Annotated in this window: 42 protein-coding genes (2 of these 42 only partly in view); 18 read left to right on the top strand and 24 right to left on the bottom strand. The window is 72.1% G+C overall.

Going from position 1 to position 57,671, the window contains the following annotated elements; all coding sequences use genetic code 11:
- The 7 genes from F4559_RS22750 to F4559_RS22780 all read left to right on the top strand — a co-directional run.
- Positions 1-41 carry the end of a proton-conducting transporter transmembrane domain-containing protein gene (locus tag F4559_RS22750; protein ID WP_312865778.1) on the top strand. The gene continues 1,189 nt to the left of window position 1, outside the view, so 41 of the gene's 1,230 nt are visible here — the last part of the coding sequence; its start codon lies off the left edge, out of view; the stop codon is at positions 39-41.
- A complete protein-coding gene (locus tag F4559_RS22755) occupies positions 38-1,204 on the top strand; it encodes a hypothetical protein (RefSeq protein ID WP_184671800.1) in 1,167 nt (388 codons plus the stop codon). Before F4559_RS22750 ends, F4559_RS22755 begins: the two co-directional genes overlap by 4 nt.
- 121 nt (positions 1,205-1,325) lie before the next feature.
- The gene (locus F4559_RS22760; RefSeq protein ID WP_184671802.1) at positions 1,326-1,841 is read left to right on the top strand and encodes a discoidin domain-containing protein; all 516 of its coding nucleotides are present in this window, start codon (positions 1,326-1,328) and stop codon (positions 1,839-1,841) included.
- Positions 1,842-1,962: 121 nt separating this feature from the next.
- Positions 1,963-2,619 carry a hypothetical protein gene (locus F4559_RS22765; protein ID WP_184671804.1) on the top strand — a complete coding sequence of 219 codons (657 nt, stop codon included), beginning with the start codon at positions 1,963-1,965 and terminating at the stop codon, positions 2,617-2,619.
- Positions 2,620-2,851: 232 nt separating this feature from the next.
- Positions 2,852-4,441, top strand: a complete 1,590-nt coding sequence (locus tag F4559_RS22770) for an outer membrane protein assembly factor BamB family protein (protein ID WP_312865779.1) — start codon at positions 2,852-2,854, stop codon at positions 4,439-4,441.
- Between the two features lie 71 nt (positions 4,442-4,512).
- Positions 4,513-7,488 carry an amidohydrolase family protein gene (locus tag F4559_RS22775; protein WP_184671806.1) on the top strand — a complete coding sequence of 992 codons (2,976 nt, stop codon included), beginning with the start codon at positions 4,513-4,515 and terminating at the stop codon, positions 7,486-7,488.
- A gap of 104 nt (positions 7,489-7,592) precedes the next feature.
- Positions 7,593-8,630 (top strand): glutathione S-transferase family protein, encoded by a 1,038-nt coding sequence (locus F4559_RS22780; RefSeq protein WP_184671808.1) that lies wholly within the window; start codon positions 7,593-7,595, stop codon positions 8,628-8,630.
- A 40-nt stretch (positions 8,631-8,670) separates the two neighbouring features.
- Here the strand turns inward: F4559_RS22780 and F4559_RS22785 are convergent, their stop codons facing one another.
- Positions 8,671-9,354, bottom strand: coding sequence for a DUF899 domain-containing protein (locus tag F4559_RS22785; protein WP_184671811.1), 684 nt, complete (start codon positions 9,352-9,354; stop codon positions 8,671-8,673).
- Between the two features lie 95 nt (positions 9,355-9,449).
- Between F4559_RS22785 and F4559_RS22790 the strand changes: the two genes are divergently transcribed.
- A complete protein-coding gene (locus F4559_RS22790) occupies positions 9,450-10,106 on the top strand; it encodes a class I SAM-dependent methyltransferase (protein WP_221447349.1) in 657 nt (218 codons plus the stop codon).
- On the opposite strand, the gene F4559_RS22795 is transcribed toward F4559_RS22790, so the two are convergent.
- Positions 10,076-10,663, bottom strand: a complete 588-nt coding sequence (locus F4559_RS22795; protein WP_184671815.1) for a uridine kinase family protein — start codon at positions 10,661-10,663, stop codon at positions 10,076-10,078. The two genes, F4559_RS22790 and F4559_RS22795, sit on opposite strands and share 31 nt — an antisense overlap.
- A 37-nt stretch (positions 10,664-10,700) precedes the next feature.
- Between F4559_RS22795 and F4559_RS22800 the strand changes: the two genes are divergently transcribed.
- Both F4559_RS22800 and F4559_RS22805 read left to right on the top strand, forming a co-directional pair.
- Entirely contained in the window at positions 10,701-11,054 is a 354-nt protein-coding gene (locus tag F4559_RS22800; RefSeq protein WP_312865780.1) for an RNA-binding S4 domain-containing protein, read from the top strand.
- Positions 11,055-11,171: 117 nt separating this feature from the next.
- Positions 11,172-12,431 carry a DUF2252 domain-containing protein gene (locus F4559_RS22805; protein ID WP_184676117.1) on the top strand — a complete coding sequence of 420 codons (1,260 nt, stop codon included), beginning with the start codon at positions 11,172-11,174 and terminating at the stop codon, positions 12,429-12,431.
- Here F4559_RS22805 and F4559_RS22810 read toward each other — a convergent pair whose 3' ends face one another.
- Positions 12,432-13,382: a NaeI family type II restriction endonuclease gene (locus tag F4559_RS22810; protein WP_184671819.1), complete on the bottom strand. Its 951-nt coding sequence runs from the start codon at positions 13,380-13,382 to the stop codon at positions 12,432-12,434.
- Positions 13,383-13,462: 80 nt separating this feature from the next.
- Between F4559_RS22810 and F4559_RS22815 the strand changes: the two genes are divergently transcribed.
- Complete coding sequence (locus F4559_RS22815) at positions 13,463-14,536, top strand: DNA cytosine methyltransferase (protein WP_184671821.1); 1,074 nt, start codon at positions 13,463-13,465, stop codon at positions 14,534-14,536.
- Between the two features lie 4 nt (positions 14,537-14,540).
- On the opposite strand, the gene F4559_RS22820 is transcribed toward F4559_RS22815, so the two are convergent.
- Together F4559_RS22820 and F4559_RS22825 are read right to left on the bottom strand one after the other, a co-directional pair.
- Complete coding sequence (locus tag F4559_RS22820) at positions 14,541-15,002, bottom strand: GNAT family N-acetyltransferase (RefSeq protein WP_184671823.1); 462 nt, start codon at positions 15,000-15,002, stop codon at positions 14,541-14,543.
- 18 nt (positions 15,003-15,020) lie between these two features.
- Positions 15,021-15,731, bottom strand: coding sequence for an SDR family NAD(P)-dependent oxidoreductase (locus tag F4559_RS22825; RefSeq protein ID WP_184671825.1), 711 nt, complete (start codon positions 15,729-15,731; stop codon positions 15,021-15,023).
- A 135-nt stretch (positions 15,732-15,866) separates the two neighbouring features.
- Here F4559_RS22825 and F4559_RS22830 point away from each other — a divergent pair, with 135 nt between their 5' ends.
- Positions 15,867-16,637 carry a molybdenum cofactor biosynthesis F family protein gene (locus tag F4559_RS22830; RefSeq protein WP_184671827.1) on the top strand — a complete coding sequence of 257 codons (771 nt, stop codon included), beginning with the start codon at positions 15,867-15,869 and terminating at the stop codon, positions 16,635-16,637.
- 49 nt (positions 16,638-16,686) lie between these two features.
- Positions 16,687-17,298: a phosphoribosylanthranilate isomerase gene (locus tag F4559_RS22835; RefSeq protein ID WP_184671830.1), complete on the top strand. Its 612-nt coding sequence runs from the start codon at positions 16,687-16,689 to the stop codon at positions 17,296-17,298.
- A gap of 75 nt (positions 17,299-17,373) precedes the next feature.
- Here F4559_RS22835 and F4559_RS22840 read toward each other — a convergent pair whose 3' ends face one another.
- From F4559_RS22840 to F4559_RS22870, 7 genes are all read right to left on the bottom strand, one after another.
- Positions 17,374-18,117, bottom strand: coding sequence for a thioesterase II family protein (locus F4559_RS22840; protein ID WP_246446228.1), 744 nt, complete (start codon positions 18,115-18,117; stop codon positions 17,374-17,376).
- Between the two features lie 5 nt (positions 18,118-18,122).
- The gene (locus tag F4559_RS22845; protein ID WP_184671835.1) at positions 18,123-19,973 is read right to left on the bottom strand and encodes an AfsR/SARP family transcriptional regulator; all 1,851 of its coding nucleotides are present in this window, start codon (positions 19,971-19,973) and stop codon (positions 18,123-18,125) included.
- Positions 19,954-21,708 carry an AMP-binding protein gene (locus F4559_RS22850; RefSeq protein ID WP_312865781.1) on the bottom strand — a complete coding sequence of 585 codons (1,755 nt, stop codon included), beginning with the start codon at positions 21,706-21,708 and terminating at the stop codon, positions 19,954-19,956. Before F4559_RS22850 ends, F4559_RS22845 begins: the two co-directional genes overlap by 20 nt.
- Positions 21,709-21,961: 253 nt before the next feature.
- The gene (locus F4559_RS22855) at positions 21,962-22,900 is read right to left on the bottom strand and encodes a TauD/TfdA family dioxygenase (protein WP_184671839.1); all 939 of its coding nucleotides are present in this window, start codon (positions 22,898-22,900) and stop codon (positions 21,962-21,964) included.
- A 124-nt stretch (positions 22,901-23,024) separates the two neighbouring features.
- Positions 23,025-23,816 (bottom strand): DUF4097 family beta strand repeat-containing protein, encoded by a 792-nt coding sequence (locus F4559_RS36525; protein ID WP_184671842.1) that lies wholly within the window; start codon positions 23,814-23,816, stop codon positions 23,025-23,027.
- Between the two features lie 9 nt (positions 23,817-23,825).
- Positions 23,826-24,467, bottom strand: a complete 642-nt coding sequence (locus F4559_RS22865; RefSeq protein ID WP_184671844.1) for a response regulator transcription factor — start codon at positions 24,465-24,467, stop codon at positions 23,826-23,828.
- Positions 24,458-25,735: a sensor histidine kinase gene (locus F4559_RS22870; RefSeq protein WP_221447351.1), complete on the bottom strand. Its 1,278-nt coding sequence runs from the start codon at positions 25,733-25,735 to the stop codon at positions 24,458-24,460. Before F4559_RS22870 ends, F4559_RS22865 begins: the two co-directional genes overlap by 10 nt.
- A 131-nt stretch (positions 25,736-25,866) precedes the next feature.
- On the opposite strand from F4559_RS22870, the gene F4559_RS22875 reads away from it, so the two are divergent.
- Positions 25,867-28,014, top strand: coding sequence for an MMPL family transporter (locus F4559_RS22875; protein WP_184671846.1), 2,148 nt, complete (start codon positions 25,867-25,869; stop codon positions 28,012-28,014).
- Between the two features lie 219 nt (positions 28,015-28,233).
- Here the strand turns inward: F4559_RS22875 and F4559_RS22880 are convergent, their stop codons facing one another.
- Entirely contained in the window at positions 28,234-29,604 is a 1,371-nt protein-coding gene (locus tag F4559_RS22880) for a helix-turn-helix domain-containing protein (protein WP_184671848.1), read from the bottom strand.
- A gap of 181 nt (positions 29,605-29,785) precedes the next feature.
- Here F4559_RS22880 and F4559_RS22885 point away from each other — a divergent pair, with 181 nt between their 5' ends.
- A complete protein-coding gene (locus F4559_RS22885; protein WP_184671850.1) occupies positions 29,786-30,040 on the top strand; it encodes a hypothetical protein in 255 nt (84 codons plus the stop codon).
- Positions 30,041-30,168: 128 nt separating this feature from the next.
- Here the strand turns inward: F4559_RS22885 and F4559_RS22890 are convergent, their stop codons facing one another.
- Genes F4559_RS22890 through fabG form a run of 11 tightly spaced genes read right to left on the bottom strand, consistent with a single transcriptional unit; the run spans position 30,169 to position 52,982 of the window.
- On the bottom strand, positions 30,169-31,413 hold the full coding sequence (locus F4559_RS22890) for an MFS transporter (protein WP_184671852.1): 1,245 nt from the start codon (positions 31,411-31,413) through the stop codon (positions 30,169-30,171).
- Positions 31,413-32,360 carry an ornithine carbamoyltransferase gene (locus F4559_RS22895; RefSeq protein ID WP_184671854.1) on the bottom strand — a complete coding sequence of 316 codons (948 nt, stop codon included), beginning with the start codon at positions 32,358-32,360 and terminating at the stop codon, positions 31,413-31,415. Before F4559_RS22895 ends, F4559_RS22890 begins: the two co-directional genes overlap by 1 nt.
- Positions 32,361-32,386: 26 nt before the next feature.
- A complete protein-coding gene (locus F4559_RS22900) occupies positions 32,387-35,176 on the bottom strand; it encodes an amino acid adenylation domain-containing protein (RefSeq protein WP_184671856.1) in 2,790 nt (929 codons plus the stop codon).
- Complete coding sequence (locus F4559_RS22905; protein ID WP_184671858.1) at positions 35,176-43,635, bottom strand: non-ribosomal peptide synthetase; 8,460 nt, start codon at positions 43,633-43,635, stop codon at positions 35,176-35,178. Before F4559_RS22905 ends, F4559_RS22900 begins: the two co-directional genes overlap by 1 nt.
- Complete coding sequence (locus F4559_RS22910; RefSeq protein WP_184671861.1) at positions 43,632-48,626, bottom strand: non-ribosomal peptide synthetase; 4,995 nt, start codon at positions 48,624-48,626, stop codon at positions 43,632-43,634. The genes F4559_RS22905 and F4559_RS22910 overlap by 4 nt, the downstream gene beginning before the upstream one ends.
- Before the next feature lie 36 nt (positions 48,627-48,662).
- Positions 48,663-48,866, bottom strand: coding sequence for an MbtH family protein (locus F4559_RS22915; RefSeq protein WP_184671871.1), 204 nt, complete (start codon positions 48,864-48,866; stop codon positions 48,663-48,665).
- Between the two features lie 11 nt (positions 48,867-48,877).
- Positions 48,878-49,876 carry a 2,3-diaminopropionate biosynthesis protein SbnB gene (gene sbnB, locus F4559_RS22920; protein ID WP_184671873.1) on the bottom strand — a complete coding sequence of 333 codons (999 nt, stop codon included), beginning with the start codon at positions 49,874-49,876 and terminating at the stop codon, positions 48,878-48,880.
- Positions 49,870-50,955 carry a 2,3-diaminopropionate biosynthesis protein SbnA gene (sbnA, locus tag F4559_RS22925; RefSeq protein WP_184671875.1) on the bottom strand — a complete coding sequence of 362 codons (1,086 nt, stop codon included), beginning with the start codon at positions 50,953-50,955 and terminating at the stop codon, positions 49,870-49,872. The genes sbnB and sbnA overlap by 7 nt, the downstream gene beginning before the upstream one ends.
- Positions 50,952-51,206 carry an acyl carrier protein gene (locus tag F4559_RS22930; protein ID WP_184671877.1) on the bottom strand — a complete coding sequence of 85 codons (255 nt, stop codon included), beginning with the start codon at positions 51,204-51,206 and terminating at the stop codon, positions 50,952-50,954. Before F4559_RS22930 ends, sbnA begins: the two co-directional genes overlap by 4 nt.
- Before the next feature lie 32 nt (positions 51,207-51,238).
- A complete protein-coding gene (locus F4559_RS22935) occupies positions 51,239-52,189 on the bottom strand; it encodes a beta-ketoacyl-ACP synthase 3 (RefSeq protein ID WP_184671879.1) in 951 nt (316 codons plus the stop codon).
- Positions 52,190-52,229: 40 nt separating this feature from the next.
- Entirely contained in the window at positions 52,230-52,982 is a 753-nt protein-coding gene (gene fabG, locus F4559_RS22940; protein WP_184671881.1) for a 3-oxoacyl-ACP reductase FabG, read from the bottom strand.
- Positions 52,983-53,185: 203 nt separating this feature from the next.
- Between fabG and F4559_RS22945 the strand changes: the two genes are divergently transcribed.
- The 3 genes in view from F4559_RS22945 to F4559_RS22955 are tightly spaced (at most 10 nt apart) and all read left to right on the top strand, a layout consistent with a single transcriptional unit that may run on beyond the window.
- Entirely contained in the window at positions 53,186-54,562 is a 1,377-nt protein-coding gene (locus F4559_RS22945) for a condensation domain-containing protein (RefSeq protein WP_184671883.1), read from the top strand.
- A gap of 10 nt (positions 54,563-54,572) precedes the next feature.
- A complete protein-coding gene (locus F4559_RS22950) occupies positions 54,573-56,084 on the top strand; it encodes an acyltransferase domain-containing protein (RefSeq protein ID WP_184671885.1) in 1,512 nt (503 codons plus the stop codon).
- Positions 56,081-57,671: the 5' portion of an SDR family oxidoreductase gene (locus tag F4559_RS22955; RefSeq protein ID WP_184671887.1), read on the top strand. The gene runs 1,427 nt beyond the window's last position; only the first 1,591 of its 3,018 coding nucleotides appear in the window; the start codon lies at positions 56,081-56,083; the stop codon falls past the right edge of the window. Before F4559_RS22950 ends, F4559_RS22955 begins: the two co-directional genes overlap by 4 nt.

Genomic DNA, 57,671 nt, shown 5'->3' on the forward strand with positions numbered 1-57,671 from the left:
CGGATGAGCGGCTCGCGGTGGACCCGGCGGTGACCCGGTGATCGCGCTCGCCCCGATCGCGGTCGTGCTGGCGCTGCTGGGCGCCGCTGCCGCCGCCGGGACGCAGGCCGACGCGCGGGCGGCCCGGCGCAAGGCCGTGTACTGGACGTCCGGTGCGGCGGCGCTCGCGATCGCCGAGCTGTTCACGTCCACTGTGGACATTCCGGTCGCGTTGGTGCACACCCGGCACGAGGCGTTGCTGTGCGCGGCGATCGCGCTGTCGGGCGTGCTGGTCGCGGCGATGGCGCCGGTGTCCACGCACCCGCCGGGGGTGTTGGCCCGCGCGCTGCTGCTGGTCGCGGTGTCGTGCGCGTTCACCGTGGTGCGGTCCGAAGTGGTCGACCTGGTGCTGCTGGCGGTGTCCGCGTGGCTGGCGTGGTCGGGGCTGCGTGGCCGACCGGGCGGCGCCGGACGGCTGTTCGCCCTGCACCAGGTGCCGAGCCTGGTGCTGGTGGCGGTCGGCGTCGCGACCGGTGTCGACGTGTTCGTGGTGCTGGGTCTGGCGATCCGGGCCGCGGCGGTGCCGGCGCACGCGTGGTTCCCCCGGTTCGTCGGCACCGCGCCGATGGGCCTGGTGGTCGCGTTCGGCACCGTCCCGCTGGGACTGGTCGTGCCCGAGTCGGCGGTCGCCACGGTCATCGGTGTCGTGACCGCGTTGTGCGGCGCGGTGTTCGCGGTCGTGCAGACCGACGGGCGCCGTTCGCTGGCGTTCCTCCTGGTGTGCGGCAACGGGATCGTGCTCGCCGGCGGTGGATGGGCGGCGGCGGTGCTCGCCGGTTCGGGCTTGGCGATGACGGTCGGCGCGCTGGCCGCGCGCCGGGACGCGTTGTCGTTCGGCACACCGGTGGGCGACCTGTCCCGCACGCCCCGGCTCGCGGTGGCCTACCTCGGTTTCGGGTTGGCACTGGCGGGTTTCCCGCTGCTGGCCGGGTTCGCGACCGCGCACCACCTGCTCGACCACGCGGCACCGGCCGCCGTGGCGTGCCTGCTGGTCGCGGTCGCCGTGGCCGGGATCGCCGTGGTGCGCGGATTCCTCGCGTTGTTCACCGGGACCTCGGCGGAGACCGGCGAGCGGGACCTGACGCCGTTGGAGAACTACGCGGTCGCCGTGACGCTGGCACTGCTCGTCTTCGGCGGCCTCCTGCCCGGGGTCGCGGTGCTGTAGGCCTTGTGCCGTGGCATGCAGGCATACCGGGTCGGCGGTACGCGCGGTGTGGCGGGCGCGGCATGTTCGGGAGCCGGGGTGGGCAGGTCGTCCACCCCGGTTTCCCGGAAGGACCGTGACGATGACCGTCCGAAGACCGCTCGGAATCCTGCTCGGCGTCCTCTTCCTGCTGACCGCCTCGGCCGGGGTCGCCTCGGCGGCCGACCGCAACTACGCGCCCGACGGCGAGGCGACCGCGTCCTCCACCTTCCCCGGCTACGCGGCGGCGAAGGTCAACGACGGCGACCCGGCGACCACGCTGGGCGCCGCGCACAGCTGGTGCAACAACGCGCTGGTCGACTACCCGCCACTGGACCCGCAGTGGGTGCAGGTCGAACTCGACCGGCCGCGCGACGTGCGCAGGATCGTCGTGTTCACCACCGACGGCTACGAACTGCGCGACTTCGACCTCCAGATCCTCTTCGAGGACGAGTCGGACTACGAGACGGTCGAGACCGTGACCGGCAACCAGGCGACGTCCGTCGAGTTCGCCGACCGCCGCCGCGACGTCGTCGGCGTCCGCGTGCTGGCCAAGCACGGACCGGACCACCAGCCCGGCCACGTGCGCGTGAACGAGATCCAGGTCTGGAACCGCTGACCGATCGGTCGTAAACACTCTTACCCAAATCGGCGGTGTGCGCCGCGAGGGCGGCACGGCAGGGTTTTCCCACCGGGGCGGACTTGCCCCGGCACCACCCTGCACTCCGAAAGGACCCCTGGTGAGCACCCCTGTGCCAAGACCACTCCGTGCCGCCCTCGCCCTCCTCGGCCTCGCCGTCGTGATCGCGCTCGCCCCGGCCGCCGTGGCCGACCCGACCGCCGGGACGCCCGGCCTCGCCGAGATCGCGTCCACGCCGACCATGTGGACGCCGCCGTCCTCGTCGTCGACGACACCGCCACCCACGTCGTCGTCCGTCCCGTCGTCGACGATGCCGCCGGTGCCCGACGAGAACATCGCCCGGGGCGGCGTCGCCCAGGCGTCGTCCACGTTCCCCGGCTACTCGGCCGCGAAGGTCAACGACGGCGACACCGCCACCACCCTCGGCGGCGACCACAGTTGGGCCAACGCCGAGGGCCGGTCGCCGACGACCAACCCCGAGTGGGTCTTCGTCCGCTGGTCCGAGCAGCGCTCCGTCGGCCGCATCGTCGTCTACACGTCCGACGGCTACCCGTTGCGCGACTTCGACGTCCAGGTGCTGCACGAGAGCGGCGGCTGGTGGGACACCGTCCGCACGTACAACTACAACACCTCCTCGAAGGTGTCCCTGTGGTTCGCGCCGCGCAAGACCGTCGGCGTCAAGATCCTGGCCAAGGTCGGACCCTCCCACCAGCCGATCTACACCCGCGTGAACGAGATCCAGGTCTTCGCCTACTGAACCCGCCTGCCGTCCGGCGGTGCCCCGGTGCCGCCGGACCAGCGGTATTCGAGCAGTCCCGGAATAAGACCCGATCGCGCGCGACAATCACCACGCACCCCACTTAATAGTATTGCGGGCGATTGACCGAACACATTCCCGCGTCTTGTTTCGAATTGGTTCGCTTGGCGCATCGCTTTTCGGGGACGGCTCGGTACGGTGAGTCGCAGGCCGCCCACCGAAAGGAGTGGAAGTGCCTGTGCCCGTTGGAAAACGCAGTGCACTCGCCCTGGTCGGCGCTGCCGCGCTGCTGCTCGTCGGCACGGCGACAGCGCCCGCACAACCCCGCCCGCACGGGATCGGCGATTGGTCGTCCTTGACCGGGGACAAAGGCGGATCGCGGTTCGCGGCAACCGAACACCGCATCACGCCGCGCACCGCCGGAAAACTCACGTTGAAGTGGGCTTTCGCCTATCCGAAGAGCCCATTCCCGGCGAAAAGCCAGCCGGCCGTCGTCGGCGGCGACATCTTCTTCGGCAGCCCCGACGGCAAGTTCCACGCCCTCGACGCGAAAACCGGCGCGAGCCGGTGGACGTTCGACCTGGCCTCCGTCGACCCGGCGCAGCCCGGCGCCGCCGTGACCGACGCGCCGGCCGTGGCCCGGGGCAAGGTCTACTTCGGCGACAGCCGCGGCTACCTCTACGCGCTCGACCAGCGCACCGGCAAGGTGCTGTGGGCCAAGGACACCGAGACGCACGCCTCCGGCATGCACACCAGCTCCCCGCTGTACCACGACGGCCGGATCTACGTCGGCGCGTCCAGCTCGGAGAACGTCACCTTCGACCCGAAGTACCCGTGCTGCACGTTCCGCGGCCACCTGGACTCGTTCGACGCCGACACCGGCGAACTGGCGTGGCGCTACTGGACCACGCCCGAGCCCAAGGAGACCGGCACCTGGCCCAACGGCGTGGCGAAGTACGAGCCCTCCGGCGCCGGCGTGTGGAGTTCGCCCGTGCTCGACGAGCGCACCGGCACCCTCTACGTCGGCACCGGCCAGCTCTACACGGGCACGACCGGCGACTTCGACTCCCTGCTCGCCCTCGACGCCAAGTCCGGCGCGGTGCGGTGGAAGCAGCAGGTGACCAAGGCCGACACGTGGCGTCTGCTGTGCGGCATCCCGGACAACGAGGGCTACTGCCCCGGCCAGAAGGACGGCACCGCGCTCGACTACGACATCGGCGCCACCCCGACGATCCTGCGCGTCAAGGGCCGCACGCTCGTCGGCGTCGGCCAGAAGAGCGGCGTGTACCACGTGTTCGACGCCAAGTCCGGTGCGGTGCAGTGGCGGCGGCAGCTTTCCGTGCCGATGCCCGGCGGCGGCCTGTCCGGCATCCAGTGGGGCAGCAGCTTCGACGGCACCCGCGTGTACGCGGCGACCAACTGGGGCAATCCCGGCGTCGTCTACGCGCTGGAGCCGACCAAGGGCGACATCGTCTGGCAGACGCCCAACCCGGCCGACGGCTGCACGAAGGGCGGCGCGGCCAAGTTCCCGACCGTGTGCAAGCTCGCGCACACCCCGGCCGTGACGACCAGTCCCGGCCTGCTCTACGAGGGCAGTGTCGACGGCAAGATGCGGGTCTACGACTCGCGCGACGGCAAGGTCCTGTGGGAGTACGACACCGTCCGCGACTTCACCGGCGTCAACGGCCTGACCGGCACCGGCAGCTCGCTGTCCGGCGGCGGCGGCGCGGTGGTGTCCAACGGGATGCTCTACGTCCAGTCCGGCTACTGGCCGGGCTACCCGAGCGACCACGGAAACGTCCTGCTCGCGTTCGGACTCTGACCGACGTCGTCGCGGAACCGGGCACCGTCCCCGTGTCCGGTTCCGCGACCCGCCCGACCGAGGAGTGTGTGATGAGAACCCCGAATCACCGGCGGTTCGGCGGCTTGGCGCTGGCACTCGTGCTGGTCGCCGCCGTGCCGGTGACGTCGCCCGCGACCGCGGCGGCACCGAAGCGGACCACCACCGACATCACCGTCACCGAGGGCACCAACCTCGCCGTCGCCGCGTCACCCCGCGACGGCACGCTCGTGTTCGACCTCCAGGGCCGGCTGTTCTCCGTGCCCGCCGCCGGCGGCACCGCGAAGCCGCTGGCCGACGACTTCCTCGACCCGTTCTGGCCGACGTTCTCCCCCGACGGCTCGACCATCGCGCTCCAGTCGTTCGCCGACGGGCGGTCCCGGATCGCCACGATCAAGGCCGACGGCACCGGCGTCCGGCAGTTGTCGGACAACCCGTTCGACGCCGTGCAGCCGGCCTGGTCGCCGGACGGGCGCAAGATCGCCTACGCCACCGGACCGGACGGCGCCAAGGACCTGTGGCAGATCGACGCCCGGACCGGCGCGATGGAACTGCTGTCCACGGACCCGGTCGACGAGAGCGCGCCGACCTACACCCCCGACGGCAGGCAGCTCACCTACCTGGCGGGCAACGAGGTCCGCAACCTGGACCTGGCGAGCCGGACGCGCACCGTCGTCATCCCGGGCGGGCAGGGCTTCCTGGCCGCGCCCTCGTGGTCGCCGGACGGCAAGCGGCTGGCCGTGCTGCGGACCGGTCAGGGCGGGCGCACGCTGTCCGTCTGGGAGAACGGCGCGCTGCGACCGGTCGCCGCGTTCGCCGACGTCTTCCCCTTCCCGGCGCGCTGGACGTCCAAGGACGAACTGGTCTACGGCGCCGACGGCAAGATCTACCGGACGAACGTCGCCTCGGGCGCGACCGTCGGCGTGCCGTTCGCCGCCACGCTGACCATCGCGCGTGACGACTACCCGCGCAAGAAGTACGACTTCGACTCGCGCGATCCGCAGCGGGTCAAGGGCATCGTGTCGCCCGCGTTGTCCCCGGACGGCAGGACCGTGGCGTTCAAGGCGCTCAACGACCTGTACCTGCTGCCGGTCGGCGGCAAGGCCAAGGCGCTCACCGACGACGACTTCTACGAGACCGACCCGGCGTGGTCGCGGGACGGCAAGCTGTTGGCGTACGCGTCGGACAAGGGCGGCAGCGTCGACCTGTACGTGCGCGACCTGGCCACGAACGCGGAGCGCCGCGTGACCTCCGGGACCGGCAGCGAGATCGGACCCGCGTTCTCGCCCGACGGGCGTCGGCTGGCCTACCAGGACAACAACGCGCAGACCTGGACGGTCGACCTCGCGTCCGGCATGCAGACCCGCGTACTCGGGCCGCAGAACGCGCCCGGTCGCGTGAGCTGGTCCGGCGACGGCACCGCGCTGGTCCAGGCCGTGTCGGTGAACAACGCCAACCACATCCTCGTGCTGGACGTGGCGTCCGGCGCGCAGCAGACCTTCTCCCCCGGCACGTCGATCTCCACGCGCGGCGACGACGGTCCGGTGATCTCGCCGGACGGCCGGTGGACCGTGTTCTCCCAGGACGGCGTCCTGTGGGTCACCGCGACCGCGCCCAACGGCCGGCCGACCGGTGCGTCGCGCCGGTTGACCACCGAGGCGAGCGACGCGCCGACCTGGGCGGGCGACTCGAACACCGTGCTGTACCTGAACAACGGCCGGCTCAAGACCGTGACGCTGGCCGGTCGGACCACCGACGTCCCGCAGGACCTCACGTTCCAGCGCGACAACCAAACCGGTCGCAAGGTGATCCACGCCGGGAAGCTGTGGGACGGGCGCGACCCCACGCCACGCGAGAACGTGGACATCGTCGTCGTCGACGGCCGGATCGTGGCGATCGAACCGCACCGCGACCGTCCCCGACGCGCCGGGTGGACCTACGTCGACGCCTCCAAGTACACGGTCACGCCCGGCCTGATCGACATGCACAACCACCAGCAGATCAAGGCCAAGTCGTTCGGCGACCGGCAGGGCCGGCTGCTGCTGTCCTACGGCATCACCACGACCCGGTCCACCGGCGACCCGGCCTACCGGTCGGTCGAGGACCGCGAGGCCCTGGACTCCGGCGCCCGCCTGGGCCCGCGCCTGTTCGCGACCGGCGAGATGCTCGAAGGCCCGCAGGTCGGCTGGGACTTCGCCCGCCCGGTGCGCACCGAGCAGCAGTTGGAGCTGGAGTGGACCCGGGTGCGCGAACTCGGGTACGACCTGGTCAAGACCTACGAGACGTTCCCGGTCAAGTGGCAGGCGGCCGTGGCGCGCAAGGCGCACAAGCTCGGCGTGCCGACCACGTCGCACTACCTGTACCCGGCCGTCGGCCACGGCGTCGACATGAAGGAGCACATCGCGGGCCCGTCCAAGTGGGGCTTCGGGTTCGCCCGCGACTCGTCGCTCGGCGGCCCGTACCAGGACGTGCTCCAGCTTGCCGGGCAGAGCAAGATGCCGTTCAGCACCACCATCTTCGCGGCGAGTTCGCTGCTGGCCGACGACCCGGGTCTGGTCACCGACCCGCGGGTGCGGGCCCTGTTCACGCCGCAGGACAAGCAGGTGCTCAACGCCAAGCTGCTGTGCGCGCAGGGGCGCGGCCCGTGCGGGTTCCTCGACGGCAACGCCGAGCAGGCCCGGCGGCAGGTGCAGGTGGTCAAGAAGATCGTCGACGCGGGCGGGGTGATCCTGGCGGGCACGGACGCGCCGCTGGACACCACGGCGCTGGCACTGCACCTGAACCTGCGGGCGCTGGCGAAGTACGGGCTGAGCCCGTTCCAGGCGTTCCAGTCCGCGACCCTGCTGTCCGCGCGGCAGTTGGGCGTGGAGGCCGACCTGGGCAGCGTCGAGGTGGGCAAGCTGGCCGACCTGTCGTTCGTCGAGGGCGACCCGTCGAAGGACGTCGGGGTGTTGGCGAACGTGCGGTCGGTGCTCAAGCACGGCCGCCTGTTCACCGTCGACGAGCTGCTCGGACCGTTCCGCGGCTAGACCACGACGGGAGGCGTTGCGGCACGCCTCCCGTCCTTCCGAAAGACGGGTCGGTGCCCGTCGGCCGAGTGGCCGACGGCACCGACCCGCGTAGGCTCGACGGCGTGAGCGAGCACCCGGAGCACGGCGAAGGCGGCAAGTACTCGGTCAAGGGCAAGGAGTTCACCCGCGACAGCCGGTACATCACCACCAGGGTGACCGAGGACGGCGCGGAGGGTTACCCGGTCGAACCGGGCCGTTACCGCCTGATCGCGGCGCGCGCGTGCCCGTGGGCGAACCGCACGATCATCGTCCGGCGCCTGCTCGGCCTGGAGGACGTGCTGTCGCTGGGGTTGCCGGGGCCGACCCACGACGCCCGCTCGTGGACGTTCGACCTGGACCCCGGCGGGAAGGACCCGGTGCTGGGCATCTCCCGACTCCAGGAGGCGTACTTCAAGCGGCAGCCGGACTACCCCCGGGGCATCACGGTGCCCGCGATCGTGGACACGACCACGGGCGCGGTGGCCACCAACGACTTCGCGCAGATCACCCTGGACTTCTCCACGGAATGGCGGGACCACCACCGCGAAGGTGCCCCGGACCTGCTGCCGGCCGCGCACCGCGCCGAGATCGACGAGGTGAACCGGAGGGTGTTCACCGAGGTCAACAACGGCGTGTACCGCTGCGGCTTCGCCGGGAGCCAGGAGGCGTACGACGAAGCGTACGGTCGGCTGTGGACCGCGCTCGACTGGCTGGAGGAACGGCTGACCGGTCGGCGCTACCTGGTGGGCGACACGATCACCGAGGCGGACGTGCGGCTGTTCACCACGCTGGTCCGCTTCGACCCGGTGTACCACGGCCACTTCAAGTGCAACCGCGACCGGCTCAGCGGGATGCCCGCGTTGTGGGGCTACGCCCGCGACCTGTTCCAGACCCCCGGGTTCGGCGACACGGTCGACTTCGCGCAGATCAAAGAGCACTACTACGTGGTGCACCGGGACATCAACCCGACCGGCATCGTGCCGCAGGGGCCGGACCTGTCGGACTGGACGAGCCCGCACGGCCGCGAGGCGCTGGGCGGCAGCCCCTTCGGCACCGGCACGCCACCGGGTCCCGTGCGCGAGTCGGAACGGGTCGACCCGGCCCACACCCCGCTGCGCTGAGATCTCCCGGGCTGAGATCTCCTGGGTTGACGCCCGCCGCTCAGCCGGCGTCCTCGGCGGTGCCGTACTCGTCGTGGCGGCGCCACCACCGGTACGGCGGCTCCTGCGGGTAGCCCGCCGGCGAGTCCTCCCACTCCTCCTGGCGGCCGAGCGGGGTGAGGTCGAGCAGGCTCCAGACGGTGCCGATCTGCTCCGCCGCGCGCCCGTTGGTGAAGTAGGTGCGGTGGACCGCGTCGCCCTCGCGGATGAAGACGTTGAGCCCGAAGTACTCCTCGACGCCGAAGTCCGCCGAGAAGTCGTCGAGCGTCGTGTACCAGGGCACACCGGCCCAGCCCATCCAGGCGCGGTACCGCGCGATGTCGGCCTGCGGAGCCGCGGAGACCAGCACGAACGTGACATCACGGGCGTTGAGGTGCGCGAGGTGGCCGAGGTTGTCGGTGAACAGCGCGCAGCCACTGCACCCGCCCGCGGGCCAGTCGGCGACCCCCGGCTCGAAGAAATGCCGGTAGACGATGAGCTGACGCCGTCCCTCGAACAGGTCCGGCAGACCCACACGTCCCCGCGGTCCCTCGAAGGCGTACTCCTTCCCGACCCGGACCCACGGCAGCCGACGACGCTCGGCGGCCAACGCGTCCTTGGCCCGGGTGTGCTCCTTCTCCTTGCGCAGGAGCACTTCCCGGGCGGCGTCCCACTCCTCGACGGACACGACGGGCGGCGTCCACACGCGACCACTCCTTCCCCTCGGGAACGACCCGCGCGGGCCTACTGCGCAATTCCGTACCCGTGCCGTCGCCGCGCAAACTCCCGCACAATGGCGTCGTGCTGCTGACCCGTCTCGAACGCTTCAACCGGCGACACCCCTGGAGCCACAACGACCACTACGGCCCGTGGGTCGCCCGTCGGGTGGCCGCGTCCGGCGCGCGGCACGTGCTCGACGTCGGCTGCGGCACGGGCAACCTCGTCGCCCGGCTACGCCACCGGGCCACCACGGTCACCGGGCTCGAACCCGACCCCGCGACCGCGCGCGTGGCGGCGGAACGCTTCGCCGGCCGGTCCGGGATCACCGTCGAGCGAGCCGACTTCGCCGCGCGCGACCGGCAGCGGCGGTGGGACGCCATCACGCTCGTCGCGGTCCTGCACCACCTCCCGCTCGAACCGACCCTGCGTGAACTGCGGGACAGCCTCACGCCGGGCGGACGGCTCGTGGTCGTCGGCTGCTACCGCGACGACAGGTCCCCGCGACTGCTCGTGGACCTGCCCGCCGTCCTCGCCAACCCCGTCGTGGGATTGCTCAGACACCCCGCCTGCGCCGACGCACCGCCGCCACACATGACGGCGCCGACCGCGGTCGCGTCCGAGACCCTGGCCGAGATCCGGGCCGCGGCCGGGCGGGAGCTGCCGGGTGCCCGGATCCGACGTCGCCTGTTCTGGCGCTACACGCTCGTCTACGACGCTCCCCCCGGACGCCGGGACTGAATCACCCGGAACTCGCCGTGCTCGCCGAGGACCACGACGTCGGCCGCCTCCTCGACCCGTTCGGCGGCGAAGTACCGGTCCTCGGCGGGCATCCACTCGTCGACCCACCGCGACCGCGCGGCCTCGCCGTCCCGGGCCAGGCCCCGGCTCAACCGCACCTCGGGCGAGGCCCGGCAGAACACGGTCGTGGTGCAAAAGCCCCGTACCGCCGAAGACGTGCTGTACACCCCTTCGACGACCAACGGCACGTCACCGGGCAACTGCACCCAGTCGGCCAACCGGTCGTCGGGCCAGTCGTAACGGCGGTACCGCGTCGTTTTCCCGACCGCCGCGGGCTCGAACACCTCGACCCGCAGCCGAGCCAGGTCGTAGCCGTTCCCCACCCGCTCCGCCGAGGGCAGGTGGAAGTCGTCGGTGTGCACGACCACGGCGCCCAGCTCGGCGGCCAGTGCCGCGGCCAACGTCGACTTCCCCGCGGCACCCGGCCCGTCGATCCCCACCACGACCCGTCCCCCGGCTTGTGCCGCCCACGCGGCCAACCACTCCACAGTCCCCATTCCCCCGACCTTAGGCACGCGGAGGATGATGGGTGGCGTGGAGTCCACCCGAGTAGACCGCTGGCTGTGGGCGGTCCGCCTGACCAAGACCCGGCCCGACGCCGCGGCGGCCTGCCGGGCCGGGCACGTCCGCATCAACGACCGCCCGGCCAAGCCCGCGAGCACCGTGGTGCCCGGCGACCAGGTCCGGGCGCGGGTCGGCGACACCACGAGGATCGTCGAGGTCGTCCGGGTGATCCAGAAGCGCGTCGGTGCCGCCGACGCGGTGACGTGCTTCCTGGACCGGACCCCGAAGCCACCGCCCGAGGTCCCGGTGGCCAAGCGCGACCGGGGTGCCGGGCGTCCGACCAAACGGGAACGACGTGAGCTGGACCGCTTCCGGACGCGATGACACCCGCCGTTCACCGCCTTCGGCTTGACTGGGCAGGACCGCCCGAGAGAGGAGTCGTCCGTGGACGCCCGAGGTGACCGCATCGTCGAGGTGCTGCGCGACGCGTTCGCGGACCTGATGTCCGCCGACCCCGGCGCGTTCCGGCACAAGTTCCGCAAGATGGCCGCCGACCCGTTCGCGTTCTACCGGGGCAGCGCGTGCCTGTTCTACGCGGACATGGCGGACGAACCGGACGACTGGACCGACGAGCGCACGTCCCGGATCTGGGTGCAGGGCGACCTGCACGCGCAGAACTTCGGCACGTACATGGACTCCGAGGGCACGCTGGTGTTCGACGTCAACGACTTCGACGAGGCGTACCTGGGTTCGTACACCTGGGACCTGCGCCGGTTCGTGGCGAGCCTGGCACTGCTGGGCTGGCACAAGGCTTTCCCGGACGACACGATCGCCCACCTGGTCCGGACGTACGTGAAGGCGTATGTCGCACAGGTGCGCAAGTTCGCCGAACACCCCGGCGACGAACTGTTCAGCCTGCGCCTGGACAACACGACCGGCCTCCTGCACCGGGTGCTGTGCCGGGCGCGGCTGGCCAGACGCGTGGACCTGCTCGCGGAGAAGACCACGATCGTCGACCACGACCGCCGTTTCCGCCTGGACCGCAGCGGCACGCACGAACTGGACGCCGCCACCCGGGACCGGGTGCGGGACGCGTTCGATCGCTACCTGGACACCATCCCGAGCGGGAAGCGGTCGACGCGCAGCCTGAGCTACGCGGTGAAGGACATGGTGGGACGCAGCGGTTTCGGCATCGGGTCGGCGGGGCTGCACGCGTACAACGTGCTGGTGGAAGGTCGGACCCAGGCGTTGGAGAACGACGTCGTGCTGTCGATGAAGCAGGCGAACGTCGCCGCGCCGAGCCGGATCGTCCACGACGACCGGATCCGGTCGTACTTCACCGACCACGGCCACCGCACGGCCGTCTCGCAACGCGCGCTCCAGGCCCACTCCGACCCGTGGCTGGGGCACACGAGCATCGACGGCGTGGGCTACGTGGTCGCCGAACTCTCCCCGTACGAGGCCGACCTGGACTGGTCGGACCTCACGGAACCGGCGGACATGCTCCCGGTCCTGGAGCACCTGGGCCACGCGACCGCGAAGATGCACTGCGTGTCCGACGAGGACTCCGACCAGACCCTCGTGGACTTCCAGTGCGAGGAGGCCATCGCGGCGGTCGTCGGCGGCCGGGACGAGGAGTTCACCGAGGACCTGGTCGCCTTCGCGCACCGGTACGCCGCCCGCACCCGCACCGACCACAGCCTGTTCGTGGACGCCTTCCGCTCGGGCCACATCAACGGGCTGAGCGCGACGGCCCACTGATCAGCACGAGACCGGCGGCGCCGGCTCGACGGGTTCCCCGGGCAGCGCGACCGCGTAGGCACGGCCGGCGATCACGACGACCTCGCGATCGTCCCGGTCCGGATCGACCGCGACCAGTCGGGCCGCGACGAAGGTCCCCTTGTCCGGCACGGGAAGTCCCAGGCTCCGGGCGACACGTGGCGACTCGTTCTGGTGGCCGAGCACCACGATGCCCTCCGGCGCCAACTGCCGCCGCGCCTCACGGACCCGCTTGAGCCCGTCCGCCTGCCGGGCGACGGTCACCGCGGCCGTACGCGGGATCAGTCGACCACGCACCCGCCGGAACAGTTCGTTGACGCGCTGCTGTCCGGAGCCCTGCCCCATGATCGCGTCGACGTCCGGCCGGGCGAGGGCGAGTAGCAGGTTCTCCGGCAGCGGTGCCCGCTCGGCCAGCCACACGATCCGCGACCGCGCCGCCGCCGTGATGGTCGTCTTCTGGTCCTTGTTCCGTCCCTTGTTGAGCACGTCCTCGGTGATGCGCAGGACACCGACGTCGAAGGTGCCCTTGCGGTCGACCGCGGCCGACAGGAGGCAGAGGTGCCCGAGCGCCTCGGTCGGTATCGACCACGTACCGCGCACCGAGAACTTCGAGTCCAGGTCGTGCCCGGCGACGCGGTAGTCCATGCGCGTGCCCCGGTCGAGGGCGAACGCGTGCCGGATGATGATCTCGACCTTGGTCCCCAGGTAGGTCTTCTCGGTCTTCTCCAGCAGGTCGACGTCGTACCTGCCGGTGCGCTGACCGTCCAGGACCTCGTCGAGCGACTGCCGCAGGACCTCGCCGAACGTGGCGACCATGCCGGGCACCGACCGGAACCACGCGACGACGGCTTCCAGCCCCGGATCCGTCCCGCCGCCCGGCGGCACGGCGTCCTCCGAGGGATCGAGGGCGAACAGTGCGGTGTCGTCGGTCACCTCATGACGGTATCCGCCGCGGTGTCGTGCCCGGTGTGCGTCGCGCCGACTGTCGGACCCACCCTCTAAACTCCGCTGCCATGTCCTCCTCTCCCTCGCTGCCGTCCGGCCGGGTGCACATGGTCGACCTGTTCGCCGGACCGGGTGGGCTGGACGTCGCGGCGCACTGGCTGGGCCTGTCGGTGCACGGCGTGGAGTGGGATCGCAACGCGTGTGCGACGCGGACCGCCGCCGGCCTGGCCACGCGACCGGACGACGTGCGCGCGTTCGGCCCGGCGGACTTCCCCGAGGCCACGATGCTCGCGGGCGGGCCGCCGTGCCAGACCTACACGGTCGCCGGCGGCGGCGCCGGGCGACGTGCGCTCGACCAGGTCCTCGGCTTCGTCAAGCGGATGGCCGCCGGGGACGACCGGGTCGCGGACGACCTGGCCAAGCTCGACGACGAACGCACCGGCCTGGTGCTGGAGCCGTTGCGCTGGGCGTTGGCGGCCGACCGGCTGGGCCGGCCGTTCGAGGCGATCGTGCTCGAGCAGGTCCCGGCCGTCCTGCCGGTGTGGGAAGCCATGAAGGAGGCGCTGGAGGGCATCGGCTACCGGGCCGTCTGCGGCATCCTGAACACCGAGGAGTTCGGCGTTCCCCAGACCCGCCGGCGCGCGATCCTGATCGCCCGCCGCGACCGGCAGCCCGAACTGCCCCGGCCCACCCACCACGGTTACCGCAAGGGGATCCCCCGCACCGCCACCACCGACCTGCGTCCCTGGGAGACCATGGGCAGCGCGCTGCGGCGTGACCACCCGTTCGTCGTGATCTCCAACTACGGCACAGGCGGTGACCCGAAAGCGCGCGGGCGTCGGACGTCCGACGAACCTTCCGCGACGGTGACGGGCAAGGTCTCGCGCAACCGGCTGGTGTCGCCCGACGGCGCCGAGCTGCCCCGGTTCACCCTCGGCGAGGCCGGGCGCCTCCAGACGTTCCCGGTGGACTACCCGTGGTCGGGTGGTGACATCGCGCAGCAGATCGGCAACGCCATCCCGCCGCGGCTGGCCGCACACGTGCTCGCGGCCGCGCTGGGTCGCACGCTCGACCCGGCCGCGCTGGACGCCGCGATCGAGGGCAGCTGGTCGCGGACCCGCGACAGCGCACCACTGGCCTGAACCGTCACGCGATCGCGGGCAGCACGAACACCGCGTAACCCTCGTGATCGGGCTCGCGGGTCATGCCCAGGCGTCCGGCCAGCGCGATCGACGGTGCGTTGTCGGGCCGGGTCTCGATCAGGACGGGCCACTCGGGGCGGGTTTCCCGGGCGGCGGCCACGGCGGCCCACGCCATCTCGGTCGCGTAGCCGTGGCCCCGGTGGTCGGGGTGCAGGCGGTAGTAGAGGTTCCAGGCCGGCGGTCCGGATCGCTTTTTCGGCTGCACACCGCCGAAGCCGATCACCTCCCGGCGCAGCCTGATCGTCCAGTAGCCCAGGTCGCCCGTGCGCCACGTCTCCACGAACGCCGCCAGGTACCCGGCCGAACGGGTCGGGTCGGCGTCGGGACGCAGGACGCGGTCCAGGGCGACGAACTCGGCGAGGTCCGCCATCGTCACCGGGTCCAGGGTCAGGCGCTCGGTCCGCACCCGGTCGAAGGTAACCGGTCAGGCGGGGAACGCGGAGCGTGCCGAGTAGCCGAAGTCGGCCAGCAGCGCCTGGCCGTTGACCGCACGCGACAACGGCGTCGCCAGGAACAGCACCTGGCGCGCGACCTCCTCGGCCGTCTGCACGGGGAACGCCGCGTCGTCCAAAGCCTCGTCGCCCAGGTCGCCACGTGCCATCGGAGTATCCACAATGGACGGACAAACGCAGTTCACCCGAACACGGTCGAACTCCACGGCCAACGCCCGCGTCAACGACACCACCGCGCCCTTGGACGCGCAGTACGGCACCATCCCCGGCACGGACACGAACGCCGAGTCGCTGGCCAGGAACACGATCGAACCGCCGTCGGACAGGTGCGGGTAGGTGTGCTTGGCCAGCAGCAACTGCCCGGTCACGTTCACCGCGATCACCGCCGCCAGGTCCGCCGCCGACGTCTCGACCAGCGGCGTGCCCACCGGCCCGGAGATGCCCGCGCACCCGACCACCACGTCCAGCCCGCCCAGCAGCGCCACCGCCTCCGCGACGCCCGCCGCCAGCGACGACTCGTCGGTCACGTCCGCGCGCACGACGTCCGCCCCGCCCGCGCGGTCCAGGGCGACGACCCGGGCACCTTCGGCGCGGAACGCCTCGACGCACGCCCGGCCGATCCCGGACGCACCGCCCGTGACCAGCACTTTCCGATCCGTGAGCGACAGCAGCACGCCACCCATTCTGCGCCGGGCCGAAAAGTCGCGTGTTGACGGTCACTGCACCGTCGTTGTCCACCGCCGCACGACCGACCGCACGCCGGTTGGCGCACCGGCCGCACGCGATCGAGGATGCCGGTACGTCGAGAAAGGAACGCCATGACCGAGACCACCCTGTCGGACACCTCGACCTGGCTGCCCCTGGACGGCCTGGCACCGGGCTTCGACGAGAACAAGGCGCCCACCGTGGGCGACCTGTCCGGCCGCGAGTTCGTGCTCGCGGGCGGGTTCACGGCGAAGTTCACCGAAGGCCGGGTCGAGTGGGCGGGCGGTGTCGACGACTGCGAGACGTTCCTGGTCGACGAGGACCTCTACTACACCCAGTTCCACCCCGGGTCGAAGCCGACCGAGGCCGTGTCGCTGTTCCTGGACCTGCGCGCGGGCCGGGCACTGGTCGTCACGACGACGATCAACGAGTCGGGCACGCCGCGCGTGACCCAGGACTTCGCACCGACCACGATCGAGGGCTTCGACGTGTCCGGCGAGGAGCCGGCACCGACGCTGACGCTGGTCGGCCGCCGCGCGCTGTGGGTGTACAGCAAGCAGCACGCGTACGAGCACGTGTACCTCAGCCGGCACTGGTACACGTGGCAGTGCCTGGCGGGCCCCGAGAAGGGACTGGCCGACACCGACGAGAACTCGACCTGGCAGCTGCGTCCGGGCATCTACGTGTTCACGTGGCGCGAGAAGGTCATCCCGTGCGCCTCGGTGACCGTGGCCGACCACCGCGACGTGCACCGCACCCGGTCGCACGGTGTCCTCTTCGGACTCGACGAGACCGGGACGACGCCGACCCACTTCACGTTCGGCGCGCACGGTCGCCTGCTCAGCGACACGATCCACCCCGAGCAGTACGACCCGGCCCTGTAGTGCGGACCGGCGCCGACCCCCGGGGTCGGCGCCGGGTACCGTCTCGACCATGTTCGTGAAGCTGTGCGGCCTGCGCACGGAGGCCGACGTGGCGACCGCGGTCGACGCGGGTGCCGACGCGGTCGGCTTCGTGTTCAGCCGCAGTCCCCGGCAGGTCGACCCGGACACCGCGCGCCGCCTGGCCGCGGCCGTGCCGGCACACGTGCTGACCGTGGGCGTGTTCCGCGAGACCCCGACCGACGAGGTGCGTCGACTGACCGTCGAGTCGGACATCCGCGCGGTCCAACTCCACGGCGACTACCCGCGGTCGGCGTTCGAGAACCTGGCTTCGCTGGACGTGCCGCTCGTACGCGCCGTGACCCTCACGCCCGAGACCGACGTCCGCGTGGGCGCGTTCGGCGAGCGCATGCTCCTGCTCGACTCCCCCGAGGCCGGTTCCGGCCACCGCTGGGACCTGTCCTCGCTGACCACCCGACCCGCGGGCGACTGGCTCCTGGCCGGTGGCCTGACGGCGGCGAACGTCGCGGAGGCCGTCGCGGAGGCCCGTCCCTGGGGTGTGGACGTGTCCAGCGGCATCGAGTCGTCACGCGGCGTGAAGGACCACGCCCTGATGCACGCCTTCGTCAAGGCAGCGCGCGAGTCCTCCACTCGGACACCCTGAGACACGCACTCGGGCACCCCCGATCGGGGGTGCCCGAGTGCGTGTCTCGCGGTGCCTGGGTGGAGGACTCGCGCGTCAGGCCGGTACGGCGTCGGTGATCGTCGAGACCACCAGCGAGACCAGTTCCGCCGTCGACTCCTCCAGGTAGAAGTGGCCACCGGGCAGTTCGTGGTACTCGAACGCCTGCGTGGTGTGCAGGCGCCACGCCTTGACGTCCGCACGCTCCACGCTCGCGTCGGTGGTCCCCGCGATGGCCGTCACCGGGCAGCGCAGCGGTTCCCCGCCGGCGAAGCGGTACGTGTTCACGGCCTCCAGGTCGGCCCGCAGGCTCGGCAGCACGACCGGGCGCAGGCGTGGCTCCGCGTCGAGGCTCGCCCCGCCCGCGCTGCCCAACCGCCGGATGTGGGCGAGCAACTCCTCCTCGTCCGAGGGGTCGACCCCGGTCGAGCGCGACCGCGACGGCGCCGTCCGGGCCGACGCGAACATGCGCACCGGCAGGCGCGCACCGGCCTTCTGGAACGAACGGATCATCTCGAACGCCACGGTGGCGCCCATGCTGTGCCCGAACACCGCGTAGGGCACGGACAACAGGTCGGCGACGGCCGTGCCCGCGCCGGCGGCGAGGTCCGCCACCGAACGCGCGCACGGCTCGCCGAACCGGTCCTGGCGGCCCGGGTACTGGATCGCCACCAGCTCCACGTCCGCCGGCAGCAGGTCGACCCACGGCCGGTACCCGCCTGCCACGCCGCCCGCGTGCGGGAGGCAGAACAGGCGGAACCGGGCGTTCGGCCGGGGGGTGAAGGTGCGCAGCCAGGACATCTCGATCACTCCGTCGAATACTCCATGCTCGCGTGCGCCCGGTGCAGGGCCGCGAAGCGGTCGACCGCCAGGTCCTCCTCGGCGACGAGTTCCATCGCCACCGCGCGGACCAGGTCGTGGTACGCGTAGCGGTCCTGGTCGGGCACTTCCAGCAGTCGCGCGTCGACGAGCTGTTCGGTCAGCTCGCGGGCCTCGCCGACGGTCACGTCCAGCACCACGGCCGCGTTCCACACCGAGAACGTCGCCCGTTCCAGCAGGGCCAGCAGCCGGAACGCCCGGCGCGCGCCCGTGCCCAGGCTCCGGTAGCTCAACCCGACGCTCGCCCGCACGTCCAGGTCCGCGAGCTGCAACTCGTCCAGCCGCCGGCCCCGGTCGGCCAACCGGCCCGCGAGTTCCACGGGCCGCAGGTGCGGTTTCGCCACGAGCCGCGCCCCGGCGATCCGCACGGCCAGCGGAAGGCCGCCGCACAGCCGCGCGATGCGCTCGGCCGAGCGGGGGTCCGGCTGGATCCGCTGCTTGCTGACGATCCGGGACAGCAACTCCAACGACTCCGCCTGCGACAGCACGCCCAGGTCGACCACGGGCACGCCGGGCAACGCCGACAGCCGCGCCCGACCCGTGACCAGCACTCCGCACTGCGGGTTGCCCGGCAGCAGCGGCCTGATCTGCTGCTCGCCGACCGCGTTGTCCAGCACCACGAGCACCCGCCGGTCGGCGAGCCTGCTGCGGTAGAGCCGGACCCGTTCGTCCACATCGGACGGAACGTCGCGCGCGGGCACGCCGAGCCCGGTGAGCAGCTTGGCCAACGCGTCGTGCGGCCGGACCGGTGCGCTCGTCCCACGCAGGTCCAGGTAGCACTGCCCGTCCGGGAAACCGGCACGCAGGCGGTGTCCCGCGTGCACGGCCAACGCCGTCTTGCCCACCCCGGCCATCCCCGAGATCACCGCCGCGGCGGCCGACGACCGGTCCGGGTCGGGCCGCAGCAGCGCCTCCAGCGTGGCCAGGTGGTCCGTCCGCCCGGTGAAGTCCGCGATGTCCGGTGGGAGTTGGGCGGGAACCTGGTGCTGGGTGCGCGGCAGCGGCCGTGCCGGTTTGGCGGGCGTCGACGCGAGCACGCGCCGGTAGATCTCGCGGAGTTCGGCGCCGGGGTCTATCCCCATCTCGACGGCCAGCCGGCGGCGGTGCTCGTGGTAGCAGCTGAGCGCCTCGGCTTGGCGCCCGGTGCGGTCGAGCACGGTCATCAGCTGGCCGCGCAGGCGTTCGCGCAGCGGGTTGGCCCCGACCAGACCGGTCAGCTCGGCGACGAGGCCGCCGTGCCGGTCCAGTTCGATGTCCGCCGCGACGCGTTCCTCCAGGACGACGAGCCGGCGCTCCTCCAGGTCCGGTGCCGCGACCGCTTCGAGGCAGTCGGTGACACCGGCCAACGCCGGTCCGGTCCACTCGCCCAGTGCACGGGCGAAGAGGTCGGCGGCCTCGGCCGTACGACCGGCCGCCGCCGCCTGGCGACCCGCCGCCGCGACCCGCTCGAACTCGACCAGGTCGAGTCGGGCCGGGCCCACGTCGAGCACGTAGCCCGGCCGCAGCCGGGTGATCGTGCACGTCTCGCCGAGGATCTTGCGCAGTCTCGACACGTAGGTCTGGATCTGCGCGTCGGCGGTGACCGGCGGGGTGTGGCCCCACAGCATCTCCGCGATCCGCGAGTCGGACACCAGGCTGCCCCGGCCGAGCAGCAGCAGGGCCAGGACGGTGCGCAACTTCGCGGCGCGCAGGTCGATCCGCTCGCCCGCCACGGTGACGTCCACCGTGCCGAGCAGCGTGAACCGGACCCCGCGCCGCTCAGACCGCGATCCGGACATGACTCCTCCTCGCTGTCCCGAGCGGAGGGCGGTACCGACGCCGCACGTCGGCGTCCAGCTCCTCGTAGACGGGTTCGGCCGCCCGTGCCACGAAGAGGTCCCGCATGAGGGCACGCCGCGCGCGGTCGCAGCCGATCGCGGGCATGCCCGGTCCGAGGAACACCACGCTGCCGAACCTGACCCTGGTCCGACGGCGCAGCCACGAACGCAGCGCGGCGGCGAGCGACCGCAGCTCGTCCAGGTCGTGGTGCTCGACCTCCTGCACCACGACGACCTCCTCACGGCCGACCGGCACGGTGAACACGCTGGCCCGGTGCGCGCCCAGCCCCGGGAACCGCTCGGCCACCTCGCGCTCCACGTCGTGCGCGCGCAAGGTGCGCCCGGAGACGGTGAGCATGCCGTCGGCGCGGCCGAGCACGTACAGCTCGCCGGCGTCGAGCACGCCGAGGTCGCCGGTCCGGACGAAGCCGTCCTGACCGTCGTCCAGGCGCGCGTCGAAACTGCGCCGCGACTCGACCTCGTGGCCCCAGTAGCCGCGGGCGAGCCCGCTGCCCCGGACCCACACCTCGCCGACCCGGCGGTCGGGCAGTTCCCGTCCGGACTCCGGGTCGACCACGCGCACGTCGAGGCGTTCGACCCGACCGGCGCCGACCAGCACCGGGTCCTCGGGGCGTTCGGACTCGACGAGCGTGCGCTCCTCCAGTGCCGTGGCCGACACGCGCGTCCCGACCGGCGCCCGGCCGGGCGTCGACGAACTGACCAGGAACGTCGCCTCGGGCAGGCAGTACGTCGTGCGCAACGCCGCCGGGTCGAAGCCCAGCGGTGCCACCGCGTCGGCGAACCGGCCGAGCACGGCCGGGTCGAGCAACGTCGACGGCGTGTACGCGATGCGCCAGCACGACAGGTCCAGACCCGTCGGCAGGCGCTCCTCGACGGCACGCGCGCAGCGGGCGAACGCGGTCGCCGCGCCGCCGCTGATGGTGACGCGGTGGCGGTCGACCAGTTCGAGCCACCGCACCGGGTCCCGCGCGAGGTCCCGGGTCGGCATGAGCACGGCCGTGGCTCCTGCCGACAAGGCGGTCAACACGTTCATGAGACCGGTGTAGTTGTCCGGCGGCAACCAGCTCAGCAGCCGGTCGTCCGCCGTGACGCCGAACGCCGCGCGCGTGCGCGCCAGGCCCTGTTCGAGCGCCGCGTAACCGATCTCCGTGGCCACGAGTTCGCCCACGGCCGAGCCGTAGCACAGCACGGCGGCGTCGGCCGGCCCGCGCACGACGTCGACGGGGTCGCCCGGATCACCGAGTTCGACCACGTCGGTCGCGACGCAGACCAGCTCCTCCATGCCGTCCTGGCTCAGCCACTCGTGCACCGGCGACAGGCTGCCCACGTCCGTGAGCACCACGCGGGCGCCCGAGTCGAAGGCGATGCCGGTCGCCCGGGCGAGGTGGTGGTCACGGCCGGTGGGTACCGGCGCGACCACCGGAACCACGCCGGCGTACAGGCAACCGAAAAAATTCTTCACGATCTCCGGGCCGAGAGGGCTCAGCAGGAGCACTCTGTCGCCCGGAACACACTGCTCGGACAACCACGCGGCGACCGTGCGCGCCGAGCGGTCCAACTCGGCGTAGCTCAGTTCCGACCCGGTGGCGGCGCCGGCGGCGGCCGACGCCTCTGCGATCACTGCGATCCGGTCCCGGTCGTTCCGGGCCGGTCCTCCCATTAATCGCCGCACCATCTGGCGGATGTACACCCGTGTCCCCCTGGATGTCAGATAACGAGTCGTCGACGAACATCCCAGGAACGCCTCGATCACGCTGTGCAGCAGAACGCGGCAGACCTGACTCCCCGCAAGGAAAATACTCACCTGAATGGCAGATGTCAACGACACGAATCAGACGGGGATTGCACCGGGTGACTACCGGACGGACCAACCCGGTTATACCGAAACGCCCGGCCGAACAATTTTCACAAAACTCGGCCGGCCGTGCTCAGGACATTCCGACGAGCACCCTCCGCGAACCCTGGAACGGGCGCCGACCGTGGCCGACCAGCAGGTTGTCGATCAGCAGCACGTCACCGAGCCGCCAGTCGACGTCGACCGCCAGTTCCAGGCCGCGGTCGCGGACCTGGAGCACGTACTCGGCCGGGATCGGCCGGTGGTCGGCGAAGGTCACGCTCTGCGGCATCTCCTCGGCGCGCAGCACCTCGGCCATGGCCTTGGCGGTCTCGTCGCCCAGCGTCGCGTAGTGCCACTGGTCGGCCTGGTTGAACCACACCTCCGCGCCCGTGACCGGGTGCTTCGTGGTCGACGGCCGCAGCTGGCTGACCCGCAGGCCGCCGTCGTCGTGCCACTGCCAGGTCGCTTCGGTCGACCGCAGGAACTCGTCGACGACCTCGCGGTCGTCGGTCTCGAACGTGTCCTGCCAGCTCTTGCCCAGGCCGAACCCGCCGTGCAGGTTCTGGGTGTAGCGGACGCCACCCGCGAACGCCTCGCGCACGTCGTCGTCCAGCGACTCCAGCCACAGCTGCGCGTCGACGACCGGCGTCGCGCCACCGGTCATGTCGGCCAGGACACAGCAGAAGAGCAGGCGCGACGGCCACGAGTGCGCGTAAGACAGCTCGTTGTGCATGGAGATCGTGAACTCGGGCGGGTACTCGGTCGACGTGTAGATGTTCGAGCCGACCTTGGTCCGCGGCGAGTTCCCGTGCACGTACGCGAGCCGGTTGGGCAGCAGTCGGTCCATCACCCCCGCGATCGTGTCCTCGGTCACGCCGAATCCCCGGAAAACCAGCGCCTTCTCCGCGACGAGCCGTTCGTCGAGGTCGGTCGCACCCTCCAGGTACTCGATCAGCCCGGCCGCCGTCGGCCGCGCGCCGACGTCCGACGGTCCGATCTCGGCCGGCGCCCAAGTGAGACGGGTGTTCATGTGTGTTACCCCATTCCCGGAAATGCCGTGAGGGTTTTTCCCAAGGCCATCCGAGGATCACCCCGGCGACCACCGCGATCATGGCAGCCGGCGCTATACTCACACTACGCTGGAGTGATCAGGTCTATTCCGTGTACTGAATCCGAACGTCCCCCGAACGCGATTCGACGTCGATCTTGCGGGACGCGGTGCTGTTCTGCTCCACGTCGACTATCCGGGTGCCCGATTCCACGCTCAGCAGGACCGCGAACGGCCCGCCGCCGCGGGGGACCCGCATCACGAAATCACCCGAACGCACGTTGGCCTTGACCTGGTCGGGGACTTCCGCGAACCGCAGGTCCGCGCCACCCGACGTGGCGGCCACGTCGATCGAGTCGGTACGCAGTCCCGAACCGACCAGGTCACCGGACTGGACCCGGGCCCACAGCGCGCCGCCGACGTCGTCGGCCGTGATCCGCCCGGACGTCGTGGTCAACCGCAGGTCCCCGGTCAACCCGACGACCGACAGCACACCCGACGAGGTCCGCGCGTCGACCGCCACGCGGGCCGGCACCTCGACCCGGTAGCGCACCGAGCACCCCGGCAGCCGGGGGCTCGACGGGCAGCGCGCGCTGATCCGCAACGTCGAGCCGTCCCACACCTCGCGCACCGTCGGCCGGCCGAACGACCAGTTCAGCTCCCGGTCCACCACGACCCGGTCGGACCGGCCGGCGACCAGTTCCACGTCGACCGAACCGCTGTCCACCTCGACCCGCCCGGCCGCCCGGTCGTAGACCTGGTGCTGCGACTCGGTCCGGTTGCCGATCCAGGCCCACAGGTACAACCCGCCGAGCAGCAGACCGGCGGTCACCGCGAGCGCGCCCGCGACCAGCCAGACCGGCCGTCCGGCCCGGTGCTCGGCTGTCCGCTCGTCCACGACTCCCCCTCACCCCTGAAGGAACCGCTGCACCGCGATGACCCGGCGGTGGTCGCTGTCCTTGATCGGGATGTCCAGTTTCCCGAAGATGCTGTTCACATGTTTGGCCACCGCGCTCTCGCTCACGGACAGGGCCTTCGCGATCCCGGAGTTCGACCGGCCGGCGGCCATGAGGCTGAGCACCTCGGACTCGCGCGGCGTCAACCGGTCGAGGGGCTGGTGGCGGTGCTTGACCAGCAACTGCGCGACCACGTCCGGGTCGAGCACCGTGCCGCCGTCGAGCACCCGGCGCACCGCGTCGAGGAACTCGCCGACGTCCGCGACCCGGTCCTTGAGCAGGTAGCCGACCCCGGTGCTGTAGGTCGACAGCAGCTCGGAGGCGTACCGCTCCTCCACGTACTGCGAGAGCACGAGCAGCGCCAGGTCCGGCCACGACCGGCGCAGCACGAGCGCCGCGCGCAGACCCTCGTCCCGGAAGTCCGGCGGCATCCGGACGTCCGTGATCACCAGGTCCGGCCGTTCGGCGTCGACGGCCTTGAGCAGCGCCTCGGCGTCGCCCACCGCGGCGACCGTCTCCAGCCCGGCCAGCGCCAGGAGCCGGATGAGCCCCTCGCGCAGCAGGACCGAGTCCTCGGCGATCATCACACGCACGGCAGCTCCGCCCGGATCGTCGTGCCGCGGCCCGGCCGGCTGTCCACGACCAGCGCACCGTCGACCGCGGCGACCCGCTGCCGCAGGCCACGCAGGCCCGAGCCGTCGCGTTCGACCGCGCCGCCGACGCCGTCGTCGACGACCTCGACCGACAGCCGTCCCCCCACCGCGCGTCCCCCCACCGTGCGCACCGACACCTCCACGCTCTTCGCCTGTGCGTGCTTCGCAATGTTTGTGAGGCTCTCGGACACCACGAAATACGCGATCGCCTCGATTCCCGCCGATGGTCGTACGTCCACGTCCACCCGGAGGCGTACCGGAACGGGTGACCGGGCACACACGCCGGCGAGCGCCGCGTCCAGGCCGCGTTCGTCCAGCACGGCCGGGTGCAGGCCACGGACCAGGTTGCGCAGGTCGGCGAGCGCGGACTTGGCGTCCTCGTGCGCGGACACGATCACCGACCGGACCGGCTCCTCCAGGTCCGGCAACGTCTGCCGGGCGATGCCGAGGTTCATGGCCAGCGACGTGAGCTGCTGCTGGGCGCCGTCGTGCAGGTCGCGCTCGATGCGCCGGCGTTCGGCGTCGGCCGCCTCCATCAGGCCGGCCCGGCTCTCCACCAGCGACTCGACCTTCTCGGCGAGCACGTCGCGTGCGCTGCGCTCCAACAGCGTGCGGGCCAGCAGGACGTCCAGTGCGGACAGCCCCAACGCCGCCCAGGGCGCGGCGAACAGCAGCGAGAGCCCGAGCAGCCCCAGGCCGACCGGTCCCGTCGACCGCTCGTAATCGCCGTCGACCAACCGCACGACCGCGAACAACGGCAGCACCACGCCCGCGACCCACGAGCCGAGCACGACCGCGGCGCTCAGCGGTGCCAGCAGACCGGCGAGCAGGTGGTAGCCCACCCGACGCCAGGTGAGCTGTTCGCGCAGGCGCGCGATGAGCCGGCGGGTCGACGACCCGTCGGGCGGGTCGCGGCGGGCGACCTGGATGCCGATCTCCAGGAACGCCGCGAACCGCGTGCGCTGCACGGTCGTGGCGGCGTCCACGGTCGCGACCAGCCCGGCCAGGCAGGCGAGGCTGCCGACCACCGTCAACGCCAGCATCGCGCTCACGACGCCGAGCACCACGAGCGCCAGGGCCGTGATGCTCGCGAGCGGCGCGCCGACGGCCAGGTGCATGGTCGCCAACCACGCGCGGCGGCTCAGCGGCTCGCGCACGACGGTCGAGAGCACCCCCGATCGGGGCATCCGGACGTCACCGGCGGTCATTGTCCCACCGTACGGGCCCTTTCCAGACGAGACCATGCAACCAGTACCCGTTCTGGGGCTGTACCCAGGTGCAGGTGAAGTCGGGGGTGTGCCTTAACGACACGCAGTCGGACCATCGACAAGCTGTAACCATGCTGTCTCGGATCGGGCGCTTCTGCTACCAGCGGCGCGTCTGGGTGTTCGGTGTGTGGCTCCTGGTCATGGCCGTGGGCGGCGTGGCGTTCAGCCCGCTGTTCAACAGCCTGGCGCTCAACAAGCCCTCCCAGGGCATGGAATCCAACGTCGCCCGTCAGGTGCTCACGACCGAGGGCGACTACTACGACAAGCTCATCGCGGTAGTGGACGGCGGCGACCTCAGGTCGGTTCCCGCGCAGGACGCGATGGGTCGCGCGGTCGACGAGGTCCGCGGCATCACGGGTATCAAGGAGGTCGCCGACCCGGTCGCCTCGCCCGACGGCTCCGCCGCGCAGATCACCGTGCGCTTCGGCAAGCTGCCGAAGACCGAGAAGAAGCGCGTGCTGACCGAGGCGTCCGACCGGCTGCACAAGGTCGCGGACGACGTGCCGGGGTCGAAGGTCGTCATCGGCGGCGACGAACCGCAGGCGCAGGAGACCAACGCCACTTCGGGTGCGGACACGCTGCGCGCCGAGTTGAGCACGTTGCCCATCATCCTGATCGCGTTGGTGGTCGTGTTCGGCGGGCTCCTCGCGGCGCTGTTGCCGCTGCTCGCGGCGATCGGCGCGGTGTGCGGCGCGATCGCGATGGTGCTGGTGTTCTCCACGTTCCTCAACCTCGACAGCACCGTGATGTCGGTGGTGACCCTGCTGGGTCTCGGTCTGTCGATCGACTACGGCCTGCTGCTCGTGGCCAGGTACCGCGACGAACTCGCGGTCGGCCACGCGCCGGAGGTGGCCGCCGCCCGCACGTGGGCGACGGCGGGTCGGACCATCCTGTTCAGCGGCCTGACCGTGTCGGCGGCGTTGAGCGGTCTGCTGGCGTTCGACGTGGCCCGGTTGCAGACGATGGGCGCGGCGGGCATCTCGGCCACGCTGATCGCCATGGCGGCGGCGTTGACGCTGACGTCGGCACTGCTCGGGTTCTTCGGCAAGCACATCCGCCCCTCGAAGAAGGCGATCTCCCGGGAAGCGCGGGCGGACAGCTCCGAGATCGGCGCGTTCGCCAAGCTGGCCAGGTTCATCCAGGGCCGGCCGGTGGTGATCACCGTGATCGCGTCGGCGTTCCTGGTGCTGCTCACGCTGCCCGCGTTCACCGCGACGCCGAAGCTGCCGCAGCTCGCGGGCCTGCCGCGCGACGTCATGGAGTCGGCCCGGGCCGCGGACGTGCTGCAGGACAAGTTCGGCCTCGCCGTGCAGCCGCCGGTCGTGGTCGTGGCGCGGACCGACGCGGCGACCCTCGACCAGTGGGCGCAGCGCTGGGCGGACGACCCGGCCAAGCCCGTGGCGCGGCCGGCCGAGCAGACGGGCGAGAACCTGTCGACCGTGTCGTTCGACATGGCGGGCGACAGCCAGAGCGAAGCGGCGCAGGAGTTCGTGAAGCGGGTGCGCGCGGACCGGCCGCCGGCCGAGACGTGGGTGCTCGGCGACGCGGCGGTGATCGTGGACCTGTGGGACAAGACGGTCGACGGCCTGCCGTTGGCGATCACGATCATGCTGTTGTCGATGTTCGTGCTGCTGTTCCTGATGACGGGCTCGCTCGCGGTGCCGTTGAAGGCCATCTTCACGAACGTGCTGTCGCTGGGCGCGACGATCGGCGTGATGGTGGCGATCTTCCAGCACGGCTTCCTGGCCGGACCGCTGGACGCACTGGTGGTGGGCGGGTTGAGCCCGTACATCCTGCTGCTGGTGTCGGCGTTCGCGTTCGGCTTCTCGATGGACTACGAGGTGTTCCTGCTGGGCAGGATCAAGGAACACGTCGACGAGGGCATGGAGACGAACACCGCCGTACGGCGCGGCTTGCAGCGCAGCGGCCGGATCATCACCTCGGCCGCGGTGCTCGTGCTGATCGTGTTCACCGGCTTCACGATCGCCGACCTGGCGGACGTGGAAGAGCTGGGCATCGGCCTCTTCCTCGCGGTCCTGATCGACGCCACCCTGGTGCGTTGCGTCCTGGTCCCGTCCACGATGACCTTGCTGGGCAAGTGGAACTGGTGGACGCCCAGGTTCCTACACCCCATCCGTGACCGCTTCGGGTTGCGGGAACACGAGGACGTCCCCACCGGCACCCGGCGCCCGGAGAACCTGGAACCCGCCGGCCGGTGATCACAGTGGAGTCGGCCCGCCACCCCCTCAGGGCCGACTCCACACCCCGTCCGTGACAGCCGGACGAACGACAAGAACACATCAGACCAGCGTCGGACCGGGCCTCCCAGGCTCGCCCGGCCCGACGCCCCCGCGAGGGGTCGACGACATCCCCCGGTGTCGCTCGACCCCTCGTTCTTCTTTCCTTTGAGGACTGTCGCGTTCGGACGTTCACGGACCTCAGGCCGGGAGGTGCACCCGCCTGGCCAAAGCCGACAGTCCGGGCATGGCCGCCTGGCGAGGTGCGGCCATCAGGTCCGAGACCAGCAGGCGCACGGCGTTGCGGGTGCGGACCTCGCCGGGTGCGACGCGTTCGGCCGTGAGCAGGGCCCGACATGCCTCGTCGGGTTTGTCCCACCGGGCATAGGCCAGGGCGGTGTCCACGAGCAGCCGGGCGCGGCGTTCGGTGGTGGGCACGGCGGCCAGGGGCAGGCTGTGCGCGTAGGCGAGCGCGGCACCGGCGTCCCCGAGCAGGTAGGCGGCGGACACCTGGTGGCTGACCAGGTTGGTCAGCGCCGCGCGATGCCGTCCGGGATGGTCGACGAGTACGGCGGTGGCGACACCGGCCTGGCCGAGCAGCTCCCGGGCGCGCTCACGATCGCCCGCACGGGCGGCGGCGTACCCGGCCGAGCAGTACAGGCTGCCGACCATCGCCGACCGCGCCGGTTCACGGCCGGTCCGGACGAGGTCGTCGGCGGCGGCGAGGGTGAGGGCGAGGGCCCGGTCGTGGTCACCGGCCCGGCGGGCCACCGACGCGAGCAGGCGCTGCGACTCGGCGCGGACGAGCGGGTCGGCCGCCAGGTTCGCCGCCCGCGCCGCACGGTCGGCGGCGAGCCACTCCAGGCCGGAGACCCTCAGCTTGATCAAGGCCCGGGTGGCCAACTGGTAGGCGGCGGCGAGCACCCGGTGCACCCCCGGTTCCGCACCGACTCCGGCGGTCGCCTCGGCGTGTCCGAGCAGGGTCGGCAGGCGGTCCGCGAGTTCGAGGTAGCGGCAGGCGCTGAACTCGTGCCGTGCGGAAGCGAGTGCCCGGGTCAAGGTCGCGATCGGGACGGCGCGGCCGTTCGGGGCCGGACCGAGCAGTGCGTCGCCGAGCCGCCGGGTGAGCACCTGCGCGGGGTCGACCCCGTCGGCACCGGCCGTACCCGGCCGGACGAGCGCCGAGCCCGCGAGGGCGGCGAATCCTGCGAGCAACGCGCGTCGACGCACCGGGTCGTCCTCCTGGTCGGGCGAGGTCGTGGCCCGGCCCACCCTAAGGCCCACCGCGACGGGTCGACGGGAACGCGCCCCGGGGGTGTCGTGGTCGGACAGGCCGAACGCCGCGTGCGGCAGCGCGAGCACGTCGGCGAGGATGCGCAGCAGTCCCACATCCCGCAGCGGCAGCCTGCCGGTCTCCCACCGGGAGACCTGACTGGCGGAGTAGCCGCAGCGGCGGCCGAGGTCCGCCTGGCTCCAGCCCCGCGCGGCGCGGGCCGCCCGGACGACCACGCCGGGCTCCGACCGTCCACACGGCAGGGCGGCGACCAGGCCGTCGGGTAGGGGCGGTGTCATCACGGCGCCTCCCGGGGACGCGGCCGACACCGCCACCGTACTGGCCCGAACCGCGTCCGTCGGCCCCACTTGCAGGATCTGCACACCGCTTGCGCGACCGGTAGGGGTACGACCGGACAGGAGCAGGAGGCGGTCTCCTGGACGGACCTCGACACCGCCAGACCGACATCGGAGGTCCTCCGTGCGGAACCTGCCCGTTCCACTCCACGACCGCGCGGCCGGACGCCGCCTCGCCGACCCGACGGCCGTGGTCGACCTGCTGACGCACCCGGCTGCCACCGCGGTGGCAGCGGTCGCGGTGGCTTGTGTGGTCGGCCTCGTCGCGCTCATGGCGACGGGTGTTCCGGCTCGGCACCTCGGCACGGCGACCGCGGCGTTCGTCACCGCGACCGCACTGTGCCTGCTGCTCTTCGGGTTCGTCCTGCCCTGGCTGTGATGTCCGGGTGCCTGAACGCACAACTCACGGTGTCCGAACGCATAACTCGCGAGAAGAGAGAAGGGCCGGTGCTTCCTGGAGGGGAAGCACCGGCCCGAGGGGGAGAGAGGATCGAGAGGGAAAGAGGATCAAGAAGGACGGGGGGCGTTCATCACCGTGTACCGGGCCGCACGGACGATCGGCGTGCCCAGGGCCACCAGGGACAGCAGGCCCATCACGGCGGCCATGCCCAGCACCGTCGGAAGCACACCGGGACCGTCCAGAAGGGGGCCGGTGAGCAGGGCGCCGAGGAAGGCCAGGCCCGAACCGAGGAGGGTCATGACGCTGACGGCCCGGCCCATCATGGCGTCCGGTGCCACGGAGACCAGGTAGATGCCGCCCGCGACGTTGAAGACGCCGCCGACGTAGCCGAAGGCGGCGAAAGCCCCGCCCAGCACAAAGGGATCGGAGGTGAAGGCCACCGGGACCACCGTCAGTGCCCAGACGGCGAACCCGCCGACCAGCAACGCCCGCATGGTCAGCCACTTGAGCCAGCGGGTGGCGGTCAGCGCGCCCAGCATGCCGCCGACACCACCGATCGCCGTGATCACACCGACCAGCAACCCGGTCCCCCCGGACTGCTTGATCAAGAAGATCACCGTGATCCCCAACCCGGCGAACACGATGTTGCTCACCGAGATCAGGATCATGGCCGTGCGCAACAGGTTCTGCGCCCAGATCCACCGGAACCCCTCGACCACCTCGGCCTTGAAGTCCCGCTTCGCCGAAGAACGCTCGTCCTGGAAGTCCTTGCGGATCAACAGCATCGACACCAACGACACCAGGTGCGCGAACGCCGTGAACACGAACGGCGTCCAGTGCAGGAACGCGAACAGCGAGCTGCCCAACGGCTGCCCCAGCGTCCCGGCCGCCCGCGACCGGGCCTCGTTCTGCCCCAACGCCGCCGAGAGCTGCTCCTTCGGCACGACATGTCGCACCGCGGACCGCTCGGCCAGGTCGTAGCAGATGGCCAACGCGCCCTGCACGAACGCCACGACCACCAGGTGCGCGATCCACGTGTGCCCCAGGAACACCGCCACGGCGACGCTCAACGTGGACAGCACGCACCCCACGTCGGCGAGGATCATCAACCGCCGCCGGTCGACCCGGTCGACCAGTACCCCGGCGGGCAACTGCACCAGCAGCTGCGGCAACAACGCCGCCGCGCCGACCAGACCGGCCATCGTCGCCGATCCCGTGGCCCACAGGGCGAGCATGGGGTAGACCGTGATGGTCACCCGGGTGCCGAGCAGGGTGCCGCCGGCACCCAGCCACAGCAACAGGAAGTCGCGGTTACGCCGCAACGGCGGCAACTGTGTCTCGACCGTCGTCATCACACGGCCCCGGTCTGCGAAGGAACGCCCAGCAGGCTCCACTGGACGACGGCCATGGCGCTGAACATCTTGTACCGGGCCTGCTCGAACGCGATGCTGCGCGGCCCGTCGAGCACCTCGGCCGTGACCTCCTCGCCCCGGTGGGCGGGCAGGTCGTGCATGAACAACGCGTCGGGCGATCCGGCGAACAGTCCATCGTGGACCTGGAACGGCGCGAACACCGTCCGCCAGTCCGGATCCGGCTTGGACGTCCCGGTGGTCTGCCACCGCGTCGTGTAGACCACCCGCACGTCGGCCGGCAGGTCGTCCATGTCGTGCCGTTCCACGACCACCGCACCGGACGACGCGGCCTGCGCGACGGCGGTCTCCACGATCGAGGCCGGCATCCCGTAGCCGGGCGGCGTCCGGGCCTCGAAGTGCACGCCCGGGAACCGGCTCAGCGCCAACGCCAGCGCGGTGCACGTGTTGTTGCCCTCGCCGACGTAGAGCAGTCGCAGCCCGTCGAGCGTGCCGAACCGGGCGGTCAACGTGGTCAGGTCGGCCAGGGCCTGGGTCGGGTGCTCCAGTTCGCTCATGGCGTTGACCACGGGCAGCCCGGACGCGGCCAGCTCGCGCAGGTCGCGCTCGGCACCCGCGGTCCGGGCCACGAGCAGGTCGAGCATCCCGGCGAACACCCGCCCGGTGTCGGCGATCGACTCGCCGGTGTTGAGCTGGAGGTCGTTGGGGCCGTACGCGATCACGTCCGCCCCCAGCCGCAGCGCACCGCTGGTGAACGCGGTGCGCGTGCGGGTTGAGGTCTTGCTGAAGTAGACGCCGACGACGCGCCCGTGCAGCGGTCGTCCCGGTGCGTCCGCCTGTCCGAACCGCACCCCCTGGTCCACGATGTGTCGCAGATCCCCGTCCGTCAGGTCCGTGACGGAGATCAGGGTTCCTCCGGTGCTGTTCATTCCTGCCCCATGCGGTTCGGTGGTGGTCAGTAGGCGTGCGCGGCGGACAGTCCGGTACCCAGGTCGCCGACCAGGCGGTCGGCGTGCGCGGCGACGAACTTGTGCGCCTCGCGGCCGTTGTCGGAGTTGGTCAGGACGACGAGTCCGGTGCCCGCCGTGATCCCGGTGAGGGTCACGGCCCGGTAGCCGGGGGATTCGCCGATGTGGCCGAACTCCAGGTCGGCGCCGGTCGGGTCCACCGACGTGCCGAGGCCGAACAGGCTGCCCTCGTGCGCGACGGTGAGCATCCGCTCGGCGATCGCCCGCGTCAGGACCCGCGGGGACCGGCCCAGGTACGCGGACCGGATCTCGGCCGCCACCCGGGCCACGTCGGACGCCGTGGTCCACAGCCCGCCGCACGCGGCCGTCGACCGGTTGCGCCAGCCGCCGTCGAGCACGACGCCGTGCTCGTCGTGGCCGAGCGCGACCGGCCGGCCGGACGTGAGCGGGTGGTCGACGGCGTAGCCGCTGTCGTCCATGCCCAGCGGGTCGAGCACCAGCGTGCGCATCGCCTCCGGGAACGGCTGCCCGGTGACGTCGACGACGAGCTGCTGGAGGACCGCGTAGTGCGTGTTGTGCTTGACGAACTCGGTGCCGGGCGGGCTGACCACGTGCACCCGCGGCGGGTCGGCGGGCGGCTCGCCCTGGAGCAGGTCCAGCACGGTCGGCATGGCCGCGTCGCGGTGGTACTGCTCGTTGGACGTCTCCGACAACCCGGACAGGTTGGCCATCAGCAGCGCGGCCGTGATCGGTTCGGCGTCGGGCGGGTACGGGACCTGCCACGACGTCAGGTACTCGTTCACGTCGGTGTCGATGTCGATCCGGCCCTGGGAGGCCAGCGCCAGCACGGCCACCGCGGTGACGTGCTTGCTGATCGAGCCGACCTGGAACAGCGTGTCCGGGGTGGTCGGCCCGCCGCCGGGGGTCAGCTCGCCGTAGCCGAACGCGGAGACGACCTCGCCGTCGGCGACCACCGCGATGGACACGGCGGGCACGTGGTGCTCGGCCATCATCCCCAGCGGGGACGGGAAACCCTCCTCCGCCGACGAGGACGAGTCGCCGTCGAGCATCCGGCCCAGGTTGGCGATGGTGTCGTGCCGGTACAGCGTGGCCAACGACAGCTCCACCCCCTCCTCCTTCGCCACGGCCAGGAACCGGACCACGCGCAGCGAATCGCCGCCCAGGTCGAAGAACCTGTCGTCCCGTCCCACCTGCTCGACCCCCAGGACCCGACTCCACATCGCCGCCAACCGGCGCTCGGTGTCGGTCGCCGGCGGCTGGTAGGGCTTGCTCGCCCCCAACGCGGTCCGGTCGGGGGCGGGCAGCGCCTTGCGGTCAACCTTGCCGGCCGCGCTCAGCGGAAACGCCGTCATGGTCACGAATGCCGCCGGGATCATGTACTCGGGCAGCGACTGGGCCAGGTGCGCGGCCAACTCGGCCGGTTCGGCGGACGCGCCGGGCGCCGGGATGGTGTAGGCGACCAGCGAGTGGCCGCCCTCCTCGTCGCCCCGCGCGACCACGACGGCGTCGGCCACGGCCGGGTGCGCGACCAGACCGGCCTCGATCTCGCCGAGTTCGATCCGGTGGCCGCGCACCTTGACCTGGTGGTCGGCCCGGCCGAGGAAGTCGACCGAGCCGTCCCGGGTGAACCGGGCCAGGTCGCCCGTGCGGTACATGCGCGAACCGGGGTTACCGCCGAACGGTTCGGGGACGAACCGGTCGGCGGTGAGGTCGGGTCGGTTCGCGTAACCGCGGGCGACGCCGTCGCCGGCGATGTACAGCTCGCCGGTGACGCCTACGGGCACCCGCCGGTACTTCGCGTCGAGCACGTACAGGCGGGTGTTGGGGATGGGCCGGCCGACCAGCACGCGGTCGACCGCCTCGGGCACGTCCCAGCTCGTCGACCACACCGTGGTCTCGGTCGGGCCGTACACGTTGACCAGGCGCGCGACCAACGGCCGCAACCGGGTCGCGAGCGTCTCGGGCAGCGCCTCGCCGCCGACCAGGGCGACGACGTGCGGCGGCGGGAAACCCGCCGCCAGCACCAGCTTCCAGCCCGACGGCGTGGCCTGGACGTGGCTCACGGCGTGCTTGTCGACGAGCTTGAGCAGCTCGCCGCCGTCGGCCGCCTGGGTGTCGCCCGCGAGCACGATCCGCCCGCCGGTGATCAGCGGGAGGTACAGCTCCAGGGCGGAGATGTCGAAGGACACGGCGGTCGAGGCGAGCCACGCGTGCTCGGGCCGCGAGCCGACCAGCCGTTCCATGGACTTGAGCAGGTTGATCAGGGCGCCGTGGGAGATCTGCACGCCCTTGGGCTCGCCGGTGGACCCGGACGTGAACATCACGTACGCCAGGTCCAGGCCGTCGCCGGGCACGGTGTCCGCCGGGGCGGCGCCCGCGACGTCGGCCGCGGGCACCACCGTGCCGGAGAACACCTCGGCCACGCGCTCGGCCGCGTCGGTGACGATCACCTTCGCGTCCGCCGTGGCGAGCACCTTGGCGATGCGGGCGGGCGGGGTGGCGGCGGTGAGCGGCACGTACGTGGCGCCCGCCTTCCACACGCCCAGCATCGCGGCGGGCAGGTCGGCGCCCCGGTCGAGCAGCAGCCCGACCGCGTCGCCGCGCCGGACCCCGTTGGCCCGCAACAGGCCCGCGTACCGCGCCGCGAGGTCGTCGAGTTCGCGGTAGGTCCGCTCGACGCCGTCGACCACCAGCGCCACCGCGTCGGGTGCGGCCAGTACCTGCCGCTCGACCAGGTCGAGCACTCTGCGCGTCATCACCACTCCACCGCCGTGTCGTTCCAGTCGGGCACGTCGTCGGCGGCGAGTTCGGCGGTCGCGTCGCCGTCCGGGTCGGCGGCCATGGCTTCGAGCACCCGCCGGTAGAGGTCGGCGAGCCACCGGCCGTGCTCGGGCGCGACGTAGGACGGGTCCACGGTCAGCGCCAGATGGCCGGGCACCGTCGACACCGCCAGCGGGAACTCGTTCGCGCCCTCGCCCGCGCCCTCGCCGACGCCGATGCCGCCCTGGCCGCTCTGCCCGTCCAGGTCGGTCTCGGCCGCGTCGAAGTCGCGGTAGCTGAACATGACGTCCAGCAGCCGGCCCGGTCCCGCCAGGGCGGCGATCGCGGGCATCGGCAGCGTGCGGTGCGGCCACAGCGCGGTCTCGGTCTCGAACACGCCCGAGACCAGCTCGCGCCACGTCGTGGCCCGGCCCTCGAACGCGATCGGCACGGTGTTCAGGTACATGCCGGGCACGCGTTCGACGCCCTCGACCGCCGGTCGCGAGTCGGAGACCAGACCGCTGTGGAAGCCGCCGTCGGCGCCGAGCCGGGACAACACCGCCAGGTGCGCGCCGAGCAGCACGCTCTTGAACGGCGCACCGGCGGCGGCACCGAGCCGCTCCAGGTCCGTCCGCAGGTCGGCGAACGCCACCGGCAGGATGTAGGACGCGCCGGGTGCGCCGGCCCACGCCTCGGGGAGGGTGAACTTCGGCAGGCCGGTGACGACCGACGTCCAGTACTCGGCGGTCTCCTCCGACGCCAACGACTTCTGCTCGGCGGCGATGAAGTCGGCGTAGCGGACGGCGGGCAGGGCGGGCAGGCCCGCGTCGCCGCCGTCGCGCTCGGCCCGGTACAGGGCCAGGAGTTCGCCGACGACCAGGCGCTGGCTCCAGCCCTCGGTGATCGCGTGGCACACGGTCACCGACAGCCACCAGCCGTCGTCGCCGTCGACGTGCACGGTGATCCGCTCCAGCGGGGCGGTGCGCAGGTCGAACAGCGTGGCCCGCTCGTGCGCGACGAACTCGCGCATGGCGTTCTCCTTGCCCGCCTGGTCCAGGTCGCGCAGGTCGCGCGCCGAGACCGACAGCTCGGCGTGCTCGTGCACGAGCTGGAGCGGGGTGGAGTAGTCCTCCAGGTGGATCGCCGAGCGCAGGACCTCGTGCCGGGCCACCAGCTTCGCCGCCGCGCGGCGCAACGCGTCCACGTCGAACGGCGTGGTGTCGTTGACCCGGAACGACTGGCAGTTGTGGTACCGGTTCACGGTCGGGTCGGAGAGCATCTCCACGACCATGCCCAGCTGCACGCGCGACAGCGGGTACGCGTCGGCCAGGCCGCCGGGCAGCGCCGCCCGGTCCTCCGCCGACAGCAACGCGAACGGCTCGACGAGCCGCTCCCCCGGCACGGTCTCGGCGGACTCGCCCGAGATCGCCTCGGCCAGCTCGGCGATGGTCCGGTGCCGGAACACGTCCTGCACGCCGACCGTGATGCCCGCCGCGCGCAACGCGCCGACCACCGCGACCGCACGGATCGAATGCCCGCCCACCGCGAAGAAGTCGTCGTGCACACCGACCGACGGCAGCTCCAGGACCTTCCGCCACACCTCGGCGATCTGGGTCTCCAGCGCGGTGCGCGGACCGCCCACGGCCGGCGCACCCGAGATGGCCTCGGCCAGCTCGGCGATGGTCCGGTTGCGGAACACGTCCTGCACACCGACCTCGACACCCGCCGCGCGCAACGCGCCCACGACGGCCACCGCACGGATCGAGTGCCCACCGACGGCGAAGAAGTCGTCGTGGATGCCGACCGACGGCAGGTCCAGGACCTTGCGCCACACCTCGGCGATCTGCGCTTCGAGCGGCGTGCGCGGTCCACCGACCGCCGGAACGCCCGAGATCGCCTCGGCCAGCTCCGCGATCGTCCGGTGCCGGAACACGTCCTGCACACCGACCTCGACACCGGCCGCGCGCAACGCGCCGACCACCGCGACCGCACGGATCGAATGCCCGCCGACCGCGAAGAAGTCGTCGTGCACACCGACCGACGGCAGGTCGAGGACCCTGCACCACACCTCGGCGATCTGGGTCTCCAGCGGGGTGCGCGGCGCGTCCTCCTGCACGGGCACGCCGGAGATGGCCTCGGCCAGCTCGGCGATCGTGCGGTTGCGGAACACCTCCTGCACACCGACCTCGACACCGGCCGCGCGCAACGCGCCCACGACCGCCACCGCGCGGATCGAGTGGCCGCCGACCGCGAAGAAGTCGTCGTGGACGCCCACGGACGACCGCTCCAGGACCTTGCACCACACCTCGGCGATCTGCCGCTCCAGTGCCGTGCGCGGTTCGGACGAGCGGACCTCGGCCGCCGCCTCCTCGACCGACGGCAGCGCGCGCCGGTCGATCTTCCCGTTGGCGTTCAACGGGATCGCGGTCAGCCGCACGACCGCGGCGGGCACCATGTACTCGGGCACGCGGGTGGCGCAGAAGCGACGCAGCTCCTCACCATCCACATCGGACACGACGTAGCCGAGCAGGCGGACGTCGTTGCCGGTGCCGTCGGCGATCACAGCCGCGTCGGACACCGAGGGGTGGTCCAGCAGCACGTTGCGGACCTCGCCGGGCTCGACCCGGTAGCCGCGGATCTTGACCTGGTCGTCGACGCGGCCGAGGAACTCGACCGTGCCGTCGGCCGCGCGGCGCACCCGGTCGCCGGACTTGTAGAGGCGGCCCGGCCCGAACGGGTTGGGCAGGAAGCGCTCGGCGGTCATCGCGGGCTGACCCGCGTAGCCGCGCGCCACACCCGTGCCGCCGACGTACAGCTCGCCGACCACGCCGATCGGAACCGGGTGCATGCGGGCGTCGAGCACGTACATCGTCAGACCCGGCAGCGGCTTGCCGATCGGCAGCACGTCGACGGTCGGCGTGCCGTGGATCGGGTGGATGCTCGTGCCGACCGACGCCTCGGTCGGACCGTACTCGTTGATCAGCCGGCAGTCCGGCGACAGCTCCTGCCAGCGCCGCACGGTCGTGCGGGTCAGCGGCTCACCGGCGACGACGAGCACGTCGGCGAGGTGCGTGCCGGCCGGGACCTGCGACGCGATCACGTCGAGGTGGCCGGGCGTGAGCTTGATGAACCCGAACGGTCCGGCTTCCAGCAGCAGCGCGCCCAGGTCGGCCAGGTCGAGGTCCTGCGGCAGGAACGCGACCCGGTGGCCGGTGACCAGCGGCGCGTACAGGTTGGGCACCACGAGGTCGAACGCGACCGAGGAGAACACCGGAGCGCCGCCCTCGCCGGCCAGCTCGTCCGCCGCCCAGCGGACGTGGTTGGCCAGGCCCCGGTGGCTGATCTGCACACCCTTGGGGCGGCCGGTCGAGCCCGACGTGAAGATCACGTAGGCGAGGTTCTCCTCGTCCACGGCCACGTCCGGCTTGGTGTCCGGCCGGTCGGCGAAGGCCTCGCGGTCCAGCAGCACGGTCGGCACGCCGGGCACGGTGTGCTTGGACTCGGTCACGGCCACGACCGCGCCCGAGTCCGTGACGACGGCCTCGACGCGCTCCACCGGGTAGCTCGGGTCGAGCGGCACATAGGCACCGCCCGCCTTCCACGTGGCCAGCAGCGCGGTCATCAGGGCCGGGCCGCGGTCGACGAGCACCGCGACGACCGACTCCGTGCCGACGCCCTGGTCGCGCAGGTGGTGGGCCAGCCGGTTCGCGGCCCGGTCCAGCTCGGCGTAGGTCGTGCTCTCGCCCTTGTAGGTGATCGCGACGGCGTCCGGCGTGCGGGCGGCCTGCGCCTCGAACCCGTCGAGCACCGAGCCCGCGAAACCCTCGACGACCACGTCCGGCTGCGCGAGCACGGACCGCCGCTCGGCCTCGGGCAGCGGCACGACCCTCGGGTCGCCCTGCGGGTCGGCGGCCATGGCCGTGAAGACCTCGCGGTACAGCGCGCCGATCCGCTCGACGTTCGCGCGGTCGAAGTGCGCGCTGTTGGCCATGAGGAACACGTGGCCCAGGCGGGCGAGCACGGCGAGCGGGAACTCGGTCGGGCTGTCGTCGATGCTGGCCGCGTAGTCCACGAGTTCGCGGTCGACCATGGTGAAGTCGTGGAAGCTGAACCGGACGTCGAGCAGCCGCTCGCCGCCGCCCAGCTCCTGCTGGATCACCGGCATCGGGAACCGGCGGTGCGGCCACACCTCGGCCTCCTGCGCGAACACCGCGCCGACCAGGTCGCGCCACGTGCGGGCGGTCCGGTCGTGGTGGAACGGCAGGCTGTTGAGGAACATGCCGTACACGCGCTCGGCGCCGAGCACCTCGGGCCGGCCGTGCAGGACCAGGCCGCTCAGGAAGCTCTCCTGCTCGGTGAGCCTGCTCAGCACGGTGAAGTGCGCGGCGAGCACGACGCTCTTGAGCGACGCGCCCGCGCTCGCGGCCAGGTCGCGCAGCTTCGGCTCCAGGTCCACGAACGGCACCGCGTGCGTGACCGTGTGCGGCTCGACCGAGGGGTCGCCCCAGCCGGTCGGCACGGCGAACCGGGGGTAGGTGTCGACCACCGAACCCCAGTAGGCGCGGTCGTCGGGCGAGTCCAGCGACGCCAGCTCGGCGGCGATGAAGTCCGCGTAGCGCAGGTCGGGCACCTCGACGGCGGCCGGTGCGCCCGTGTCGCGGATCTGCCGGTAGCAGTCGAGGACGTCCATCAGCAGCGTGTGGTGCGTCCAGCCCTCGATCACCGCGTGGCACTCGGTGATGGTGAACCACCAGACGTTCCCGTCGGCCTCGTGCGCGCCGATCCGGACCAGCGACTTCTCGGCCAGGTCGAACGGGTTCGCGCGCTCGTGCGCCACGAACTCGCGCACGGCCGCGTCCACGCCCTCGTCGTCCAGGCCGCGCACGTCGAAGTGCTCGACGCCCATGGCGGCGTCCTCGTGCACGATCTGCATGGGTACCGAGTAGCCGTCGATGTCGATGCTCGTGCGCAACACCTGGTGCCGCGAGGAGATCACGCGGGCGGCCTCGCGCAGTGCGTCGGCGTCGAACGGCGCGTCGTCGCGGACCCGGAACGACGTGGCGTTGTGGTACGCCGCGCGCTCGCCCGAGGTCAGCATCTCCACGACCATGCCGGTCTGGATCTTCGACAGCGGGTAGGCGTCCACGACACCCTCGGGCAGGCGTGCCCGGTCGGTGTCGGAGATCAGCTCGAACGGCTGGACGCGGCGGTCGAACACGCGCTCCTCGCGGGTGTCGACCAGCGCGGACAGCGCCGCGACCGAGCGGTTCTCGAACACGTCGCGCACGGCGACGTCGACACCGGCGGCACGCAGCCGGCCGACGAGCGCCACGGCGGTCATCGAGTTGCCGCCCAGGTCGAAGAAGCTGTCGCCGGCACCGACGCGGTCGATGTTCAGCAGGTCGCCGAACAGGCTCGCGATGCGCTCCTGGGTCGGCCCCTCCGGCGGCAGGTACGCGGCCTTGGCCAGCGCGTCGTCGGTCGGCGCGGGCAGCGCGCGCTTGTCCAGCTTGCCGTTGTTGGTCAACGGCAGGCGTTCGAGCACCACGATCGCGGCGGGCACCATGTACTCGGGCAGCCGGGCACCGATGAACTCGCGCACCTCGCGGGGCGACGGCTGCGCACCGGCCTCGGGCACGACGTAGCCGACGATCCGGCGGTCGCCCGGCACGTCCTCGCGCAGCAGCACGGCACCGTCGAGCACACCGGGGGACGAGGTCAGCACGGCCTCGATCTCGCCCAGCTCGATCCGGAAACCGCGCACCTTGACCTGGTCGTCGATGCGGCCCAGGAACTCCAGGCTGCCGTCCGGGTTGCGCCGCGCGAGGTCGCCGCTGCGGTACAGCCGCTGCCCGGCCACGAACGGGTCCGGTACGAACCGCTCGGCGGTCAACGCCGGGCGGTTGAGGTAACCGGAGGCCACACCCGGACCGCCGACGTGGATCTCGCCCGGGACGCCGACCGGCACGAGGTTGCCGTTCGGGTCGTACAGGTGCACGCGCAGGTCGGCCAGCGGCACGCCGACCGGGTTGCGCCAGCCGTCGGCCACGTCGGCGGCCGTGACCTCGTAGTACGTGGTGTGCACGGTCGTCTCGGTGATGCCGTACATGTTGAGCAGCTTGGGCCCGGCGGTGCCGAAGCGGTCGACCCACGGCCGCAGCTCGCCCATCTCCAGCTTCTCGCCCGCGAAGACCACGGCGCGCAGGCGCAGCGCGTCCAGGCGCGGGTCGTCCGCCTCGGCGAGGTTGACCAGGCCCTTGAACGCCGACGGCGTCTGGTTGAGCACCGTGACGTCGTGCTCCAGCAACAGGTCCAGGAAGTCCTCGGGCGAACGCGTGACCGACTGCGGCACGACGACGAGCTTGCCGCCGTAGAGCAACGCGCCCCACATCTCCCACACGGACACGTCGAACGCGTAGGAGTGGAACAGCGGCCACACGTCGTCCGGGCTGAACGCGTAGTGCCGGTGGCCCGCGTAGAGCAGGCGGGCCACGTTGCGGTGCGTCAAGCACACGCCCTTGGGGCGGCCGGTGGAGCCCGACGTGTAGATCACGTAGATCGGGTCGTCGGCGCCGGTCCCGAGGTCCACATCGGACTCTTCGTGCGCCGCGATCGCCGGGTCGCCGTGCACGACGCGCGTGCCCTCGGAGAACTCCGCGACGACGTCCCGGGTGGCGGCGTCGGTGATCACGACGGTCGTGCCCGCGTCCTCGACCATGAACCGCAGCCGGTCCACCGGCACGGCCGGGTCCAGCGGCAGGTACGCGGCACCGGCCTTGAGCACGCCCAGGATCGACACCAGCACGTCCGCCGAGCGCGGCAGGCAGATGCCCACCAGCGACCCCGGCGTGACGCCGACGGAGACCAGGTGGCGGGCCAGCCGGTTCGCGCGGGCGTTCAGCTCGCCGTACGACAGCACCTCGTCGCCGAACACCACGGCGGGCGAGGTCGGCGCCGCGGCGGCACGGGCCGCGAACAGCGCGTGCACGCCCTGGTCGACGGTGAACGAGAGGTCGACCTCGGAGCGCACGAGCAGGTCGCGCTCGGCCGCGTCGACGAACTCCAGCTCGGACACGCGCGACTCGGACGCGGCGATCACCGCGTCCAGCAGGCCGAGGTAGTGGCCGGCGAGCCGCTCCACGGTCGTCCGGTCGAACAGCGCGGTCGCGTACTCCAGCTCCAGGCGCAGCGCGCCGTCGCGGCTCTGCTTGACCAGGGCGGTCAGGTCGAACCGGGACACCTGCGAGGGCAGGTCGAGCGGCGAGACCTCCAGGCCCGGCAGCGCGAACAGGTCGTCCTGCGCCTCGTGCAGCGTGAACGCCACCTGGAACAGCGGCGTGCGGGACATGTCGCGCTGCGGCTGGAGTTCGTCGACCAGGCGGGCGAACGGCACCTCCTGGTGGTCGAACGCCTCGTAGACGGCGGTCCGCGTGTCGCCGAGCAGCTCGGCGAACGTGGTCGCGGGCGTCCAGCGGGTGCGCACGACCAGGCTGTTGATGCCGTAGCCGATCAGGCGCTGGAGTTCGGGCCGGGTGCGGCCGGACACCATCGTGCCGACCGCGACGTCCGTGCGACCGGTGTAGCGGGAGAGCAGGGCCTGGAACGCCGACAGCAGCACCACGAACTCGGTGACGCCGTAGCGCTTGGCCAGCTCGCGCACGCCCTGGGCGGTCGCCTCGGGCACGGACTGCCCGTGCACGGCGCCGCGCCAGTCCCGCGCCGCCGGGCGCTGCCGGTCGGTCGGCAGGTCCAGCGGTTCGAGGTCGACGAGCTGCTTGCCCCAGTAGTCGAGGTGGCGGCGGTGCGCGACCTCGGACCGTTCCCGCTCCCACGACGCGTAGTCGGCGAACTGCACGGCCGGGGGCGCCACCGCGGGCGGCAGCTTCTCCACCGCCGCGCCGTAGCCCTCGCGTAGTTCGTCCGCGAACACGCCGAACGACCAGGCGTCCCACGCGATGTGGTGGAACACGGCCACGAACACGTGCGAGTCGTCCGCCACGCGGATCAGCTCGGCCCGGACCGGCCACTCGCGCTCCAGGTCGAACCCGGTGCGGGCGGCGCGGTCCACGTGGTCGAGCACGGCGACGGGGTTGCCGTCCACGTCGTGCACGGGCAGGTCGATCACGCCGGGCTCGTCGACGACCTGCACGGCCTTGTCGTCGACCAGGGCGTAGCGGGTGCGCAGCACCTCGTGGCGGGACACGATCCCGGCCCACGCGGCACGCAGCGCGTCGACGTCCAGCGCGCCCTTGATCCGCAGGGCGACCGGGATCAGGTACTCGGCGCTGCCCGGGTCGAGCCGACCGAGGAACCACATCTGCTGCTGGCCGTAGGACAGCGGCAGGTCACCCGACCGGTCGGCACGCGGGATCACCGCCCGCTTGGCCGACCGGCCCTGTTCGAGGCGGCGACGCAGCAGTTCCGCGCGCCCGGCCTCGATCTCGCTCGTCGTCACGACGTGAACCCCTTGTCGTCCGCCGAGTGCGCGAGCACCTCGGCATCGGTCATGTGCTCGATCTCGGCGCGGATCGCGTCCTCGACGGCCTGCGCGAGCCGGGCCACGGTCGGGTGCTCGAACACCTGGCGCACGGTGAACTCCAGCGCGAACTCCTCGCCGATCAGCGAGGTGAGCCGCACCGCGAGGATCGAGTTGCCGCCGATCTCGAAGAAGCTGTCGCCGGCGCCCACGCGGTCGACGCCGAGCAGCTCGGAGATCAGGTCGGCGATGCGCTCCTCCACCACGCCGGCGGGGGCGACGAAGTCGACCCTGGCCAGCGCGTCGTCGGTGGGTGCGGGCAGTGCGCGCTTGTCCAGCTTGCCGTTGTTGGTCAGCGGCAGGCGTTCGAGCACGACGAGCGCGGCGGGCACCATGTAGTCCGGCAGTCGGACGCCGACGAAGTCGCGCAGTTCGCGCGGCGACACGTCCGCACCCGCGGCGGGCACGACGTAGCCGACGATCCGGCGGTCGCCGGGCGTGTCCTCGCGCAGCACGACGGCCGCGTCGCGCACGCCGGGCGCGTCGGCGAGGACGGCCTCGATCTCGCCCAGCTCGATCCGGAAGCCCCGGATCTTGATCTGGTCGTCGATGCGGCCCAGGAACTCCAGGCTGCCGTCCGGGTTGCGCCGGGCCAGGTCACCGCTGCGGTACAGCCGCTGACCGGGCGCGTACGGGTCGGGCACGAACTTCTCGGCGGTGAGCGCCGGGCGGTTCAGGTACCCGTCGGCCACGCCGGGGCCGCCGACGTGGATCTCGCCGGGGACACCGACCGGCACCAGGCGGCCGTGCCGGTCGTACAGGTGCACGCTCAGGTCCGCGAGCGGCACGCCGACCGGGTTGAGCCAGCCGTTCTCGACGTCCTCGCGCGTCACCTCGTAGTACGTGGTGTGCACGGTCGTCTCGGTGATGCCGTACATGTTGACCAGCTTGGGCGCGGAGGTGCCGAACAGCTCGACCCACGGCCGCAGCTCGCCCATCTCCAGCTTCTCGCCGCCGAACGTGACGGCGCGCAGCCTGAGGTCCCGCAGGCGCGGGTCCCCGGCGGCGGCCAGGTTGACCAGCCCCTTGAACGCCGACGGCGTCTGGTTGAGCACCGTGACGCCGTGCTCCACCAACAGGTCCAGGAACTCGTCCGGCGAGCGGGTGACCGACTGCGGCACGACGACGAGCTTGCCGCCGTAGAGCAGCGAGCCCCACATCTCCCACACGGACATGTCGAACGCGTAGGAGTGGAACAGCGTCCAGACGTCGTCCGGGCTGAACGCGTACTCGGCATGACAGGCGTGCATCAGACGCGCGACGTTGCGGTGCGTCAGGCGCACGCCCTTGGGCCGGCCCGTGGAACCGGACGTGTAGATCACGTAGATCGGGTCGTCGACGCCCGTTCCGTTGTCCACATCGGACGCGTCATGCGCGGCGATGGCGGCGGCCTGGCGCTCGTCGTCCAGGACGACCCGGACCCCGGTGAAGAAGTCCGTCGCCACGGCGGCGTGCGTGAGGACCACGGACACGTCCGCGTCCTCGACCATGAACTTCAGCCGCTCGTCGGGCACGGCCGGGTCGAGCGGCAGGTACGCGGCACCCGCCTTGAGCACGCCCAGGACCGACACGAGCAGGTCGTCGGTGCGCGGCTGGCAGATGCCCACCAGCGACCCCGGCGTGACGCCGACCGAGACCAGGTGGCGGGCCAGCCGGTTCGCGCGCTCGTTCAGCTCGCGGTACGACAGCACCTCGTCGCCGAACACCAGCGCGGTCGAGTGCGGGAACCGGGCGGCGGACTCGGCGAACACGGCGTGCAGGCCGCGGTCGACCGCGTAGCCGGGGTCCGCCGGCCGGGCCACGAGCAGCGCGTGCTCGGCCTCGTCGAGGAATTCCAAGGCGGACAGGCGCTTCCCGGCGTCGGCGGTGGCCGCCTCGACCAGGCCGAGGAAGTGCCCGACGAACCGCTCGACCGTGGACCGGTCGAACAGCGCCGCCGCGTACTCCAGGTAGCCGGTCACGCCGCCGTCGCCACGCCGCTGCATCAGCAGCGTGAGGTCGGTCTTGGCCACCCGCCACGCGTCGGCGAACTCGTCCACGTCGGACGCGTCGTCGGTGGTGCCGGTCAGCCCTTCCTCGTGGAAGTCGAACGACACCTGGTAGAGCGGCGTGCGGGACAGGTCGCGCGGCACGTCGAGCGCGTCCACGACCCGGTCGAACGGCGCGACCTGGTGGGCGAACGCGCCGCGTGCGGCGTCGCGGACGCGGACCAGCGCGTCGGCGAACGTCGGGTCGTCGCCCAGGTCGCCGCGCACGACGACCGAGTTGAGGAAGAACCCGACCAGGTCGGCCAGTTCGGGCCGGTCGCGACCGGCGACCGGGCTGCCGACCGCGATGTCGCCCTGGTCGGTGTAGCGGGCCAGCAGGACCATGTAGCAGGCGAGGAACGCCATGTAGGGCGTGGCGCCCTGACGGCGGCCGAGGTCGGCCAGGCGGTTCGCCAGCGCGGGCGGCACGTCGAACGCGACCATGCCGCCGCGCGCGTCGCGCTCGGCGGGCCGGGGCCGGTCCGTGGACAGCTCCAGCGGCCCCAGGCCCGCCAGGTTCGCCCGCCAGTACGCCAGGTCCCGCTCGACCTGCTCGCCGGTCACGTGCTCGTGCTGCCACAACGCGAAGTCCGCGTAGTGCAGGCCGACCGCGGGCAGGTCCGGCTCGCGGTCGCCCTGGTGCGCCGCGATCAGCTCGCGCAGCTCGCGTTCGAGCACCACGCTGGACCAGCCGTCGCACGCGATGTGGTGCACGGTCAGCAGCAGCAACGACTCGTCGTCGGAGACCGGCATGAGCAGCGCCCGCCACAGCGGGCCGCCGGCCAGGTCGAACCCGCGCGAGAGCTGGGCCCGGACCTGGTCGAGCCGGTGCGGCTCGTCGCCCTCGACCAGGGTCAGCTCGACCTTGCCGGGGTCGCCGATCCGCTGGGCCGGCACGCCCTGCTCGGACACGTAGGTCGTGCGCAGCACCTCGTGCCGGACCTCCAGCGCGTTGAGCGCGGCCCGGACGGTGTCCGACGGGATGTCGCGAGACACCCGCAGGAAGATCGGGGTGACCCACTCCAGGCTGCCCGGCCGGAGCTGGTCGAGGAACCAAAGCCTGCTCTGGCCGGTGGACAGCGGCAGCGTGCCGCCGGTGCGCGGCCGGGCCACGACCGGCGCGACCGAGCCGCCGGTCAGTTCGGCCTGCGCCCGCACGGTCGGCGAGGTGAACAGGTCGGACAGCCGCACGTCGGCACCGGTCTCCTCGCGCAGCCGGCCGGCCAGCCGGGCGAGCAGGATCGAGGTGCCGCCGAGCTGGAAGAAGTCGTCGTCCGCGCCGACGCGGTCCACGTCGAGCACGGCACGCCACGCCCGTGCCACGGCGGTCTGCGCGGCACCGACCGGTTCGACGTGCTCCGGTCGGGCGTCGGCGACCGCGAGGTCCGGGTCGGGCAGGGCGTTGCGGTCCACCTTGCCGCTCGCGGTCGTGGGCAGCGCGTCCAGCGCGACGAAGACCGTCGGCACGAGGGCCTCCGGCAGCCGTTCGCGCAGGAACGCGCGCAGTTCGTCGACCGGGATCTCCCGGTCGGCCACGAAGTAGCCGACGAGCCGCTTGGGCTCGGCGGTCACGGTGACGACGGCCGCGCGCACGTCCGGGTGGGCGTGCACGGCGGCCTCGACCTCGCCCGGCTCGACCCGGACGCCGTTGACCTTGACCTGGTGGTCGACGCGGCCCACGTAGTCGAACCCGCCGTCCGCGCGCGGCACGGCGATGTCGCCGGTGCGGTAGAGGCGGGCGCCGGGGCGGCCGTACGGGTCGGGCACGAAGCGCTCGGCCGTGAGGTCGGGTCGGCCGAGGTAGCCGCGGGCCAGGCCCAGGCCGCCGATGTGCAGCTCGCCCGGCACGCCGACCGGGACGGGTTCGCCGTGCGCGTCGAGCACGAGCGCGCGGCCGTTGTCGATCACCGAGCCGATCGGCACCGGCCCCTCGGTCTGGGCCGGGTCGAACCGCTGCGCGGTGATGTCGATCGAGCACTCGGTCGGGCCGTAGGTGTTCCACACCGTCGGCCGCGGCCCGGCCAGCGCCTTCTGGACCAGCTCGGCGTGCAGCGGCTCGCCCGCGGAGAACAGCAGTCGCAACGACCGGCACTCGCCCCAGCCCGGGTCGTCGACCAGCATGCGCAGGACCGTGGGCACGACCTGGAGCACGGTGACGCCGTGCTCGGCGATCGTGCGGGTGAGCAGCCCCGGGTCGCGTTCGGCTCCGGTCGGCGCCATCACGACCGTGCCGCCGGTGATCAGCGGAGCGAACACCTCCCAGCCCGCGGCGTCGAAGCTCATCGACGTCTTCTGCACGACCTTGTCCACTTCGGACAGTCCGTGCGTACGGGCGGTCCACGTGACCCGGTTCGCGATGCCGCCGTGGGTGACCACGACGCCCTTGGGCCGACCGGTCGAGCCGGACGTGTACGCGACGTACGCGGCCTGGGTCGAGGCGACCCGGACACCGGTGCCACCCGCCAGGCCCGCCCGCGTCGTCGCCTCGACGTCGAGCGGCTCGGCACCGGCCGCGCGCACCTTGTCCGGCGCGTCGGTCAGCACGAACCGCGTGCCCGCGTCCGCGATCGTCCACTCGATCCGCGAGACCGGGTGGCCGGGGTCCATCGGCAGGTAGGCCGCGCCCGCGCGCCACACGCCGAGCAGGGCCACCGCGAGGTCGATCCCGCGTTCGAGGCTGACGCCGACGACGTCCTCGGCACCGACGCCGCGCCCGCGCAGGGCCGCGGCCAGGCGGTCCGCCCGGTCGAGCAGGTCCCGGTACGACACCGACGCGGTGCCGGACACGACGGCGGTCGCGTCAGGCGTGCGCGCGACCTGCGCGGCTACGAGGTCGGGCAGCGGTCCGGTCAGCGGTCGCGCCGCGGAGTGGTTGGCACTCACTGGTTTCCTCACCTCCCCCAGAGGTCGTACTGGCTGTCAGGAACGGGCGTCGGCCATCCGCCGGCGCAGGCTCGCGGGCCGCATGTCGGTCCACACCTGCGCGATGTGGTCGAGGCACGCCTGCTTCTCGCCGCCGAAGCCCTCGGCGGTCCACCCGGCCGGCAGCTCGCGGTCGGCGGGCCAGATCGAGTACTGCTCCTCCTCGTTCACGACGACGAGGTAGCGCTCCTGCTCGCTCATGTCCTGCCCTCTCAGCTGGTGGTCCCGGGCAGGAAGCCCGCGACGGTGGTGCCCAGTCCGCGCGCGGCGGCCTCGGCGTTGACGAACTCGGCGACGGCCATGTCCAGGGCGCCGAGGCCGAACGGCGAGTAGACGAGCGGCCGGGTGGTGTCGCGGGTGAACGCCACGCGTCCGCGCAGCACCCCGCCGATCGGGCCGTCGACGAAGTCCCGGCCGCCGGTGTGCTGCTCGGCCAGGTGCAGCGAGGTGCGCTCGCGGCAGACGTGGTCGGCGTCGTCGACGATGTTCTGCGCGCCGAGGATGGTCTCCACGGTCAGGTCGCGCAGCGACACGTGCAGGACCGTCGCGCCCGGCCGGGCCTTCGACAGGTCCATGTGGGGCGTGCCGGCGGTGGTGGCCAGCGACAACGCGTCGTGCGCGCCGACCGCGTCGTCCAGGTCGGTCGCGATGGCGACCTTCAGCGTCGGCGACAGCTCGCGGGCCTTGGCGGCGAACGCCTCGGCACGCGCGGGCGACAGGTCGAACAGGGTGATCTCGGCCAGCGTCGGCACCGCGACCAGGAGGAACCGCAGCACCTCGAGGTTGATCGGACCGCAGCCGACGAAACCGGCGCCGGACAGGCCCGCCGGACCGAACTCGCGCGCGGCGAGCGCGGCGCTGGCGGCCGTGCGCTTCGCGGAGATCAGCGACGACTCCAGCAGCGCGATCGGCCGACCGGTGTCCAGCTCGTTGAGCACGATCACCGAACTGGCCCGCTCCAGCCCCTTCTCCAGGTTGCCCGGGAAGGACGCGATCCACTTCATGCCCGCCGACGGCCGGTCGCCGCCCAGGAACGCGGGCAGGCCGATGATCCGGTTGCGGTCGTCGTCGGGGAAGCGCAGGAACGTGGAGTGCGGCACCGCCGAGCGACCCTCGTCGTGCAGCCGGTAGGCCGCGGCGACCAGCTCGATCAGCTCGGCCTCGCGGTCGCGCAGGACCCCCGCGACCTCGTCGTGCGTCAGGATCAGCAAGGGTTGGTCACCGCTTCGGCCAGGCCGGGCACGGCGCCGAAGCGCTCGGTCACCCAGGAGTCGGAGTAGACGGTCTCCAGGTACCGGTCACCGGTGTCCGGGAAGACCAGGGCGACGTGCGCACCGGCCGGGATGCGGTCGGCGAAGTGCTCCAGCGCGGCCACCGTGGCGCCGGACGAACCGCCGGCCAGGATCGCCTCGGTCGTGGCGATGCGCCGGCACGCGGCCACGCAGTCCAGGTCGGACACGTGGATCACGTGGTCGGCGGCGCCGTCCTGGTAGAGGGCGGGCCGCACGGACGCGCCGTGCCCCGGGATCAGCCGGGGCGAGGGGCGCTGGCCGTCGAAGATCACGCTGCCGATGGCGTCGACGCCGATGATCTCGGTGTTGAGGCCGTAGTTCTTGATGTAGCGCGAGCAGCCCAGCAGCGTGCCGAACGAGCCGACCGAGCAGAACAGGTAGTCGACGCGGCCGTTCATGGCGTTGGCGATCTCGTGCATGGTCTGCTCGTGCGCGGCCGGGTTGCGCGGGTTGGCGTACTGGTTGGGCCAGTACGCGTGCGGAATCTCCGCCAGCAGCTCGCGCACGCGGGCGAGGCGACGCGGCAGGAACTCGCCGGTCGCCGGGTCGCGCTCGGTGACGACCTCGACCTCGGCGCCGTACGCGCGCAGGATCGACAGCGTCTGGCGGTTGGTCTTGCCGTCGACCACGCACACGAAGCGCAGGCCGAAGTAGCCGCACACCTGCGCCATGCCGACCGCGAGGTTGCCCGAGCTGGACTCGACCACGGTCGAGCGGCCGGGCACCAGCTCACCCAGCTCGACCAGGTTGCCGAGCATGCTCAGCGCCGAGCGGTCCTTGATGCTGCCGCCGGGGTTGAACTGCTCCAGCTTCGCGAACACCCGGATGTCCAGGTGCGGCATGAGCCGGGTCAGCTCGACCAACGGGGTGTTGCCGACCGTGGAGAGCACCCCGCCGAACCGCGGACCGTCGTCCGCGTCGACCGAGGTCAGCCCCGGCAGGGACGCGACCCGTCCTAACGGGTCGCGTCCGCGCACGGTTGCCAGCAGTTCGGTCATCGCGCGACGCTGCCCGCGGTTTCGGCACTCTCGACGAACGCGACGAGGTCCCCGACGGTGGTCAGCTCGGCGAGCACCGAGTCGGGGATGGTCACGGAGAACTCGCGCTCCAACGCGACCACGAGGTCGACCCGGCTCAGCGAGTCGACGCCCATCTCCTCGAAGTTCGACGACAGGTCGATGTCGCCCTCGTACTCGGGGATCAGCTCCCGGATCACGGTGCTGATGGCGTTGACGATCTCCACGGACATGGCCGTGTTCCTCTCGGTTGGCGGAAGTGGTGTCAGCACATGCGGGCGACGAGGCCCGCGTGGCTCAGTCCCGAGCCGAAGCCGAGGAACAGCACGAGCTGTCCCGGTTCGGTCCGGCCGCTGTCGCGCAGTGCGGACAGCGCGAGCGGGATGGACGCCGACGACGTGTTGCCGGTCTCGCCGATGTCGTCGACGACCTTGTCCGCGGGCACCTTCAGCGCCCGCGAGATCGTGGTGATGATGCGCCGGTTGGCCTGGTGCGGCACGAACCAGTCGATGTCCGCGAGCGTCACGCCGAAGCGCTCGCACGCGGCGTGCGCGACGGCGGGCATCTCGCCGGTGGCCCAGCGGTAGACGATCGGGCCGTCCATGGTGGCGCGCAGGGCGCCGTCCTCGCGGGTGCGCGACTCGATCACGTCGTGACGCGACCCGTCGCTGCCCCAGACCGCCTGGCCGATGCCCTCGTGGTCGGCGCCGGTGACGACGACCGCGCCCGCGCCGTCGGCGAAGATCGCGTAGGTGTCGGGCAGCTCCGGCCCGATCATCGGGGACAGCTTGTCCGAGCCGACGAGCACCACGTTGCGCGCCTGGCCCGTGCGCACCGCCGCCGATGCCATGGACAGACCGAACGTGAAGCCGGCGCACACCGCGTTGAGGTCGAACGCGCCCGCGCCGCGCGCGCCGAGGCCGGTGGCGACCTGGGGCGCGCCCGCCGGGGCGAGCTGCTCACGGGTGGAGGTGGCGAGGATGACCAGGTCGATGTCGTCGGGCACCAGGTCGGCGGCCTTGACCGCGGCGATCGAGGCGGCCGTCGCCATCGAGACCACGGTCTCGTCGTCGCCGGCGTAGCGGCGCGCGCTGATGCCGGTGCGCTCGACGATCCACTGGGCGCTCACCGTGGTGGTGGCGGCCAGCTCGTCGTTGGACACTCTGCGGACCGGTCGGTAGGAGCCGACGCCCGCGATTCTGGAACCACGGTTCACCGGAGACCTCCACCGAAGACGGAAATACGCAATCTGCCGTTCACAGTCCGATACCGCCGTCCACCCGGAACACCTGGCCGGTGATGTAGGACGCCTGCTCGGAGGCCAGGAATGCGATCGTGTCCGCGACCTCGGCGGATTTGCCGAAACGGTTCAGCGGAACCCGCTGCAGATAGCCCTTGATCGTCTTCTCGTCGAGCCCGGCGGTCATGTCGGTGTCGATCAGGCCGGGTGCGACGACATTCGCCCTGATGCGGTAGCGGCCGACCTCCTTGGACAGGGCCTTCGTGAACCCGATCAGGCCGGCCTTGGACGCCGAGTAGTTGGTCTGCGTCGCATTGCCCTCGACACCGGCAATGGAAGACACCGTTATGATCGAGCCGCCGCGCAGACCGATCATCGGGCGCAGCGCCGCGCGGCACAGGTGGAACGCGCCGTCGAGGTTCGTGCGCAGGACGTCGTTCCAGTCGTCGGTCGTGAGCAGCGCGAGCGGCTTGTCCCGCACGACACCCGCGCACGAGACCAGCGCGCTGGGTACGCCCAGCTCCGCGACGGTGCGCTCGACGTACTCGTCGACCTGCGCCTTGTCCGCCACGTCGACCTGCTCGGCGATCACGCGACCGCCGTGCAGCCCGGCTTCCTTGATCGTCAGTTCGGCCGCCGACACGTCCCGGCGGTAGCAGAAGGCCACGTCGTAGCCCGCCTGCGCGAGTCGGACGACGACCGCCCGACCTATTCCCCGTGCTCCCCCGGACACCAGCGCGACCGGGCGCGCCAACCCATCGTTCGCCATGTAACGGCAACTCCTCCACAAGATTCCGATCTGCGGCGTGCGGGGCGGGGGCGGCCCGCCGGCACGGCAGCAGAGACCCAGGCACCGCAGAGCCTCACCCCGAATCCAATACTGGGCCCATATCGGCGGGCCGGGGTTCTATTTTTGGCCTCTATCGGAGAACTCCGGCCGGTTTAGCAGGTCGATCGGCTACCGTGGGAAAAATGTCGACGTCCCCGTTGTCGGTCGGCCAGGAAGCCCTGCGGTTCCTGCACGACCTCGCTCCCGACAGCGCCGCGTACAACGTGGCATTCGCATTCGGCATTCGCGACGAGATCGACCTCGACGCGTTGGCCGCGGCCGTCCGGCTCACCGCCCGGCGGCACGACATGCTGCGTTCGTCCTTCGACGATGCCAGAGGCCGTGTGGTGCACGACGACGTGGTGCGCCTGGACGTGCGCCGGGTCGACGACGAGGTGCTCACCGACCTGGTGTCGGCCGTGATCACCGAGCCGTTCCGGCTGCGCGAGGCACCGCTGATCCGGTTCGTGCTCCTGGTCGGGCCGAACGAGACCGTCTTCGTGATGGTGGCACACCACGCCGTGGTCGACGCAGGGTCGCAGACCGTGATTTTGCGGGATCTGTTCGCGTTCTACCGCTCCGGCGCGGATACCGAACTGCCCGAGCTGCCCGCGACCTTCGCCGATCATGTGCGCGCCGAGATCGCGGTGCTGGAGTCGCCGCGCCGGGCCGAGCTGGTGGCGTACTGGCGGCAGGCCGTGGCCGGCGCGCCGTTCACGCTCGACCTGCCCACCGACCGGCCGCGCCCGCCCGTGCAGCGCTACCGGGGTGCGGCGATGCTCACGCGCGTGCCCGACGACGTGGTGGCGGACCTGCGCGCGGCGGCACGCGGCGTGCGCGTGACGCCGTTCGTGTTCCTGGTGACCGCGTTCCAGTTGCTGCTGCACCGGTACAGCGGGCAGGACGACTTCCTGCTCGGGTGCGTGCTGTCCACGAAGGACCGCCGGATGGCGAACGTGGTCGGCAACTTCGCCAACCCGGTGCTGCTGCGGCCCCGCGTGGGCCGGGCGACGACGTTCCGCGAGCTGGCCGAGGAGACCTCGCGGCAGCTCCGGTACGCGACCGCGCACCGCGACCTGCCGTTCGCCCTGCTGCCGGCGGAACTGGGCGTGCCGCAGGACCGCAGCCGGTCCGCGTTGTTCCAGGTCGTCGTGAGCGCGTATCTGGCGGGGGGTGAGGACACTCTGCTGGATGAGCTGTTCCGGGGCAGCACCGATTTCGAGTACCAGGGCGTGCGCGTGGCGGCCACGACGATGCCGCCGCAGCAGACCGGGCAGTTCGACCTGACGCTGGAACTGCACATGAGTCGCGGGGCGGTGGGCACGGTGCTCAAGTACTCGACCGATCTGTTCGACGAGAGCACGATCCGCCGCATGGCCGGGCACTACCACGCGCTGCTGGCCTCGGCCGCCGCCGACCCGGACGGCGTCGCCGCCCGACTGTCCATGGTGGACGGTGCGGAGCGCGCGGAACTGATCGCGGCGAGCGCCGGCGCGACCGGCGAGCCGCTGGACTGGTGAGGGGAACCGAGTGGAGACGTCGATAGGACTGTTACCTGGACAGGGGAGTTTCCGGGCGGGCGCGGTGGACGTGCTGCTCGCCGACGGGGTGGCCCGCGCGGAGCTGGCGACCGTCGACGAGGTGGTGCGCGAGACGCTGGCACTGCACCTGCTGAAGTCGACGACCGGCACCGACCGGCTGGGCGAGGACGAGCTGTACGCGACCGAGCCGGACCTGGCGCAGGTGGCCGGGTTCGCGACGTCGGTGGCGCTGGCGGCGCTGCTGCGGTCACGGGGCGCCTCGGTGTCGGTGTTCGCCGGGCACAGCCTGGGCGAGATCTCCGCGCTCGTGTGCGCCGGCGCACTGTCCACCGAGGACGGCGCGTGGGTGTTGGCGCAGCGGATCGCGGTGTTGCGCGAGGTGGACACCAGCGGCGGCGGGATGCTGGCGTTGAGCTGCGAGCGCGACCGGGTGCAACGCATCCTCGAACTGCTGCCGACCCGGGACGTGGTGGTGGCCGTCGACAACGGGCGGCGGCAGACCGTGGTGTCGGGCCCGGCGGACTCGTTGCGCCGGGTGGAGCGGATCGGCTCGGCCCTGGGCGTGCCGGTGGCGGCGTTGCGCGCACCCCACCCGTTCCACCACGTGCTGCTGGAACCGGCCCGCGTGGCGTTCGCGGAGGCGCTGCGGGGGATCAGGACGTCGATCCCGCACACGCCGGTGTTCTCGCCGATCCTGGGCCGCTACTACCGGCCTCGGGAGGACTTGTCGGAGTCCCTGCCGGCGCACCTCGTGCACCCGGTCTCGTTCGGTCCGACGGTCGACCGCGCCCACCGCGACGGGACCCGCGTGTGGGTGGAACTGGGAGCCGGCCGCACGCTGACCACCCTGGTCCGCTCGGCCCACCCGGCGGACACCGTGCTGACGCCGCTGCACGGCGGCCCGGACAACCTGACCCGGACCGTGGAGTTCCTGACCACCACGCCGCCGGTGCCGACCCTGGCGACCCGCGTGCCGCCCGCCCACTCCGCCGCGGTGGGTACGGACGGCGCCACCACGGCGGACCTCTTCCCCACAACACTCCCGGCGCCCTTCCCCCGCCCGGCCTCCGGACCGGCCAAGGCGCTTTCGGCACCCGTCACCCGACCGGCCGCCATCGACGTGGCGGGGGCACCCCTCGCTCCCGCGACCGTTCCCGCCAGGGCGGACGCCGTGCGAGCCGCGCACCAGACCACCGACACCGTCGGGGCGTCGGCACCTCACGCACCCGCGGCCCTTCCCCACCCGGCCCCGACCGCCGAGGACGTCGAGTCCCGGATCCGGCGGATGTACGCGACGGCCCTGGAGTACCCCGAGGAGGTGTTCGAGTCGGCCGCCGAGCTGGAGGCCGATCTCGGCGTCGACTCGGTCAAGCAGACCGAACTGATGAACCGGCTCGGGCAGGAGTTCGGGCTCGGGCCGCGCCCCGACCGGGCGCGGGTCGGGGACTACCGGACGTTCGGGCAGGTCGTGGCGTTCGTGCGGGAAGCGCTGAGCCGGTGACCGGGCCGCTCGGGGGTCGGGTCGCCCTGGTCACCGGTGGTGCGGGCAGCGTGGGCGAGCGGATCGTGCGCGGGCTGGCCGAGGCCGGCGCCACGGTGCTGATCAACTGCTTCCACTCCTACGACGCGGGCCGACGACTGGCCGACGACCTGGTGTCGGCCGGTCACCACGCCGAGGTCATGCGTGCGTCGGTCGCCAAGCCCGCGCAGGTCGAGCGCATGGTCGCCGAGGTGGACCGCACGCACGGCAGCCTGGACATCCTGGTCAACAACGCGGCGGCCGGGACGTTCGCGTCCTGGGACGAGTTGACCGAGGAACACCTCGACCAGGCGTTCGCGACCAACGTCAAGGGCGCCCTGTGGTGCGCCCGCGCGGCCCGCCCGCTGCTGGCACGCGGCACGGACCCGTGCATCGTGAACGTGTCGTCGATCGGCGCGAGCCACGCACCGGCGAACTACCTGCCGGTCGGCATCGCCAAGGCCGCACTGGAATCGCTGACCCGGTACCTGGCCGCCGAGTTCGCCGAGGACGGCATCCGCGTCAACACCGCGTCGGCCGCCTTGCTGGACAACGAGGTCGGCCGCCGGTTCCCGGGTGCCGACAGCGTGCGGGCCAACACCGTCGCGGCCACGCCCGCCGGGCGGCTCGGCGATCCCGACGACCTGGCGGACGTGGTGCTGTTGCTGGCCTCGCCCGGCTCCCGGTTCGTCACGGGTCAGACGCTGCTGGCCGACGGCGGTCTGTCCCTGATGCGCCACGCCATGGCACCGACCCCGAGCACGCCGTCCACGACGGCCTCCAGCACCCTTCACGGCGACGAACGGCACCCGGTCCGGCACAGCCGCCCGACTTCGACGGACCCGGCCACCGACGGCGAGTCGCCATCACGCGTCACCACCCCGGACCCGGTCGGCAGCGACCACACCACCGCATCCGTCCCGACCACCGACCGCCCGTCCCTTCCCACCGACCCGGATCCGGTCGTCGTCGTCGGCATGGGACTCGCGGTGCCGGGTGCGTCCGACCCGGACGGGTTCTGGCGGTTGCTGGAGCGTGGCGGCGAGCAGTTCGTCGAGGTGCCGCCCGACCGGTGGCCCGCGCACGCCTTCCACGACGACGACCCGGACGCACCGGACAAGACCTACCAGTCCCGGTCCGGGTTCATCACCGACTTCACGCCGCACCCGCGCCTGGAACCCGACTTCGCGGCCGACCCGACCGCGAAGTGGTTGCGGCACAGCGCGATCCAGGCGTTGGAGCACGTGACCACCCGGCCGGGCGACCGGTTCTCCGTGTGCGTCGGCTACACCCCCGACGGCAGCCCGCACCTCCAGGAAGCCCTGGTGCGCGGTGAACTGGAGGCGTTGGCCGATCCGGAGCACGCCGCCGAGGTCGCCGCCTTCGCCGACCGGGTGCTGCCCGGCAGCCGTACGGGCCACCTGCCGCTGTCCCACCGGATCGGACAGGACGCACTGCGCGGGCTCGTGCCCGACGACGCCCGGCTCGTCATGGTCGACACCGCGTGCTCGTCGTCGCTCTACGCGATCGACCTGGGCATCCGTGACCTGGTCGCGGGACGCGCGGACG

The organism is Saccharothrix violaceirubra, from assembly GCF_014203755.1.
GTDB classification, from domain to species: Bacteria; Actinomycetota; Actinomycetes; order Mycobacteriales; family Pseudonocardiaceae; genus Actinosynnema; species Actinosynnema violaceirubrum.

Excerpts from the sequence above, each read along its gene's own strand:
- F4559_RS22760 (WP_184671802.1), top strand. The coding sequence starts at position 1,326 with ATGACCGTCCGAAGACCGCTCGGAATCCTGCTCGGCGTCCTCTTCCTG.
- F4559_RS22775 (WP_184671806.1), top strand. The coding sequence starts at position 4,513 with ATGAGAACCCCGAATCACCGGCGGTTCGGCGGCTTGGCGCTGGCACTC.
- F4559_RS22795 (WP_184671815.1), bottom strand. The coding sequence starts at position 10,663 with ATGGGGACTGTGGAGTGGTTGGCCGCGTGGGCGGCACAAGCCGGGGGA.
- F4559_RS22805 (WP_184676117.1), top strand. The coding sequence starts at position 11,172 with ATGTCCGCCGACCCCGGCGCGTTCCGGCACAAGTTCCGCAAGATGGCC.
- F4559_RS22815 (WP_184671821.1), top strand. The coding sequence starts at position 13,463 with ATGTCCTCCTCTCCCTCGCTGCCGTCCGGCCGGGTGCACATGGTCGAC.
- F4559_RS22825 (WP_184671825.1), bottom strand. The coding sequence starts at position 15,731 with ATGGGTGGCGTGCTGCTGTCGCTCACGGATCGGAAAGTGCTGGTCACG.
- F4559_RS22830 (WP_184671827.1), top strand. The coding sequence starts at position 15,867 with ATGACCGAGACCACCCTGTCGGACACCTCGACCTGGCTGCCCCTGGAC.
- F4559_RS22835 (WP_184671830.1), top strand. The coding sequence starts at position 16,687 with ATGTTCGTGAAGCTGTGCGGCCTGCGCACGGAGGCCGACGTGGCGACC.
- F4559_RS22840 (WP_246446228.1), bottom strand. The coding sequence starts at position 18,117 with ATGTCCTGGCTGCGCACCTTCACCCCCCGGCCGAACGCCCGGTTCCGC.
- F4559_RS22845 (WP_184671835.1), bottom strand. The coding sequence starts at position 19,973 with ATGTCCGGATCGCGGTCTGAGCGGCGCGGGGTCCGGTTCACGCTGCTC.
- F4559_RS22850 (WP_312865781.1), bottom strand. The coding sequence starts at position 21,708 with ATGGTGCGGCGATTAATGGGAGGACCGGCCCGGAACGACCGGGACCGG.
- F4559_RS22855 (WP_184671839.1), bottom strand. The coding sequence starts at position 22,900 with ATGAACACCCGTCTCACTTGGGCGCCGGCCGAGATCGGACCGTCGGAC.
- F4559_RS22870 (WP_221447351.1), bottom strand. The coding sequence starts at position 25,735 with ATGACCGCCGGTGACGTCCGGATGCCCCGATCGGGGGTGCTCTCGACC.
- F4559_RS22875 (WP_184671846.1), top strand. The coding sequence starts at position 25,867 with ATGCTGTCTCGGATCGGGCGCTTCTGCTACCAGCGGCGCGTCTGGGTG.
- F4559_RS22880 (WP_184671848.1), bottom strand. The coding sequence starts at position 29,604 with ATGACACCGCCCCTACCCGACGGCCTGGTCGCCGCCCTGCCGTGTGGA.
- F4559_RS22890 (WP_184671852.1), bottom strand. The coding sequence starts at position 31,413 with ATGACGACGGTCGAGACACAGTTGCCGCCGTTGCGGCGTAACCGCGAC.
- F4559_RS22895 (WP_184671854.1), bottom strand. The coding sequence starts at position 32,360 with ATGAACAGCACCGGAGGAACCCTGATCTCCGTCACGGACCTGACGGAC.
- F4559_RS22900 (WP_184671856.1), bottom strand. The coding sequence starts at position 35,176 with ATGACGCGCAGAGTGCTCGACCTGGTCGAGCGGCAGGTACTGGCCGCA.
- F4559_RS22915 (WP_184671871.1), bottom strand. The coding sequence starts at position 48,866 with ATGAGCGAGCAGGAGCGCTACCTCGTCGTCGTGAACGAGGAGGAGCAG.
- sbnA (WP_184671875.1), bottom strand. The coding sequence starts at position 50,955 with ATGACCGAACTGCTGGCAACCGTGCGCGGACGCGACCCGTTAGGACGG.
- F4559_RS22930 (WP_184671877.1), bottom strand. The coding sequence starts at position 51,206 with ATGTCCGTGGAGATCGTCAACGCCATCAGCACCGTGATCCGGGAGCTG.
- fabG (WP_184671881.1), bottom strand. The coding sequence starts at position 52,982 with ATGGCGAACGATGGGTTGGCGCGCCCGGTCGCGCTGGTGTCCGGGGGA.
- F4559_RS22945 (WP_184671883.1), top strand. The coding sequence starts at position 53,186 with ATGTCGACGTCCCCGTTGTCGGTCGGCCAGGAAGCCCTGCGGTTCCTG.